We start from the raw sequence: 45752 nt of genomic DNA, 5'->3' as shown, positions 1-45752 counted from the left end.
AAACGCTGAAAGTACTTGGGGGGCAGCCCCCTGGGAGGATAGGAAGTTGCCAATCTTTTTTATTTTTTGTAAGTTTTATGTAGAAATAACTTTTTTGAATGATATAATATAAAGAAAAAGGAGTTTATAAAATGAGAAAAGTTATATTTTTAGATAGAGATGGAACTATAAATATAGAAAAATCATATTTACACAAATGGGAAGATTTTGAATTTGAAATAAATGTGATAGAAGGATTAAAAGCATTAAAAAGCTTGGGGTATGAATTTATAGTTGTAACAAATCAATCTGGAATTGCAAGAGGATATTATACTGAAGAAGATTTAAAAACTTTAAATAGTGAAATGGTAAAAAAATTGAATGAATATGGTATAGATATTTTGGAATGCTACTACTGCCCTCATCATCCTGAGAAGGGATTAGAAGAATATAAAAAATCTTGTGATTGCAGAAAGCCAAATCCAGGAATGTTATTAGAAGGAATAAAAAAATATAATATCGATGTAAAAAATTCATTTATGATAGGAGATAAAAAAAGCGATTTAGAAGCAGGAAAAAATGCAGGATTAAAATCAATATTAATTTTAACTGGATATGGAAAAAAAGTAGAAAAAGAAGTAGAAAGTGAATACTTAATAGCACAAGATCTTTTAGATGTATATAAGCTAATAAAATAAAAAACTGGAAAAATTCCAGTTTTTTTTATATAAAAAATTTAATTAAAATTATAGCTATGAAGATTTGACTAGTTCCTACCAAGAGTCCATAAAGAGAAGCTTTAGGCCCTTGTTTTATAAGCTCAGAAATATTAACTCTCATACCTATTCCAGCCAAAGCTATAATTTCAAATTTTGATGAGATTAATTTAAAAATTTTGGAAATTTCTACAGGAATTAATCCAAAGGTAAATAGGATACAAAGAATAAAAAATCCAATTATATACCAAGGTATTGAAATATTTTTTTTCTTTTTAGAGTAAACTTCATTTTCTAAAGCAAATTTTGTATCTTTTTCAATCTCTTCGTTTTTAAACTCTTTTGAAAACCAAAGAACAACGATAACCAGAAAGACAATTCGAACAATCTTAAAAATTGTTGCAAGTTCAAGAACATTGTGATTAACCATGCTTCCAGCAGCAATAACTTGACCAACTGATTGTAATATTCCACCTAAAAGAGCAGAAGTTTCTATAGTGTTAAAGTTATATAATGAATTTGCTATAGGTATTAATGCAAACATTAGAAGAGTACCGGTCAAATTAACAATAGTAATAGATATTCCTTTGTCATTTTCTTCAGCCTTTATAACAGGAGAAGTTGCTCCGATAGCAGAAGATCCACAAACTGCATTTCCACTTGCCATAAGAGCTCTAAAATGTTTAGAAAAACCTAATTTTTTTCCAATAAACATAGTTAAAAAAATAGTTAATCCCATTTGTAGAAGGATAAAAAATATCCCAGAAAAACCTAATTGTAAAATTGTATTTATACTTAATGTTCCACCCAAAAGAACAATAGAATATGATAATAAATCACTTTCTGAAAATTTAGACCCAGGTGCAAATTTTTTAGATTTTGCAAAAGTGTTTCCAGCAATTAATCCCAAAAAAATAGCAAGAGGTGCTCCACCAATGCTAGGGATAAATTTCCCAAGAAAAAGTCCAAGCTGCGCAATAAAAATACAAAGTAATAAACCAGGAACAATCTTTTTAATACTATTCAAAATAAAACCTCCTAAAATACATTGTTACTTTATTTACAATATAACATATTTTTGTATAATTTAATAGCTTTTTTTGAATCACGGTTCAAAAATCTTAATAAGGGGCTATAAATTGACTAATAAATCTAATTATGGTAATATATTTAGTAACAAATAAGTACAAAAAAGCTAGGAAGGACGTAAGAATGTTTGGAGATTTATTAAAGAAGATTTTTGGTACAAGAAACGACAGAGAGATTAAAAGAATTAAAAAATTAGTAGCAATGATAAACTCATTAGAACCTGAGATTGAGAAACTTTCAGATGATGAGTTAAAGGGCAAAACTTATGAATTTAGAGAAAGATTAGAAAAAGGGGAAGTATTAGATAACCTTTTAGTTGAAGCATTTGCAGTTGTAAGAGAAGCTTCAAAAAGAGTTCATGGAATGAGACACTATGATGTTCAATTAGTTGGTGGAATCGTTCTTCACGAAGGAAAAATTACAGAGATGAAAACAGGAGAAGGAAAAACATTAGTTGCAACAGCTCCGGTTTACTTAAATGCCTTAACTGGAAAAGGTGTTCATGTTATCACTGTAAATGATTACCTTGCTCAAAGAGATAGAGATTTAATGGCAAGAGTTTATGATTTCTTAGGATTGACTTCAGGGGTAATTGTAAATGGAATGGAAAATCATCTAAGAAAAGCAGCGTATGAAGCTGATATAACTTATGGAACAAATTCTGAATTTGGATTTGATTATCTGAGAGATAATATGGTTAATAAAGTGGAAGATAAAGTTCAAAGACCTTTACATTTCTGTATTGTCGATGAAGTTGACTCTATCCTAATAGATGAAGCTAGAACTCCATTAATTATATCAGGTGCAGCTTCAGAAACTACAAAATGGTATTCAATATTCTGTCAGGTTGCTTTTAGACTTGATAGAAGTGTAGAAACTGAAAAGATAAAAGATGCAAAAACAAAAAAAGAGATGAATATCCCTGATGAACAGTGGGGAGATTATGAAGTAGATGAAAAAGCTAGAAATATAGTTTTAACAGATAAAGGAATTAAGAAGGTTGAACAACTTTTAAATATAGATAACCTATATTCACCTGAACATGTTGAACTAACTCACTATCTGAATCAAGCTTTAAAAGCTAAAGAGTTATTCATAAAAGATAGAGATTATTTAATCAGAGAAGGAGAAGTTGTTATAATAGATGAATTTACTGGAAGAGCAATGGAAGGTAGAAGATACTCTGATGGTCTTCATCAAGCAATAGAAGCTAAAGAGGGAGTAAATGTAGCAGGAGAAAATCAAACATTGGCTTCAATAACACTTCAAAACTACTTTAGAATGTATGAAAAGTTAGCTGGAATGACTGGTACTGCCGAAACAGAAGCAGCAGAATTTATGCATACGTATGGACTAGAGGTAATTGTAATTCCAACAAATAGACCAATTCAAAGAGTTGACTTCCCAGATTTAGTTTATAAAACAAAAAGGGAAAAAATTAATGCAATTATATCAAGAATTGAAGAACTTTATAAAAAAGGGCAGCCAGTTTTAGTAGGAACAGTATCAATAAAGAGCTCAGAGGAGCTGTCAGACCTATTAAAAGAGAGAGGAATCCCTCACAATGTACTTAATGCTAAGTTACATGCTAAAGAGGCTGAAATCGTGGCTCAAGCTGGTAGATATGGAGCAGTTACTATAGCTACAAACATGGCAGGTAGAGGAACAGATATCATGCTAGGAGGAAATCCTGAATTTAGAGCAATTGCTGAAATTGGAGCTAGGGATGCTGCAGAATATCCTGTAATACTTGATAAATATAAAATTGAGTGTGAAGAGGAGAAAAGAAAAGTAATTGAAGCAGGTGGATTATTTATACTTGGTACAGAAAGACATGAATCTAGAAGAATAGACAACCAATTAAGAGGAAGAGCCGGAAGACAGGGAGACCCTGGAGCATCAGAATTTTACCTATGCTTAGAGGATGACTTAATGAGATTATTTGGTTCTGAAAGAATTCAAGGAGTTATGGAGAAATTAGGATTACCAGAAGGGGAATCAATTCAACATAAAATGATAAACAAAGCGATAGAAAATGCTCAGAAAAAAGTTGAGTCTAGAAACTTTGGAATCAGAAAAAATCTACTTGAATTTGATGATGTAATGAATAAACAGAGAGAAGCTATATATGCTAGTAGAAATGAAGCTCTTGAAAAAGATGATCTAAAAGAAACTGTATTAGGAATGTTAAAATCAAGTATTTCTGATATAATTGTTGAAAGATTTGTTGGAGAGTTTAAAGATGAATGGGATATAGCAGGAGTTAAAGATTCTCTTTTAGAAAAATATGGTTATGAAATTACAGATTTAGAAGAATATAAATCTTCAACAGTTGAGGAATATGCAGAAAAATTATACACAGATATTGCGAAAGAGTATGAACTTAAAGAAAATGAACTTTCATCTGAAATTATGAGAAAAGTAGAAAAGTATGTTCTATTTGAAGTAGTAGATGCAAGATGGAGAGAACACTTAAAAGCCTTAGATGCTCTAAGAGAAGGAATATATTTAAGATCTTATGGACAAAAAGATCCATTAGTAGAATATAAAATTATATCTGGAGATATGTATTCAAGAATGCTTTCTACAATAAAAGCAGAGACAACATCTTATATGTTTAAAGTTGTTGTAAAAAATCCAGAAGATGAAGTTTTAAGTCCTGGTGAAGGGGAAGAATTAGAATTTGATTCGCCTTGTAACTGTGGAAGCGGAAAAATTTACGGAAAATGTTGTGGAAGAGTTTAGGAGGAAAAATGAAAAAAATTGTAATTCTTATAACAATTTTAACTGCATTAACAGCATGTAGTTCAGTTAATAAAAACGAAACTAGTTTACAAGAGAAGTATAAAGTTGATACGGTAGCTATGAAAAACTGGGAAGAAACTTTTACAAAGGTAATTGTAGGAGAAGCAGAATTAGAAGATTGGTACGGTGCTGATCAACCAATAAGTTTCTTAGCTAGAAATCAAAAATTAGATCAAAAGCAAGTTAAGTTTTTAGATTCGTTAAAAACAAAGGGAGATATAACAGAAGCTGATCAAGAGCAATTTAATGCTATTTTAGAGAAGACTGTAAAAAAACTTCCAAGACAATATTACTTAAAAGATGAAAACTTTAAAGATCCAGCGGGATTAGCAAAGTACATGGTAGCTCAATCATATATTAGAATGGCTAACCCTTCTAATCACATAGCTAATGAAGTAGCTACAAAAGAGGAGTGGGCTGAAATCGTTGCATTCTCTAAAAAAGATGATTTAACAGAAAAAGAGATTAAAAGATTTAGAAAATTGTTAAATAAGTTTATAAAAAGAGGAGAATTCTTCGATTCAAAAACTTGGTATTTCGTAGAAGTTTCACCAAGAATTATAGAAGTGAACGATATGTATAAAAAGACAGAGAAAACAAAAATAGAGAAGAATAATATAAATGCAAAGGCATTATACCTTGCTTATTCAGAGTATTTTTCAAAGTTAGAAAAGTGGGATGACTAAAAAATTATGGCGCCTTTAGAAATAAAGGGGCCATATTTACTTGTAGGAGGATTTTATGAAGAAAAGGTATGATCTTCACACTCATACAACATATTCAGATGGAACATTTACAGTAGAAGAGTTATTAAAAAGAGCAAAATATATAGGTTTGGCAGGAATAGCTATAACGGATCATGATACGATGGAAGGTGTGTCTGAAGCTAGAGCAATAGCTAAAAGTTTAGATTTAGATTTTGTATCTGGAATAGAGTTCTCATGTTCTTATGAAGGATATGAAATACATATTTTAGGTTATCTTTTGGATGAAAAATCAGAGGAATTATCGTCTAAACTTATAGAGTTAAAGAAAGCACGTACTAATAGAAATGAAAAAATTGTAAATAGATTAAACTCTTTGGGTTTGAAAATAACATTGGATGAAATAGAAAAAGAAGCTACAGGGGCAATAGTAAGTAGGGCACATATATGTAATGTCATGATGAAAAAAGGATTTGTTTATACGAAAGGTGAAGCTTTTAAGCAGTATTTAGGAAGAAAAGGAGCTGCATATATAGAAAAAGAAAGCTCAAACCCATTTGAAATAATTAAACTGATAAAAAAATGTGGAGGAGTTTCGGCATTGGCTCATCCTAGTTTAATATGTGAATCAAAAGAAAAAATAGAAAAAATTTTAAAGCTTTTGATAGAAGCAGGATTAGATGGATTGGAAGTAGAATATAGCTCTTATACTCCAAAAGAAACAAAATATTATAAAGAATTAGCAAATAAAAATAATCTTTTGATGGTTGGTGGCTCGGATTTCCATGGTGGAAATAGAGTAGGAGTTGATATAGCTCATTCTTCAATATCTAAAGATGATATAAAGAGATTATTAGAAAGAAAATGTAAGGAGGATTAAAGAGATGATTATAGTAACAGGAGCAGCTGGATTTATAGGAAGTGCTTATATTTGGAAACTAAATGAGATGGGAATAAATGATATATTAGCTGTAGATAAATTAAGAACAGAGGAAAAATGGCTAAATTTAAGAAAAAGAGATTATGCTGACTGGTGTGATAGAGATGAACTTTTTGCTTGGTTAGAAAAAGAGGAGAATGCAAGTAAAGTAACTGCAGTTTTACATATGGGAGCTATCTCTGCAACTACAGAAAGAGATGGAGATCTTTTAATGAAGAATAATTATGAATATTCTAAAAAGTTATGGGACTTCTGTACAGAAAGAGATATAACATACGTGTATGCATCATCGGCAGCAACTTATGGAGCTGGAGAGCAAGGGTATAGCGATGAGGGGACACCTGAAGAGTTAAAAAAACTGATGCCATTAAATAAATATGGATATTCAAAAAAGTTCTTTGATGATTGGGCATTTAAACAAGAGAAAGCACCAAAGCAATGGATAGGAGCTAAGTTCTTCAATGTTTATGGACCACAAGAGTACCATAAAGGAAGAATGGCATCGATGGTATTCCATACATTTAATCAATTTAATACAGATGGTGGAGTAAAACTATTTAAGTCTCACAAAGAGGGATATAAAGATGGCGAGCAATTAAGAGATTTCGTTTACATAAAAGATGTAGTAGATATGCTATATTTCTGTATGTTTAACGAAGTACCTTCAGGAGTTTACAACATAGGTACTGGAGAAGCAAGAAGCTTCCATGATTTATCTATGGAAACAATGAAGAATGCAAGCGGAAATTTTGAATTAAAAACAGAGGAAGTTATCGAGTTTGTTCCTATGCCAGAAGATTTAAGAGGAAGATATCAATACTTCACAGAAGCTTCGATGAATAAGTTAAAAGCAGCAGGGTATACAAAGAAATTCTGTTCTTTAGAAGAGGGAGTTGCAGATTATGTAACATACTTAAAAAAAGAGGATAGCTACTTATAGGAGGTAACACATGAATCCGTTTTTACTAGTTATTATACTGGGAATTGTTGAAGGGATGACAGAGTTTGTTCCTGTGAGTAGTACTGGTCACATGATATTGGTGGAGAGATTTATAAACTCTCCTCTTGTATCAAAAGGTTTTATGGATAACTTTTTAGTTATAATTCAGTTTGGAGCTATTTTATCAGTTGTAGCTTATTTCTGGAAAGATTTAACACCTTTTGTAAAAACAAAAGAGGAGTTTACAGGGAAGTTATCATTGTGGAGTAAAATTATAGTTGGAGTTTTACCTGCTGGAGTTATTGGACTTTTAGCAGATGACTATATATCTGAATTTTTTATGGATAATACAACTGTAGTTGCGAGTATGCTTATACTTTATGGAATTATATTTATCTTAGTTGAAAGAAAACAACTTAATGGAAATATAACATCTATAAAAGAGATGTCATACAAATTAGCATTTGGAATAGGATTTTTCCAATGTTTAGCTATGATTCCAGGAACATCACGTTCTGGAGCAACGATTGTAGGAGCTTTACTATTAGGTGTATCTAGAGCAGCAGCAGCAGAGTATTCATTCTTTTTAGCAATCCCAACAATGGCAGGAGCTACACTATTAAAGTTACTAAAGAATGGACTTAATTTTACATCTTTAGAGTGGCAACTATTAATAGTTGGATCGATTGTATCGTTTGTGGTAGCGTATGTAGTTATAAATTGGTTTATGGGTTATATAAAAAAGAGAACATTTAAAGTTTTTGGAATATATAGAATCATAATTGGAATATTAGTTTTATTATTAATGAAATAGGAAGCGGTGTATTTAAGTGTCAATAGTTACTAACTTTCCTCTAAGTATAAAAAGTGTAGAGGAGTTTGTAAGAATTCTACTACCAGAGGGCGTAGAAAAAGATATAAAAGGTGAAGTGAGTTATTCAGAGAATAGAATTCTTGTAAAAGTTGAAATAGATGAAAAAGAGGCTTTTATTGAAGAGGAAAACTTTGAAAGCATAATTGAGGATCAAGCTTTAATTATGTTGAAAGGTGGGCTTTTAAAAGCATATAATAAAAACTATCCTTGGGGTAGTTTAATTGGTGTAAGACCTACAAAAATGACAAGAAGACTTCTTCAAATGGGATTTTCAAAAGATAGAGTTTCAAAATTGTTAAATAATATGTATTTAGCTAGTTTTGAAAAGATAGATTTACTAATGAGAGTAATTGAAACAGAGGAGAAATTATTAAATAAAGAAGCTATGAATATGTATATAGGGATTCCATTTTGTCCATCAAAATGTAGATATTGCTCGTTTGCATCTTATGAAATAAATAGTAGCTTAGGTAGATTCTATGTGAAGTTTGTAGAGACTCTTTTAGAGGAGATAGAGCTTGTGGGTCAACTTTCAAGAGAAAAAGGATTTAAATATGAATCGTTATATATCGGTGGAGGAACTCCAAGTACCTTAACGGCAGAGGATACAATAAGAGTTTTAGAGGCTGTTCACAAGCATATAGATCTTTCAAATTTGAAAGAGTTTACTTTTGAAGCTGGAAGAGAGGACGCTATAACAAGAGAGAAGCTTGATATTCTAAAAAAATATGGAGTAGATAGAGTTAGCTTGAATCCTCAAACTTTTAAAGAGTCAACTTTAAAAGCATTAAATAGAACTTTTGATAGGACACATTTTGATGAAGTCTATAAAGATATAAAAGAGTTAGGATTTATTTTGAATATGGATATAATTTTAGGACTACCAGATGAAAGTATAGAAGATATACTAAGTACTTTAGAAGAACTAAAAAAATATGATATTGAAAATTTAACTGTTCATGCTTTAGCTAAGAAGAAAGGGTCTCCACTTTATCGAGAAAACTTTGAAGAATCAGAGGTTGAAAGAAAAATAGTAGAGGGTGCAATTACAGAATTAGTTAAAGAAAAAGGAATGGAACCTTATTATATGTATCGTCAAAAAAATAGTTTAGAGTGGGGAGAGAATGTAGGTTATTGCATTCCTGGAACAGAATCTAGATTTAATATAGAAATGATTGAAGAGAATCAACAAACTATGGGATTAGGTGGAGGAGCAATTAGCAAATCTATTCACAAAGATACAGAGTATAATGATCAGATAGAAAGATTAGTTAATCCAAAAGATCCAGCTCTTTATATAGCTGAAATGAAGTTAAGACACAATAAAAAGATAGAGTTTTTCTCATAAAATATTGAGAGAGGTGTTTATGAAAAAAGTATTTTTGTATATTTTAATGTTAATTTTTTCTCTAACTTCTTACAGTCTAGTAGAGAGCGAATTTAAAGTTATAGAAAGTAAAAGTACTTTAGAATCAAATAATTTACTATTAGATATCAATAGCGCCACTGTAGGAGAGATGTTAAAAAGTGGCATATCTAAAAGCTATGTAGATAAAATAATTGAGTATAGAGAAATAACAGGTGGTTTTAGAAAACTTTCAGATATGACAAAGATTTCAGGAATAGGTACTAAAACTTATGAGAAATTAAAACTGAAATTTAAAGAACCAAATGGCTTTAGAATGAAGAGATTTAATATAAATAAAGTAGATGATAAAACATTGAATTATTATGGTTTTACTAAAAAAGAGATACAGAATATTAGAAAATACCATGAGAATAGTATTTTCAGAAATAATTTAGAATTGAAAAAGATTATTTCTGATAAAAGATATGAAGAATTAAAAGATTATATAGATTATTAGAGGTGAAGAAGGATGAGTAGATTAATAAGAGGAGTAAGTAAAAATGCAAGATTTGTTCTTGTGGATACAAAGGATATTGTTCAAGAGGCTTTAAATATTCATAAATGCAGTCCAACAGCAATTTCAGCTTTTGGAAGACTTTTATCAGCTTCAGTTATGATGGGTGCAACATTGAAAGGTGAGGATGTATTAACACTTAGAACAATGACGGATGGACCATTATCAACGATGGTAGCAACAATAAATAAAGATGGAGTAAAAGGTTATGTATCAAATCCTGAGGCTGATTTACCAGCAAAAGAGAATGGACAACCAGATGTTCAAAATTTAGTAGGAAGAGGAACACTGAACGTAATAAAAGATTTAGGTTTAAAAGAACCATACGTGGGAATATCTACAATAACAAGTGGGGAGATAGCTTATGATATAGCTTACTACTTTGTAACTTCAGAGCAAACACCAACAGTGATAGCTTTAGGTGTAGATTTAGAGAACGAAACTACAGTTAGATCAGCTGGTGGGTATATGATTCAACTTCTACCTGATGCAGAGGAAAGCTTTATAGTTGAATTAGAAAGAAAAATTGGAGCAATTAGAAGTGTTAGTGAGTTATTTAGAGGTGGAATGAACTTAGAATCAATGCTACATCTATTATATGATGACATGAACGATGAAAATCCAGAAACTTTAATTGAGAATTATGAGATATTAGAAGAGAAAGAGATAAAGTATAACTGTAACTGCGATAGAGAAAAATTCTATAGAGGAGTTATAACTTTAGGAAAAACTCAATTAGAAGAGATATTAGAAGAAAAGGGAGAAGTTGAAGCTGAGTGTCACTTCTGTGGAAAAAGATACTCGTTCAAAAGAGAGGATTTAGGTGAAGTACTGTGATTAAATTAATAGGGGTATTAATTATTCTAGTTGGATTTGTAATCAAACTAGATACTATAGCTGTTGTTTTAATGGCTGGAATAGCAACTGGATTAGTTGCTGGAATTGACTTTGTTGAGGTTTTAAATATATTAGGAACAGCGTTTATTCAAACGAGATACATGACATTATTACTTTTAACACTTTCTGTAGTTGGAATTTTAGAAAGAAATGGATTAAGAGAAAGAGCGTCAATTTGTATATCTAAATTGAAAGGTGCTACAGCAGGTAAAGTATTATCAATATATGTAACTGTAAGAATGTTGGCAGCAGTTTTATCAATGAGATTAGGTGGACATGTACAATTTATTAGACCATTAATCTATCCTATGGCAAAAGGAGCTATTGAAAAAGATGGAGTTGTAACAGAAGAGTTAGATGAGGACTTAAAAGGAATCACAAATGCATCGGAAAACTATGCAAACTTCTTTGGTCAGAATGTATTCGTGGCCTCTTCGGGTGTTTTACTAATAGTTGGAACATTACAAGAACTTGGAGTAAAAGTCGAAGCTTATGATGTAGCTAAAGCTTCAATACCAGTAGCGATTATAACATTGATATTAGCATATATTCAATATTATAACCTAGATAGAAAAATTAAGAAATTAAGAGCAAAGTAGGAGGAAATTTTAGTGAATACAACAATGTTATTAGAGTTTATGTATATACTTTGCGGAGTTATTTTATTAGTTAGTGGAGTATATTCATTTTTAGATAAAAGCAATCCAAAGAGACTTGGATCGACAGCATTTTGGATGATATTTGGATTCTTATTTATAGGGGGACCATATGTAAGTCCAGCAGTAGTAGGAGGATTACTTTTAGTAATGGGAGCTTTAAGTGCAACTAAGTCAGTTTCACTTGCAACATTTACAACAAGTAGTGAAGAGTTTAGAGAAAAACAAGCACATAAAATAGGTAATACATTATTTATTCCAGCTGGATTGATAGGGGTTGTAGCGTTTGCTGTTGCTCAGTTTACAAGTTTAGGTGGATTAATTGGTCTTGGATTAGGGGCATTAGTAGCTCTTTTAGTTACAATGTTAGTAACAAAAGAGAAATTAAAAAATATTCCCTATGATTCAAGTAGAATTTTACAACAAATGGGACCAACAGTTATTTTACCACAACTTTTAGGATCTTTAGGATCTGTTTTTGCTAAAGCAGGAGTGGGAAGTGTTATAGCTGCAATAATGGGAAGTTTTGTAACTGAAGGTGATATTTTAGCAGGAGTTATAGTATATTGTTTAGCGATGGCTATATTCACAATGATTATGGGAAATGGTTTTGCTGCTTTTGCTGTTATTACAGCAGGAATAGGATATCCATTCCTTATAGTTCAAGGTGGAAATCCAGCAATAATTGGAGCGTTAGGACTTACAGCAGGATTCTGCGGAACTCTGTTAACACCTATGGGTGCTAATTTCAATATAGTTCCAGCATCAATTTTAGAGATGAAAAATAAAAATGGAGTTATTTTAAAACAGATAGCTGTGGCGGTACCTCTTTTACTAATACATATTATACTTATGTATTTATTAGCATTTTAAAATTTAGGAGGTTTTTATGAAAGTTTTAATTACAGGTTTTGATCCTTTTGGAGGAGAAAGTATAAATCCAGCTTGGGAAGCAGTAAATGCTATGCAAGATGTGATTGATGGAATTGAAATAGTAAAACTTCAAATTCCAACAGTATTTAGAAAGTCAGCAGAAAAACTTTTTGCAGGAATAGAAGAGCATAAACCCGATGTAGTTATGTGTATAGGACAAGCTGGTGGTAGATATGATATGTCTGTTGAAAGAGTTGCTATAAATATGGATGATGGAAGAATTCCTGATAATGAGGGATATCAACCAATCGATACGCCGGTTTATGAGGATGGTGAAAATGCTTATTTTGCAACGCTTCCTATAAAAGGGATAGTAGAAGAGATTAAAGCAGCAAATATTCCTGCATCGGTTTCAAATACAGCAGGAACTTATGTTTGTAATCACATAATGTATTCATTACTTTATTATATTTCTAAAAATAATTTAAATATAAAGGGTGGATTTATACATGTTCCTTATATAACTCAGCAAGTTGTAGATAAGAAAAATATGCCATATATGGAAGTGGGAACAATAACGAAAGCTTTAGAGAGTGCTGTAAAAGCATTAAAAAAGTATGAAGTGGATGTAAAAGTTTCTGGTGGTAAAGAGTTTTAATAAAAAAGTCCCCTACAATAGTGGGGACTTTTTTTACTCCTCAATAATACCTAAAATTTCATCGAGTTCAAGTAACATTTTTTCTGATGATGAGTGAGATATTTTTATACCAGATTTTTTAGAGAAAATAATCTTGTCATTAATTTTAAATTGTTTAGTAATTTCAAGGTCATCACTTAAAGAGATAATAGTTCCAGTTCTATAATTTTTTTCTTCATTATTTTGAATTAAAATTATACCAGTAGAAGTTTTTTCTTCTAAATTGATGATTTCCGCTAGAACTCTTTTTCCAATTGGTTTTATTTTCATTTTTACCTCCTAAAATATTTGTGTCTGTTAAGATTGTAGCTAAAAAAAAATAAAAAATCAATAAAAAAGAAGAGATGACGGGAACATCTCTTCTTCACACGGGTATTTCTAACCTTCAACTGGAGGGTTGTTGGTTATTTATATAATAAGTTTAGCACCTTATTATCAATATATGTTATAATAAAATAAAAACACATATTTATATTCAACTAAGTTAAAAATAAATTTGGTTTTTAAGTAAAAATCTTTTACAAGGTAAAATATACATGAAAAAGAAGGGTTTGTCAATATAAAAATTAAGGAGATGGGGATGGATTTTAAAAGTCAAAATAAAAATATCACGAATTTATTAAAATTTATAGATCAACGTGAAGGGTCGAATAAGTTAGAGATTGCGGAGAATATAATGGTTTCTCCAGCAGCTTTAACTAAAATTTCAAAAAAATTATTGGGGGATAATATACTTTTAGAAAAAAAATATGTTGATGAAAACGGAAGAAAAAAAAATTTGTTAATTATAAATTATGATAGATTTTTCTCGATTGGTGTCTTTATAGAAGAGAATTTAACAAAAGTAATATTAACAAATTTAAAAAATAAAGTCATTGGTGAGTTTGAATTTGAAAACAGATATAACGGAAATTTTGAAGAGTATTTAAAAGCTTTATTAAAATATATAGAAAATTTTGTAGAAAATAGTAAGGTGTCTATAGAGAAAATATTGGGAGTAGGTATTGTTATGACCAATGAATTTATAGTTAAAAAATCTTTAGATATGTTTAAAGAGGATAGATTCTTAACTTTGAAAAAAGCTATTATGGAAAGATTTTGTGGATATGTTTTTGTTGAAACTGAGATTAGAGCTCAGGCTTTATACGAAGCTTTTTTAGAACCATCATATAAAAATTTCTTTTTAATCAAGTATGGAGACAAAAGAGGTTCTGCAATAATTATAGATAATAAACTTGTTAATCCAGCAATAACGCACTATAGATCAATGGGAACAAGACATTTTATAGTTGAACCTAATTCAGATATCTATTGTGAAATTTGTAAAAAAAAGGGATGTTTTGACACAATGGTTTCTCCAAAATATATTTTTGAAGAAATTTTAAAGGAAAATAACTATTCAGCACGAATAGAAAGTTTGTATAAAAATATGACTTTAGATGAGTTTTTAAAAAGAGCAGAAAGCGGAGAGATTAGGGAGTGTAAATCATTAAGAAAAGTCGCAAAATATATAGCAATTTTAATGATTAATCACAATAATTTACTTCCTTTAGACACTTTTTTACTTTCAGGAAGAGTGTTTAAAAGTACACTGTTTCTAAGTTATTTAAAGATGTATTTACAAGAGTTCCAATTAGGAGAAGTACATGAGAATTTAATTGTATTAGAGGATAAAATTGAGAGGTCAGAATTGATTGCATCATTTTTACCAATAAATTATATATTTTATAATTATCATTTTACAGAAAACTTAGAAGATTAATTTGAAGAGATAGAATTCCTATCTCTTTTTTATTTAAAAAATTTTTAAATAGTAAAATTTTTTTAATTGTGATTAAAAACGAATAAAACCTATAAAATCAAGGCTTCGATAGCAAAAAATGTTAAATAAAAAAATTTACTTAGAAAAATTTTATTTACAAAAATAAAAAAATATTGTATAAAGAATATAATGAAATCGAGTTTTTTTTTACTTGATAAATTTTTTAAAAATATAAATTAAAATCGGAGGGGATTTTATGAAAAAATTAGCACTTTTATTAGGATCTTTACTTGTTGTAGGAACTGCAGTACAAGCGAAAGAGGTAGTAGTAGCTCCAGTTGAGGTATCAAAAGAGGTAGTAGTTGTAGCTGAACCTGTAGTTGAAGAGGTAGCAGTAGTAGAATTAACACCTGAATTCAGACCAACTGGATATTTAGGATTAGAATATAGAGCATATGGAGATACTGAAGGGCATGGAGATAAAAAATCTTCAAAAGATAAATGGAACAACGGTTCTAATAGATACTCAAGACTAGAAACAACATTTGGTGTTGCAGCAACTGAAAAGTTTTCAATTGAAGGAAGAATAAGAGACTATAACTCTTTAGAAAGAAATGATGAAAAATATATAAATAATGAAGATGGAACTGAAACAAGATTAAGAGCTTACTATAAGCACAACGATCTATTCACTTCAAGAGTAGAATATAAGGATGCAACAGATGAAAAGCAATCATTTGAGTATCAAGCAAGATTAAATGTTTACAAAAATGAAGGAGGATTACTAAGTGATTTAGTATTCGCACCTAAATTTAAACATACAATGGATTCAGAAAATGGAGGAAACTACAAAAATACTGTAGGAGCTGATATTGATTATGCAGGTAACTTACCGTTAGGATTTACTTGGGATGGTACAATTTACCTAAACCAAAACTTCTATGGAGAGGACTTCCATACAAATCCTGATTTAACAAATAATAAAGATAAAGCATTTGAACCAGAGTGGGAAATCTACTTAAGAAGAAAGTTCGCTCTATATGCAAACGATAATTATGCATTAGACTTCAACTTTGAAGGTGGATATGATCCATATGTATTTGGACAATATGATAAATATGTTGAAAAAGATGTTAAAATAGAGAAAAATGATTATAGTTTATATACTTTATTAACATTAGATCTTGAGTATAAAGTAACTGAAAACTTCTCAATAAATGGAGGAGCTGGAGCAGAGTACAGAAACTGGGATAATACAGCTCAAAGTTCTGCATCTGATTGGAGATGGCAACCAGTTGCATACGCAGCTATGAAAGTAACATTCTAGTAAGATATATAATAAAAACCCCTTGATTTTCAAGGGGTTTTTATTTGTCCTATAAAAAATTAAATGCCACCATAATTATCAGCAGCTAAAATAGCAGCTAAAACTTTTTCTGGAGTAACTTCAAAAGGCATATTATGAATTGTTTCACCAGGAGCACAAGCTAATTTTGCAACTTCTAAAAGTCGATCAGTTTCAAGTGAACTAACACCTAGTTCTTCTAAGGATGTAGGTAAACCAATATTTTTACAGAAGAATAAAACTTCATCTATCTCTTCCATAGGAGCATTTTCTAAGAAGAGTTGTACTAACGTTCCAAAAGCTACTTTCTCACCGTGATATAAGTCATGACACTCTTCTAAAATTGTTAATCCGTTATGAATAGCATGAGCAGCAGCGAGTCCACCACTTTCAAATCCAATTCCACTTAAATATGTATTAGCTTCAATAATATTTTCTACTGCTTTAGTACAAACTCCCCTTTGAGCAGCAAACATAGCTTTTTCACCATCAGCTATAAGAATATCAAAGCAAAGTTTAGCAAGAGCCATGGCAGCTTTTGTAGTTAATCCACCACCCATATTAAGAGCATTTGATCGTTCACATGCTCTAGCTTCAAAATAAGTTGATAGAGCATCACCCATTCCACTTGCTAAAAGTCTAGCAGGTGCTTTAGATATAATTTTAGTATCCATTAAAACAATATCAGGATTATTAGGTAAAAGAAGATATTCATCAAATTGACCATCTTCAGTGTATAAAACAGAAAGAGCACTACAAGGAGCATCTGTAGAAGCGATAGTAGGCACAATCATAACAGGCAAGTTAGAATAGTAGGCAACGGCTTTAGCTGTATCTAAAGTTTTTCCACCACCAACTCCAATAACAATTTCAGATTTCTTAATTTTTAAAATCTCTTTTAATCTATTTACTTCAACTTTTGAGCATTCTCTATTGAACAATTCAAAATTAACCTCTAAATTTTCTTTTTTAAAACTTTCATTAATTATTTCCTCGGTAATACTTAATACAAATTCATCAGCGATAACAAAAGCATTTTTTTTAGCATATTTTGCTATACTTTTCAAAGCATCAACACCTTGAATATACTTATAAGGTGATAAAATAATATTTTCCATTATTAACCTCCATAAAATTAAGTTGAAAGATTTCACTGATATATTTATTACCACTATTTTGTTAATTTGTAAATGGAAAAATGGTATAATTAAGGTAAAAGAATGGAAAAAGGATGGTGGAAGAGTGCTTAAATTATTTGATATAGTTGAAGAGAAAAGTCCCAAAGATAGAGTAGATGAACTAAGAAAAGAGATAGAACGTTATAACTACTATTATTATACAAAAAATGAATCGTTAATATCTGATATTGAGTTTGATAAACTTTTAAAAGAGCTCGAAGAATTAGAAAAAAAATATCCTGAGTACAAAAATGAAAATTCTCCAACAAGTTTTGTAGGAGCGAGTAATTTAAAAGAGAGTAAATTCCAGAAAGTAATTCATAAAAAACCTATGTTAAGTTTAAATAATTCCTATAATATAGAGGATGTTGTAGCTTTTACAGAGAGAGTTCAGAAGAATTTAGAAACGAATTATAAAGAGTTAGAATATGTATTAGAGCTAAAGCTTGATGGGGCTAGTATAAGTGTGACATATGAAAACGGAGAGCTTATTAGAGCGGTGACAAGAGGAGACGGAATAGAGGGTGAAGATGTAACAGAAAATATTCTTGCGATTCAAAGTATTCCAAATTTTTTAAAAGAAGATGTCAGCTTAGAGGTAAGGGGAGAGATTGTATTACCTTTAAGTAGATTTAAAACTTTAAACGAAGAAAGATTACAGGCAGGAGAGGAGATTTTTGCCAATCCAAGAAATGCGGCTAGTGGAACTTTGAGACAGATTGATTCAGAGATAGTTAAAGAAAGAGGACTAGATGCATATTTTTATTTTGTAGTAGATGCTGAGCAGTATGGATTTAAAACTCATAAGGAGAGTTTAGAGTATTTAGAAAAAGTTGGAATAAAAACAACAGGTGTTGCTGATTTAATTAGTGATATGTCAGTTATGGAAAAAAGAATTGCCTTCTGGGAAAATGAAAAAGAAAATTTAGATTTTGAAACAGATGGATTGGTTATAAAATTAAACGATATAACGTTATGGGAAGAGGTTGGTTATACAACGAAAAGCCCAAGGTGGGCAATCGCATACAAATTCCCAGCAAAGCAGGTAACAACAGAGTTATTGGGAATAACGTGGCAGGTTGGAAGAACAGGAAAAGTAACACCAGTAGCGGAATTGAAAGAGGTTGAATTATCTGGAAGTAAGGTGAAAAGAGCAAGTCTTCATAATATGGATGAGATAATAAGAAAAGATATAAGAATAGGAGATAGAGTTTTTATTGAGAAAGCAGCAGAGATAATTCCTCAAGTTGTAAGTTCTGTGAAAGAGATAAGAACAGGAGAAGAGAAGGAAGTTGTAGCACCAACTAACTGTCCTGTCTGCCAGACACTTTTAGAAAAAGAGGAAGGATTGGTAGATTTAAAATGTATAAATCCAGCCTGCCCAGCTATTGTTCAAGGAGGAATTGAATACTTTGTTTCTCGTGATGCTATGAATATAAGTGGATTCGGAAGCAAGATTGTAGAAAGAATGCTTCAGTTAGGATATATAAAAGACATAACAGATATTTTTGAGCTAGATAAATATAAAGATGAACTGATGACTTTAGATAAAATGGGAGAGAAGAGCGTTGAAAAATTATTAGCTTCGATAGAAAAAAGTAAATCTAGACCATATTCAAAAACACTTTATGCTCTAGGAATTCCTTTTGTTGGAAAATTCTTAGGAGATGTTTTAGCTAAGAAAAGTAAAAATATAGATTCATTGGCTACTATGACTAAAGATGAACTTTTAGCTATGGATGGTGTTGGTGAAAAGGTTGCAGAATCTGTTTATGGTTTCTTTAGAGATGAGGCATCTTTAGATATTATTAGAAAATTAAAAGCGCACGGTGTTAATTTTGGAAAAATAATTGATGATAAAAAGAGTGAGGTTGTATCAGAAGGTAAATTTACTGGAAAAACATTTTTATTTACTGGAAAACTTCAGAAATTCAAAAGAGAAGAGATCAAAGATTTAATTGAATCTTTAGGAGGAACGAATCTTTCGTCAGTAAGTAAGAAATTGGATTATTTGATTGTTGGTGAAGATGCGGGAAGTAAATTGAAAAAAGCAGAAGAGTTGGGAACAGTTAAGATTTTGACAGAGGATGAGTTTTTAGAATTTACTAAATAGATATATTTGTGAACTACCACCGCCCTAATAGAGGGCGGGGCTTCGTGGGAAGTATCTGACTCATGTCGGATATATTAATCACGCTCTGCGGGTAATTCCTACCCTGATATATGTTTAATAGGCTAGTAGACTTCTACCAACCTCACGTATATTTATACTTGCGTTTAAATCTCTATCTATCTCGTTGTTACATTCATCACATTTGTAAACTCTTGTAGATAGTGGCAGTTCAGTTTTTATAGCACCACAAAATGAACAAGTTTTTGACGATGGAAACCACTTGTCAATTTTAATTACTTGTTTTCCTAAAAACATTGATTTGTATTGGAGCATGGTTGTAAACATTCCCCAACCATTATCAGCGACAGATTTACCAAAGTTCAACGCCTGACTCATGCCTTTCATATTAAGGTCTTCAAGTATTATCGCATTATATTTAGTTACAAGTTCATGTGATAACTTGTGTAAAAAATCTTTTCTACTGTTTTTGATAAGGTTATGAATTTTAGCAACTTTTAATTTTGCTTTATACCAATTTTGTGAGAATTTAACTTTTCTTGATAATTCTCTTTGAGCTTTAACAAGTTTAGCTTCTAACTTTCTAAAAAATCTAGGATAGTCAGCCCTTTGGTTATCGGAGCTAACAAAAAGTTCAGACATAGCAAAATCAAGCCCAACAATATTATTATCGCTCGGAACTTCTTTAATATCTCTTTGGAATTCAGTTAGTAAAGAAACGTAGTAAGCACCGTTAGGCTCTTGGCTAATGGTAGCTGATTTAATTATATAATTTTGAGGTATCGCTCTATGAAGTTTAATTTTAACTAAACCTAGCTTTGGAAGTTTCAGAAAATTTCCTTCAACTCTAATATTATTACTTGTAGATACTGTATTGTACGATTTTCTAGTTGACCTTTTAGATTTGAACTTAGGAAATGCTGTACGCTTTTGAAAGAAATTCATATATGCAGTTTCTAAATTTTTAAGTGATTGTTGTAATGCTATTGAATCAACCTCTTTCAAGAATGGTAATTCAAGTTTAAGTAGGGGAAGCTCTTTAGCTTGGGTATTGTAAGTTACAGATTTTTTCTTTGTCTCATACAATTCTTTTCTCTGAGCTAAGAATCTGTTATACACAAGTCTAGTACAACCAAAAGTTGCATTAATTGTATTCGCTTGGGTTTCATTGGGATAGATTCTATATTTAAAAGCTAAGTTATATGTCTTCATAGTTTACACCTCCTCATTAAATTTTTATGTCCTATTATTTTATCATATTTTAGAGAAAAATAATAGAAACTATGAAGCGATATATTAAATCACAGAAATTGAAAACTAAAAGGTTGTCCCGATTCATCCTCTCCCTAATAGAGGAAGAGGTTTTCTCGGGACATTTTGATAAAGGGAAAACCCCACGGTTATACAACCGTGGGGTTCTTTATTTATATTAGCACTTTATTTAAAAAGATTTATTTCGATTAAGCAGCTTCAGTTTCGTTTAATGATTTCTCATAAACTCTTAAGAAAGGCATGTATAAGAAGAATGATACAGCCACTAAAGCACAACTTAGAATGAATGCAGCAACACTGAAGTTTGTAGCAAGTAAAGCTCCGATTGGTCCTGGAGTTGTCCAAGGAACAAGAGTGATAACTTTTCCTACTAAATCAAACTTTGTAGCAAACCATGCTATACAAGCATTTAATACTGGAATTCCAACAAATGGAATGAATAGTAATGGGTTCATTACGATTGGTGCTCCGAACATAATAGGCTCGTTGATGTTAAATACTGCAGGAATAACTGAAAGTTTTCCAATAGATTTAATGTGTGCATTTTTACTCACAGACATAGCAAGGGCAAGTCCTAAAGTTGCTCCAGCTCCTCCTATGTAAACATAAGCATCAAGGAATCCACCTGCGAATATTTTTGGTAAAGCTTCTCCAGCTTGAAGTGCAGCTTGGTTAGCAGCAAGGTTAGATAAAGTTATAGAGTTAATGATTGCTATAACGATGTTTGTTCCGTGTAATCCAGCAAACCATAAAAGGTGAGTGATTATGATAATGAAGATTACAGAGATTAATGAATCAGACATATTTAATAGTGGAGCAAACGCTTTTAAGATGATTTCAGGAACCATGATGTTTAAGCTCTTCATTGCGAAAATATTTACCGCATGGAAAAGAATTGTTACGAATACGATAGGTATTAATAACTCGAATGATTTAGCGATTGCAGGTGGTACAGAATCAGGAAGTTTAATAACAAACTTCTTTTGTACAAGCAGTCTGAAGATTTCGATAGCAATAATAGCACCTAATATAGCTGTAAATAACCCTTTTGCATCAAGATATCTAGCATCCATAACTGGCATCCATCCACCATCAGGGATAAGGAATAAAGCACTAGCTCCTTCAGCCTGACCAACAGGTAACCAATCTAGCTTAGCAGATGTCAGTAAAAAGGCATACATTGATAAGAATCCACCAGTTGTACCGTTAAGACCGTAGCTATTAGATAAAGACATTCCAATTCCGTAAGAAACGAATAAAGACATGATACCCATACTTACATAGAATGGTTGTACTAAATCTCCTTTGAAAGCTCCCATTAAATTAGCGTACCATTCCATGTAAAGTACGTTGTTAGGATCAGTAAATGGTAAGTTAACCATTAAAAGGATAAATGAACCAATGATAAGGAACGGCATTGTATAAACAAATCCATCTTTGATTGCATTTAAATATCTGTTTTGTCCAACTTTGGCAGCAACAGGCATTAGTTTTTCTTCAATAATGTTCATAAAGTTACTCATAATATTTCCTCCGTTTTTTTAGTATATTTATTATATCAAATTTTATAGAAAGGGGTGGAGGAAAAAACTTCCCCTCCCCATAATTTTATAATAGTTTTGATTAGAATGTGTAGTTTAATCCAACATATGACCAGATTAAGTCGATATCTTTTGTTCCACCATCAACATATTGTCTATCAGCTTGCTCGTAAGCAACTCCAACGAATGAAGATAAGTTATCAGAGATAACGATATTAGCCATTAATTCATATCTGATTCTGTCTCCAGCTTCATATTCCCAAACTTTGTTTCCATTTCCATCATCATTAGTTCTATCTAAAGTGAATCTAACTCTAGGCATGATAGTTAACTTTTCGTTAACTTGGTATGGTAACATAACTCTGATTTGAGTTTCAACCATCTCATAAGAATCATACATCTCTCCAGTAGTGTAAAGAGTTGGTCTTAAAGATAACTTTTCAGTAAGTTGGAATGATGGACCAAAGTCTCCTTCCCAGTACCAACCATCATCTCTAGAAGTTTTTGTAGTATAAGTTCCTGGAGCGCCTGTAACTTCTTCTAATCCACTTGCTTTATCTCTATCTATACCAGCAACTAACCAACCATTTAATAATCCGTTGAAGTGATTGAAGTCAGTTCCTAACTCAAATCTATCTCTTTTCCAGTTAGAATGGTAAGTATCTCTAGAGTAATCTCTTGTTCTTTCTTCGTTTCTGTATTTTAAATGGAATGCTTGATTTTCAAATAGTTGATATCTTACTTTATAGTCAACTCTTGTAGCTTCCCATTCAGCATCTGATTTAGATAGAGATAAATCTCCACCAAATCTTCTCTCAACGTTTAAGTCTAAAGTTAACTTTCCTTTAGTTGCAGAAACTCCTACTCCCCAGAAAGTTCCATCTTCATCGTCTCCACCAGATATAGGCGATCCGTTATCGAAATCTTCTGTCTCTAAGTAAGTTCTAGCACCGAAAGACCAAGCTGGTGCAGCAGCCTCTTCGATGATTACTACAGGTTCAACAATAACTTCTTTACTTGTTTCAACAACTGGTTCTGCTACAACTTCTTTAGCAAAAACATTTGTACCTAATAATGATAATGCAGCTAATAAATAAAGTGATTTTTTCATTTTGTTACCCTCCCGTGTTTTAAATAAAGTATTATTTTTTATAACTATTTAGCTAAGCTTAAAGCAAAGTCTAAAATTTTCTTTCCGTTTAATGTTCCGTAAGCCATAGTATCGATTACATCTAATGGTTTACCGGCAGCAGCAGCGATAGCTCCTAATTCAGCTTTCTTAAATCTAACTTGTGGTCCTAAAAGGAATACATCATATTGAGATAATAATTCATGGAATTGCTCTAATCCTACAGCATCGATTTTTACTTCTATATTTTCAGCAGCAGCAGCAGCTTCCATTTTCTTTACAACCATACTTGTTGACATTCCAGCAGAGCAAAGTAATAATATTTTTTTCATAATTGTTTCTCCTTTTAAATTGAATATTTTGAATTTTTAATTTACATTCTTTAAATCATTTCGGGTGACTCATTCACCTGACACTAGAATTATAGAATATGTTTTAAAAAAAGTCAAATTTGACAAAAATAAGACTTTTTTCGTCGAATTACAATGGTTTTTTTAAAAAAAAACTTGAAAAAAGGTTGTAAATGTTGTATTCTTTATATGCAACGAAAAAAAAAGCAAAAAAAATCGTCTAATTTTTATATAAAACTGTTAAAAAAAAACAAAAAAAATTAAAATTTTTTTAAATTTATTTAAAATAGAATAAAAAAGGTGGTGAAAATATGAAGAAAATGGCTTTTGATTTTTCTAAAAATGATCTTTTTATAGATACCGACAAAAAATTGAATAAAAGAGAAAGAGATTTTTTAGAAATAGTTAGAGAGAGGTACAAAGGTAAAAATGAAAAATACATAATTTTTACAGAAAAAGAGTTAAGAAATTTAGTTGGTGAAAGAGGAAATATCCAAGAATTTTTGGATAAGTTTTTCAAAAGAAGAATTTATTTAAAATTGATAGAAAAAGAAGAGGAGATATTTTTTTCTTCATTTCCAATTTTTGATTTTTATTTGAAGAATAGAGAGGAGTATAGGTTATTTGTTTCAAGATCTTTAAAATCTCTAAAAGAGAGTGGAATATTTGATGATATAGATTTACTTCTAATCTTACTATTTAAAGATAAGAAAAGTTTCCAACTATATTTAGCGATGATAAAAAATAGAAATCAAGGTGGATTCTTAATAAGTAGAGATAACTTAAAAGAACTTTTAGGTGTTGGACAAGAAAACTATGAACGTTTTTATGATTTTGAAAAGACAATACTAAAACCTGCTTTAGATGACATAAACCAACTTACAAAATATAATATAGAATATACAAAGATAAAAAATAGTGATGGATTTACAAGTAAAATAATGGAGATAGAATTTTCATTTGATCATAAGCTTTCATCTATATTAGCAGAGGAGATAGACAGACTCTTATTACCTCTAAGGGATAGAGTGGATTCTATTTCGAAAATTAGTAAGGTAATAGAGGAAGCACTATTAAAAGAGGGGGTCGATTTTGTTAGAAATAACTTATATCATCTAGATAAAGGGATTTCAGGATCTTTAGATGATGCAATCTGTTTAGCATTAAAAGAAACACCGAACATAGAGTATACAGAAAAATATATTTTAATTAGTAAAACATCAGATATATTTTTAAATAGATTTATATTTGAATCAAGATTGTATAAGGAACTTTTAAAATGTAAATTCTATTATAACTACAACTTCTTAAAAGTTTTAAGAGGGATGAAGGTTGGAGAAAGTTTAGAGTATAAAGATGAAAGACATAAAATTAATATTTTGTATTTAGATAAAGGTAGAGAAAGTACAATTGAGATATATAAAATAGCTGAAGATCCTACTGGAGAAAAAAAATAAATTTAGGCGTTAAATATAAAAAAATCTAAAAAAGAGTTGATATTATTACATCCGTTAGACGAAAAAATATATTCAATTTTTCCTACAATTTAAACTCTTGACTTACTTAGAGAAATCTAGTAAAAAATAGGTAAAACAAAGGTTTTCAGGAGGGTATTCGATATGAAACAATTAGGAATTTCAATATATCCATTTCACGCTACTTTAGAAGAGAACAAAAACTATATAGAGTTAGCAGCAAAGTATGGATATAAAAGAGTTTTCACTTGCTTATTATCAGTAGATGGAGATAAAGAGGTTATACTAAAAGAGTTTAAAGAAACAATAGCACATGCAAATAGCTTTGGAATGGAAGTTATGGTTGATGTTGCTCCATCAATATTTAGTAAGTTAAATATTAGTTATGATGATCTATCTTTCTTTAAAGAGATTGGGGCTTGTGGAGTTAGATTAGACTTAGGATTCTCTGGAAACGAAGAGAGTGTTATGACGTTCAATGAGCATGGTTTATTAGTAGAGATAAATATGAGCCAAGATACAAACTACGTTAATACAATAATGGATTATATGCCAAACAGTGAAAAATTAGTAGGATGTCACAACTTCTACCCTCATAGATATACAGGACTTTCAAGAGAGCACTTTAGAAGTTGTAATAAGAGATTTAAAGGATTTTCTTTAACAACAGCAGCATTTGTAACTTCTCAAACAGGAACATTTGGACCATGGCCAGTAAATGATGGACTTTGTACTTTAGAAGAGCATAGAGATTTACCAATTGAGGTTCAAGGAAGAGAGTTATTCAACGAGGGAATAGATGTAGTAATAATCTCTAATTGCTTCCCAACAGAAGAGGAGTTAAAAAGACTTGCAGATATAAATAAAGAGATGTTAGAGTTTGAATGTGAAGTTTATGATGGTGTTGGATCAGTTGAAAAGGATATTATAGAAAAAGAGTTACATTATCATAGAGGGGATATTGGAGAGTATGTTGTAAGATCAACTCAATCAAGAGTAAAGTATAAAGGAACTCACTTTGAACTGTTCAATGCAGTAGATATTAAAAAAGGAGATGTTTTAATAGAGTCATCACTTTATGGTCAATATGCAGGAGAGTTACATATTGCAAGAAAAGATATGAAAAACTCAGGAAAGACAAGTGTAGTAGGGAAATTAGATGAGAACTATATTGGATTATTAGATAGCGTAAAACCTTGGCAAAAATTCAAAATTAAAATAAAAAAATAATTATTGGTTTAGGAGGAGTTAAAATGGTAGATTTTACAGAAGATGAATTAGAAGAGATTATATTTTCAATAGTTGCATATGCAGGGGAAGCTAAAGGGTGTGCTCACCAAGCCCTAGCATTTGCTGAAGAGGGGAAGTTTGAAGAAGCTGAAGAGTGTATGAAAGAGTGTGATGCAGCAGTATTAAAAGCTCATCATGTTCAAACAGATATGATTCAAAAAGAAGCGGGAGGACAAAAGATTCCTTTATCAATCGTTTTTGTTCATGCACAAGATCATTTAATGACAGCTCTTTCTGAAAGAGAATTAATTAAGAAAATGATAAAATTAAACAAAAGATTATTTGCATTAGAGAATAAATAATAAAAAGCCCCTTGAAATTTCAAGGGGTTTTATTTTTGTGGTTAGCTTAATTATGCAAGCCAAGCTCCAAACATCCAAATATGTTTTTGGTAAAGAGCAGCTATATCAGTCATAAGAGAAAGAGTGGCTTGATTATCCTCTTTTTCAGCTAATTTCATTATAATATTAATTTCAGCTAAAAGAACTTTAAAATCTGCAAGCATAAGATTAACAGCTTCTTTAGCACAATAAGGTTTACTTTCAATCTCAGAAAGAACTGTATGTTTTAAATAAATAGCAAGAGACGCATGTGGTCTATGTCCAGCCATAAGCAGTCTTTCTGCAACTGAATCTATTTGTTCATCAATCTCTGACATTATTCCATCAAGCATAGGATGGATAACGAAAAAGTGCTCTCCAACCAAATTCCAGTGGAAGTTGTGAACTTTCGCTTTGAAAACATGTAAATCTCCAACAAATTTGTTCATTTGAAATACTAAATTCATATTATCCATAAAAAATCCTCCTTTAAAAAGCGTGGTTAGTTTTACTAACATCGCTTCTATTATTCGAGAAAAATTTATATTTCCTTTAAAAAAATTAAAATTAATAAGACATTTTTTGTAAAACCTCACTAATTTTGTTACAAACTTCTTTCATAGCTTTAATAATTTCATTTATATGTGGTTCATTTGAACTGCTACTAAAAAAAGGACAACTAACAGCAGCAATGATTTTATTATTTTGATCATATATAGGAGTAGCGACAGCACTGATTGTATTTGAATGTTCCATATTGTCAAAAGCAATTTTTTTAATATTCACTTTAAAAAGCTCTTTTTTCAATACATCTCTATTTGTAATAGTATTTTCAGTATATTTTGGTAAAACTTCAGGAAGAAGAGAGCTTAATTTTTTTTCTGTTAATTGACAGATTAAAATTTTACTAGCAGCTCCAGCATGAAGTGGAAAAATTGCATTTTCAGGAACAGTAATTTTATAATAATCATTACTTTCAACAGAAGCAATTACTCTAATTTTATTTTTATCAAATACACTTACTTTAAATGTCTCTTTAAATTTTAAAGAAAGCTCCTCTAAATATGGATAAGAAACATTTTTAATAAGATTATAGTTTTCATTTTTATTAGAAAAATAATCAAATTTATTTCCAAGAGTATACTCTTTTCCACTTTGACTGACATACCCAATAGACACTAAAGTATAAAGAAGTCTATTTGTAGTAGCTTTAGGGATAGATAGATCCCTAGAGATTTCAGCTTGTGAAGCTCTCTCTTTTAGATATAGATAATTAAAAATTTTATCTATTTTTTCCATAGCAGGTACAAGTTTTTTCATAAGCTAACTCCCTAAAATTAAAACTCTAGATATTTTGCCAAATCCTTTTTGGTATATTATTCTTTCGACGTTTCCATTGCTATATGTTTTTTCAACTGTTATCTCTTGACCAGATTCAGCATCGATAAAATCAATAATTTCATACCTATTTCCAGCAGAAGTCCAATTGTTTCCAATCTTAAATGGAAGCTTTAAAACAGTCTCTCTAGTATTAAGATTAAGAGTAGCTAAATCAGCAGTGGTATCTTCCCCAGTAAAAACTAAATCAATTGAATCTTTTGTAATTAGATATATTTTTTGAACTGTAGTTGCAGTATCGGTTATATTTTCAACAATAAACCTATGTCCATTATGATTTATATATTTGCTAGAAGTTTTAAATCCAGCACCTTCAAATCCACCTTTGTATTCAAAGTCTCCAGCAACAAAAAAATCAGAAACTTTATAGTTAGTATTATTGCTACATCCCATAACTAAAAGTAGAAAAACGATTAAAAATGTAAATTTCTTCATAAATTCCTCCCAATAAAAAATATTTTAAGAATTAATCCAATTATACTCTAAATAAATCAAATCTACTAGAAAAAAAGTTGTTTTGTAACATATGTTACAGAAAAATATAAACTATACTGATATAATCTATTTAGAAATTTTAAATAAAAGGAGATTAAGAAGATGGAAAAAATACCAATGTTTTGTTTTCAATGTCAAGAAACAGCAGGAAATAAAGGCTGCTCAGTAGTAGGAGTTTGTGGAAAACAACCAACAACATCAAACCTTCAAGATTTATTAATATATATAGCAAAAGGAATCTCAATATTGAGAGAAAATATAGCTTTAGAACTAAGATTAGAGGATAAAAAATTCAATTCAGAGTTAGATTACTATATAACAAATGCACTATTCATAACTATCACAAACGCAAACTTTGATGATAATATGATAGCGGAAGAGATCTTAAAAGGATTAAAGTTAAGAGATAGATTAGAAAACTTTGTAAAAGAGAACTCAATAACTATAAAAAGATTAGCTAATCATGATGCAATGACATTTAGAGTTGAAACTTTAGCTGATATGAATAAAAAAGCTTTAAGTATAGGAGTTTTAAGTACAGAGAATGAAGATATAAGATCATTAAGAGAAGTTATTACTTATGGATTAAAAGGAATGGCAGCTTATTATGAGCACTCTGTAAACTTAGGATATGAAAACTCAGAGATTGTGATGTTTATAGAAAAAGCTTTAGTATCAACATTGGATAATAGCTTAGAGTTAGGAGATTTAGTTGGACTTACATTAGAAACTGGAAAGTTTGGAGTAGATGTAATGGCTTTACTAGATTCAGCTAATACAGGAAAGTTTGGAAATCCAGAAATCACAGAGGTAAATATAGGAGTTAGAAACAATCCAGGAATTTTAATATCAGGACATGATTTAAATGATATCGTTCAATTGCTAGAGCAAACAGAGGGAACAGGAGTGGATGTATATACTCACTCTGAGATGTTACCAGCTCACTACTATCCAGAGCTAAAAAAGTATAAACATTTAGCTGGAAATTATGGAAACGCTTGGTGGAAACAAAAAGAAGAGTTTGAGACATTCAACGGTCCAATTATCTTCACAACAAACTGTATTGTTCCTCCAAAAGCTGGAGCTTCTTATGAAGGAAAAGTATTCACAACAAATGCAACTGGATTCCCAGGATGGAAAAGAGTAGCTGAAAAAGATGGAAAGAAAGATTTTAGTGAAGTTATAGAGCTTGCAAAAACTTGTGCCTCTCCAACAGAGATTGAAACAGGAAAGATAGTTGGAGGATTTGCTCACAACCAAGTGCTTCAATTGGCTGATAAAGTTATCGATGCAGTAAAATCTGGAGCAATCAGAAGATTCTATGTAATGGCTGGATGTGATGGAAGAATGAAATCTAGAGATTACTACACAGAGTTTGCTGCAAACCTACCAAAAGATACAGTTATATTAACAGCTGGATGTGCAAAATATAAATATAATAAATTAGATTTAGGAGATATCGGAGGGATTCCAAGAGTTTTAGATGCGGGACAATGTAACGATTCATACTCGTTAGCAGTTATAGCTCTGAAATTAAAAGCGGTATTTGGATTAGAGGATATCAACGAGTTACCAATAGCTTATAATATAGCTTGGTACGAGCAAAAAGCAGTAATCGTTTTACTTGCATTATTACATTTAGGAGTTAAAAATATAAACTTAGGACCAACAATTCCAGCATTTTTATCAGGAAATGTTTTACAAGTTTTAATAGATAACTTCAACATTGGAACTATAAGCAGTGTAGAAGAGGATTTAAAAAGATTCTAATTAGTTTTAAAAATATAAAAAAGCAAAAAGGTAAGGGGTGAGTATCCTTACCTTTTTTATATATTATCTAGAAACAGTTGAAATACCATTGTTGATGATGTTATAAATCTCATCTTTTGAAACTAGGTTTGCATCTCCTCTTACAGTATGCTTATATACAGAAGCAGCAGTTGCAAAATCTACAATCTCCTTAGGTGATAGGTTGTTGTAGATTCCAAATAGTGCACCAGCAGCGAAGGCATCTCCTCCACCAACTCTGTCAACGATTTGGAAGGTATATCTAGGTGAGCTTACAAGCTCACCATCTTTAAAAACGAAACCAGTTAAAGAGTTCTCATTAACCGAGTGAGTCTCACGCTTTGTCGAAAGCAAAAACTTAATGTTAGGGAAGTTTTTTGTGATTTCTCTATAATACTCTGTTAAATCTAAATGATCTCCCAGTTTCATAATGTTTTTAGCATCTAAAACTCCAGCAAAACAGATATCTACATATGGCAAGTAGCTAGTTAAAACCGGAGCAGCTTCATCTAAAGTCCAAAGCTTTCCTCTGTAGTTGAAATCAAAACTGATTAAAACTCCCATCTCTTTTGCTTTTATCATGATTTTATCCATTAACTCTTTACAACTATCTGAAAGAGCAGGAGTGATTCCTGAAAGATGTAAAATCTTACAATCTTTTAAAATATTTTCAATTTGAAGTTCAGTATAATCTAAAGTAGAGAATGATGAGTATTTTCTATCATAGATTACAGATGAAGCTCTTACACTTGTTCCAACCTCTAGGTAGTAAGTTCCAAGTCTTTCTCCACCTAAGACTATATTTTCAGTAGCTACATTGTTAGCTTTTAAATATCTGAATATTGAATCAGAAAGTGGATTGTTTGGCAACTTAGTAACATACTCAGATTCAATTCCAAAGTTAGCTAATGAAACAGCAACGTTAGCTTCTCCCCCACCATAATCGGCTCTGAAAGTATTACTTTGTACAAATCTATTGTTGTTTTCTGTAGAAAGACGTAACATTATCTCTCCAAGAGTTACTATTTTACTCATAATTAGATCTCCTCTCTAACCTTTTTAACTTTCTCAACGAAAGCTTTAGCAGCAGCAGTGATCTCGTCACTTGGTCCAGTAGCTAATTTACCACCAACACCAACAGCAACTACTCCATTTTTTATCCATTGGTCAACATTGTCTATTGACACTCCACCTGTAGGCATTATGTTTGCTTGAGGTAGAGGTGCCTTTACAGCTTTTATAAAGTCTGGTCCAAAGGCACTTCCAGGGAAAAGTTTTATAATGTCACAACCTAACTCCATAGCTTTAAGCATTTCAGTTATAGTCATGCATCCAGGCATATAAGGGATAGCGTATCTGTTACAAAGTTTAGCAGTTTCTACATCAAATCCTGGAGAAACAATATATTTTGCTCCAGCTAATATAGCAAGTCTAGCAGTTTCGCTATCAAGTACAGTTCCAGCTCCTATAATAAAGTTATCTCCAGGGAACTCTTTAGAAAGTTCTCTGATAACTTCAGTTGCTCCAGGAACAGTGTAAGTAACTTCTATTGCATTAACTCCACCAGCGATACAAGCGTTAGAAATACGCTTGGCTTCATCTAGATTTTCAGCTCTAACAACAGCAACTACTCCAGTACTAATAATTCTATCTATAATTTCGTGTTTTTTTAACATAATTTGAAACCTCCTCAGAATTCGTTTCGTTCATTCAACAAGTAAATTTTATAAAAAAAGCAATAAATAAACAATATTAGTTTTATAAAAATGTTCCACATATGGAACTGGTCAAAAAAAACCACTAAAAAAGTAGAAATATAGTGGAAAATATAGTAGAATATAAAATAAGACTCTATTTTATTTGAGGAGGAAATAATGCAAAACTATAACGATTTATTAAGAGAGAATTTAGAATGGGTTGAAAAAAAACTAGATTTAGATAAGGATTATTTTAATAATCTTTCAAAAGGGCAAAATCCCCCATTTTTATATATAGGATGTTCAGATAGCAGAATGCCGATAGATACATTCACACAGAGTGAGCCTGGGAGTTTCTTTATTCATAGAAATATAGCGAATCAAGTTTTTTCAAATGATATGAATTTTTTAGCGACATTAGAATACGCAGTAGAACAGTTAGAAGTTGAACATATAATTGTTTCGGGTCATTATGAATGTGGAGGAATAAAAACAGCTCATGATAAATGTAGACACTCTTCTATAATTTCAAGTTGGTTAATGCCAATAAAAAAGATAGAGGTTGAACATAAAGAGGAGTTAGAAAGTCTTGAGAATGAGCAAGATAGATTAGATAGACTTACAGAGTTAAATGTATTAGAGCAATTAAAGCATATATTTGAACTTTCAGTGATAAGAAATAGAATTGAAACAGGGAAATATCCAAAAATTCATGGGTGGATCTTAGATATTAGAAATGGAAAGATAAAAGAGATGGAGATTCCTTTTGAAGATTGGAAAATAAAAGGCATTATTCCGAAAGAGTATGAAATTTAGAAAAGTTTAAAAGAATGATTAATTTGTTTCACCAACGGAATTCATATACTTTTCGGAAGAATAAATTTATCATTTGAAGTAGGTTATAAAAAAAATGAAGAAAGTGAATATCCCCTCTAGAAAATATCTAGAGGGGGATTTTTTTACATATGTTTTTTTAATAGTGAATCATAAGTTCCATCGGCTTTAATCTCTTCTAAAGCTTTGTTTATTTTTTCTAAAAGATCAACATTTTTCTTTGATATAGCGATTGCATATTCCTCTGCTTCACCAGCAGTTTGAGCTAGCTTTAGAGCTTTATTGTGCTTCACATAGTTTAAAGCTGTTTCTGAATCTAAAACTATAGCATCAATTTTTTTACTTTGTAGCTCCATTATAGCAGCGTAAGATGCATTATATTTTTTACTCTTAACCTCTTTCATCTCACTTACAACAACATCTCCAGTGAATCCAAGAACTACTCCAACTAATTTTCCATTTAAGTCATCAAAAGTTTTAATATCTTCGTTAGATTCATTTAGAATTATAACTTGGTTTGCTGTATAGTATGGCTCTGAGAAATTAACAGTTTTCTTTCTTTCTTCATTTGCAGTCATTCCTGCAATAACAATATCAATTTTGTTCATCTCTAAAGCCGGAATAAGTCCGTCAAAAGACATGTCTTTGATAACAATATCCATTCCAATTTTTTCTCCAATGGCTTTAACAAGATCGATATCAAATCCAACAACCTCTCCTTTATCAAGGTATTCAAAAGGTGGAAACTCAGCATTTGTTCCAACATAAAGCTTCCCCTTAGCAAAACTGAAAGAACTCATAACTAACATTAAAAATAAAACCAACTTTTTTGAAATCTTTTTCATAATCTCCTCCTAGTAATAAAATATATTAATGGTTTAAAACTTTTTCTATAAACTCTTTTGCTCTTGAATGATTTACTCCTTCGAAGAGTTCTTCAGGAGTTGTATCCTCTAAAATTGAACCTCCATCCATAAATAAAACTCTGTCTGCTACTTTTCTAGCAAACCCCATTTCGTGAGTAACAACAACCATAGTCATTCCATCCTTAGCTAAATCTCTCATAACATCAAGAACTTCACGAATCATTTCAGGGTCTAAAGCCGAAGTAGGTTCATCGAAAAGAATAACTTCAGGATCCATACAAAGAGCTCGTGCAATAGCTATTCTTTGTTTTTGTCCTCCAGAAAGTTGCTCTGGATAAGCTAAAGCTTTATCTTTTAATCCAACTTTTTTTAGAAGAAGAAGAGCTTTTTCTTCGACATCCTCTTTTCTCATTCCTTTTACTTTTAAAGGTGCAAGAGTAAGATTTTCTAAAACTGTTTTATGTGGAAATAGATTGAAATGCTGAAACACCATTCCAACCTTAGCTCTCATAGCATTGATATTAGTGCTTGGATGCATAATATCCTCTCCACTTATATATATGTGGCCAAGAGTAGGCTCTTCTAAACGATTAAGACATCTTAAAAACGTTGATTTTCCACTTCCAGATGGACCGATAACTGCAACAACCTCACCTTTATTGATATGAACTGAAACTCCTTTTAAAACTTCTAAATCGCCAAAACTTTTAAATAGATCATCCACTTTTATCATGCTTTATTCAACCCCTTTTCAACGCCTCTCATAATTTTTGTAAATATTCCAACTAAAATAAGGTATATAAATCCAACTAGTAGTAGTGGTTCTACTCCTCTGTAAGTTTGAGAAGTTATAATGTTTGCAGATCTTAAAAGATCAACTCCACCAATGAAACCAACAATAGAAGTTTCTTTTAAAAGTGTTATAAATTCACTAACTAATGCAGGTAAAATTTTTCTGATAGCTTGAGGAATAATAACCTCCTTCATAGCGATAGGATAGCTCATTCCTAAAGCACGAGACGCTTCCATTTGGCCTTTATCAAGTCCTTCAATACCAGCTCTGATAATTTCAGCAACATAAGCACTAGAGTTTATTCCAAATGCAATACCAGCTACTAAGAAAATTGGTATATCACGGAAACCAGCAAAAACAATATTAGCAAGAATTAGAAGTTGAACAACTGCAGGAGTTCCTCTAATTAAATCAATATAACAAATTGCGATTATTTTAAATTTTGATAATCTTAAAAGTGCGATAAAAACTCCTAGAATAACACCAAAAATGGCTGAAAAGGCAGTTACACCAACAGAGAATGTTAAACCTTGTAGAACATACTGGTATCTGTAACCATCGATAAAAATTGTTTTAAGTACAGCTAAGTAATCTCCCATAAAAATCTCCTTTATTAGTATTTTAATATATAAAAAAAGTCTAAAAGTATACTATACTCTCAGACCTTTAAATACAAAGATAAATAATTTCAAAAAGAAAACCATATATAAATGAAAATGGATGGTCAGCATCAAAATTACCAAGAATATAACAGAATATAGAGTTGCTTATTATTTTGTACCCTATTCCTATTTTTTCTGAATAACATGACCTGACCCCCTTTAAAATATTCTTAACTACTAAAGTTTGATTGATTATAAACTATGAAAATTATTTTGTCAAACATTTTTTTTTAGAAAATTTTTTCCTGAAAATACCTATGAGAAAACAATCACATATACCCTCAGGAAAAAAGCTGAGCGGGGGGGTGCTCAGCTCTTTTGTCAGACCCTTTTACTGCTGAATAAAAGAGTCTTTAGTGGGGGGATTTTTATTGGGAAATTAGTAGATGAATCCGTTGGAATGATTAGGGGGTCATTCCAACGATATATGTCAGTCGTAATATTATTACTAAACTGTCCCAGAAATTCCTTTAAATTTAATTTAAAAATTTTTGATTTATAAGGATTTCTATTACTTATAACTCCAATAAAATCTTTGCTATTTGGAAAAAATCTGACATAAGCAAAAACGTCAGGATGAGGCGAGAAAAATTTAATCTCACCCTCTTTTAAAACTTTCGATCCATCTCTTAAAAGAGAGATTTTTCGATACCATTTTAAAAGATCTTTATCCTCATTTCCCCAAGGATAGGTTCTTCTATTGTCAGGATCCTTTTCTCCTTCTAATCCAACTTCATCTCCATAATATATAACAGGAACTCCAGGAAGGGTAAATTGAATTAAGCTTAAAGATTTTAACATTCTAGTAGTAGCGGGATTATAATATTTAGGATCAATACTATAATTTTTAACAATCTCTTTGACAGAGGTCTTAATCCTTTTAACATCGTGACTTCCTAAAAGGTTATAAAGTGAGTAGTAATTCTCTCTAGGGTAATTTTCTTTTAAAGAGTTCATATATTTGCATAGAGTCTCACTATCAATAGAACCATTGTAAAAATTTAAAAGATAGGTTCTAAGTGGGTAGTTCATAACAGAGTCTAGTTGCTTTCCATTAAAATACTCTCGTCTTTGACCGTAGCTAATCTTATTGCTAGCATCTTCCCAAACCTCACCAATAATGACAGCCTCTGAATCAATACTTTTACATTTGTATCTAAAACTTTCAATAAAAAAACTAGGAAGTTCATCTGCAACATCAAGTCTCCAGCCTTTAATTCCAGTTTTCATCCAATGGCTTAAAACGCTATTTTCTCCCTGAACAATATATTTAAAAAAACTAGGTTCTAACTCATTCACACAGGGAAGATCCTTTATTCCCCACCAAGAGTCATAATCAAATGGATAGTTATGAAATCTGTACCAAGGATAAAAAGGAGAGGATATCGATTTTGTGGCCTCTTTAAAATATAAACTATTTTTACCAGTATGATTGAAAACTCCATCTAAAATAGTATAGATTCCATTTTTTTTACACTCTTTTATCATCTCTTTGAAATCTTTAAAAGTTCCAAGAATAGGATCTATTTGATGATAATTATTTGTATCGTATCTGTGGTTACTAGTAGCTTCAAATATTGGATTAAGATAAAGAGAACCAACATTTAAGCTTTTTAAATAATTTACTTTTTGAGTGACACCTTTTAGATTTCCTCCAAAAAAATCCCAACGAGCAATTTCATTTTTACTATTTTTTATATACATAGGAGTATCACTCCATTTAGCATATATAAAACTATTATCTTTAGGAGAGTTAATTTTTCCATCACGATTTCCATTAAAAAATCTATCTGGAAAAATTTGGTAAGCTATACTCTCTTTAAACCAGTTTGGAGAAGGATTATTTTTATAAAAAAGAGTTATTTGATAATCAAGAGGAGAGGTTTCATAAATCTCTCCAATACCTCCAAGAGCCAAAGGGTTATTTCCGTAATAAAAAATTGTATTATCGTTTCCAATTTTTAGTTTGAAATGATAAAAAATTGTTTTAGCGACACTAGGAGTTATAAAATTAAGAGACCAGACTTTATAGTCTCGGTCTCCAATTTTTTCAATCTCAGTTTGAGAAAATTCAAATTGAGATTCTGTATCATTTTTTAAAATTAGGGATACCTCTAAACAATTTATAGAAGTATCTGTTAAGATTTTAAATGCAACTTTTTCTCCAGAGGGAGTAGCACCAAAAGGTGATTTAAATTTTTCATCTTGAGAATTAAAAATTATAGAATCTTTAGGTAAAGAATATGAAAGACTATTCATCTCTTTTCACCCTCTTAATATGCCAGATGTCTTCGGCATATTTGTTGATGCTGTTATCAGAAGAAAATTTACCAGAGTGAGCTATATTGACAAGAGACATTTGAAGCCATCCTTTTTTATTTTCATAGAGAGCATTTATTTGCTCTTGAGCTTTAACGTATGCTGAAAAATCTTTAAGCACAAAATAAGGGTCTCCTTCACCAAAGATATGATTTAAAATATCTTTAAATTCATCATGGTTTTGAGAGAAAGTTCCATCTTTTAGTTGCCCTATGATTTTTTGTAGCGTTGGATTTGAATCAAGATACTCTCTAAAGTTGTAGCTGTGAGTTTTCTCTAAATCCATAACTTCAGTTGAAGTAAGTCCAAAGATGACCATATTATCGTCACCAACCTCATCGTAAATCTCTACGTTAGCACCATCTAAAGTGGCTAAAGTGATTGCACCATTCATCATAAATTTCATATTTCCAGTTCCAGAGGCTTCCTTAGAAGCTGTAGATATCTGCTCACTGACATCTCCTGCAGGGATTATAAGCTCAGCAATAGAGACACCGTAGTTTTCAAGGAAAACAACTTTAATTTTATTTCTAATACTAGAATCATTATTTACAACCTGAGCCACTGAAGTTATAAGTTTTATGATATTTTTAGCCAAATAATATGAGGGTGCTGCTTTAGCTCCAAAGAAAAATGTTCTAGGAACAATATCTAGTTCAGGGTTTTCTTTTAATTTATTATATAGATATATAATATGGAAAATATTTAGTAGTTGTCTTTTATACCCATGTAATCTTTTTATTTGAACATCAAAAATAGAAAACGGATTGATATCAACGTTATAATTTCTTTTAACAAATTTGACAACCTCTTCTTTATTTTTCAGCTTTATTTTATCTAATTTTTCTAAAACTTCATCATCATTTATACACTTTAAAAAATTGATAAATTTATTAGTGTCTTCAATACACTCAGGACCACTATTTTCAGTTACCAATTTATAGAGCTCAGGATTTGCATTTTTTAACCATCTTCTATGAGTGATTCCATTTGTTTTATTATTAAATTTTTCAGGATAAAGAAGATAGAAATCTCTCAATTCACGATTTTTTAAGATCTCTGTATGCATTTTAGCAACTCCATTTATAGAGTGAGAACCAATTATAGCTAGGTTTGCCATTCTAACTTCACCATAATTTATTATTTTCATAGAGTTGATTTTATTAGAATCACCATCATATTTTTTAGATACCTCTTCACAGAAACGTCTATCAATCTCTTCTATAATCATAAGGATTCTAGGAACAGTTTTTTTGAACATGTCATATGGCCATTTTTCCATTGCTTCTGCTAGGATAGTATGATTTGTATAAGCAAGAGTTTTAACCGTTATGTCCCAAGCTGTGTCCCAATCTAATCCTTCTTCATCAAGTAGTAATCTCATAAGTTCAGCAACAGCGATTGCTGGATGTGTATCATTTATATGTACTCCAATAAAATCAGGGAATCTATGAATAGGTTGTTTCATCTCTTTATATCTTCTTAAAATTGTCTGAAGTCCAGCACTCACAAAGAAATATTCCTGTTTTAAACGAAGAAGTTTTCCACTAAAACTTGAATCATCAGGATAAAGAACTTGTGATATAGCTTCAACAGCATATTTTTTATCTATATATTTTTGATAATCACCTTTTTGAAGTCCGCTCAAATCAATATCTTCATCTGGAAGCTCAGCACTAAAAAGTCTTAAAGTATTAACAATCTCTTTGTTAGAGCCAAGTATAGGCATATCATAAGGAACAGCTACAATTTCTTCACATCCAGAGTAGATAGGTTCAAGCCCTTCGTGTGTTTTAGTAAGAACAACATTTCCACCAAATTTTACGATGACACTTTTTTCTGGTTTTTTAATCTCCCAAAGAAAATCCTCTTTCAACCAGTTATTTAAAAGCTCTTTCTGATAACCATTTACAATTTTTTGAGTGAAAAGTCCATGCTTAAATCTAATACCACATCCGTGACCAGGAAATCCTAATGAAGCCAAAGAATCCATGAAACAAGCTGCAAGTCTTCCAAGTCCCCCGTTTCCAAGAGCTGGGTCTGGTTCAAGAGCAAGAAGCTCATTTAAATCAATGCCTAAATCCTTAAGACCATCTTCGACAGTTTCTCTAATATCTAAATTTAAGAGATATGTGTTTAAAAGTCTTCCAATCAAAAATTCCATAGAGAAGTAATAAATCTGTTTAACCTCTTTTTTAGTATAATAAGCGTTAGTTTCAGCCCAAGTTTCAGATAGATAATCTCTGATAAGTTTTCCTAGAGCTAAGTATTTGTGTTCAGGTGAAGCCTCTGTAGGTGTTTGAGCAAAGGTAAGTATAAGTCTTTTTTTATAATCCTCTTTAAATTGGTTTTTATTTAAATTCATAAAAGACCTCCATAAAGTGCTTTGTATTTTTTAGCAGATTCCTTCCATTCTGAGTTATACTTCATAGCTGATCTCATTAGAGCTGTCCATGATTTTTTATCTTCATAGAAAATTTTGGCAGCATATTCCATTTTAAATAGCATATCGTGAGCATTATAGTTTTGGAAAACAAAACCAGTACCACCAAGTGTTGCTGGGTTAAAATTAGAAACTGTATCTTTAAGACCACCTGTTTCTCTAACTAAAGGTATCGTTCCATATCTCATTGCAATAAGTTGACCAATACCACAAGGTTCAAAAAGAGATGGCATTAAAAAGAGATCACAAGCTCCATAAATTTTTCTAGCTAACTCATCACTGAAAGTTATATTAGCAGATAATTTTTCAGGATGAGTATATGAATAGTAATTAAATAGATCTTGGTATTGTGTGTCACCAGTTCCAAGAACTACAAATTGTAGATTGATATTTAAGATATCATCCATAACCCATTTTATAAGATCAAGACCTTTTTGGCTAACTAAACGAGAAACTAAGCCAACCATAAAGACATTTTCATTTACAGGTAATCCCAATCTTTTTTGTAGTTCAGTTTTATTTACAATTTTCTTTTTTAAATTAGTAAGGCCAAATTTCTCATAAAGTTTATCGTCTTTTCTAGGATCATAAAGCGAGTAATCAATACCATTAACAATACCGTGAACTTTACTTCCAAGTTCAACAATAAGGCCGTTTAGCTTCTCACCATAGAAAGGGTATGTGATCTCTTTAGAATAGTTTTCACTTACAGTTGTAACTAGGTCAGAGTATATAAGCCCACCTTTCATGAATGAGACCCCATCATAAAATTTAAGTTTATCCTCTGAATAGTATGAGAAATCAAGTCCTAAAAGTTCTCCTAAAATATCTTTAGAGAAGATACCTTGATATTTCAAATTATGTATAGTAAAAACAGTTTTTGTATCTTTTAATAGTTCATTTTCACTGTAGAAAGCTTTTAGTAATACTGGAATCATTCCTGTATGCCAATCGTTACAGTGAATAACATTAGGGATAAAGTTAGGGATATATTTAATAGCTTCTAAAACTCCTCTACAATAAAAAGAGAAAATCTCACCATCATCATAGTGTCCATAGGGCACGTGTCTTTTGAAATAATATTCATTATCTAGAAAGTAGAAATCAACACCATCATATTCCAAATGGAAGAGTCCAGCGTATTGATTTCTCCAACCAACAGGAACTGTAAAAGAACCTAAAAAGTCCATTTTTTCGACGAACTCTTTAGGGATATTTCCATTTTTAGGAAGTATAACTTTAGCATTAACACCAACTTTTTTAAGGGCTTTAGGGAGTGCAAGAGACACATCCCCAAGCCCACCAACTTTTAAGAATGGATCAGCTTCCGAAGTAGCAAAAAGTAGATTTATATTTTTCATATTCTTTCCTCCTTTTGCAGATTAAAACTTATATTTTTTTTGAATAACAAGAGGATAGAAAGGATTACCTTCTAAATCTGTATTCTCTAAAACAACGTTTTTATCAACAATAACATTTTTCAAATGAGTACCAGATTTTATAGTACAATTTTGAAGAATTATAGAATTTTCAACAACAGCACCTTTTTCAACATTTACATATCTAGAAAGGATACTATTGACAACAGTTCCCTCTATAAAACATTCGTTTGAAATAATAGAGTTCTTAACAATTGATTCACTTAGATAGTGAGTAGGGATTGAATCTTTTACCTTACTAAAAATAGGTCTATTTTCATTGAAGAACAGTTCTTTTAAAGTAGCAGAGTTAATTAAATCCATATTAGTTCTAAAGTAGTTAGCTAGCGAGTTAAGACAAGAAAGATATTCTTTATGCTCAAATCCCATTATTTTTAAATTGTTTTTACTTCTATAAATAATATCTTTTAACGATAAATCTCTACTAGGTTTCGATAGAATTAAAGACATTAGTAAAGATTTTTTTATTAAAAATATCTCTGTAGATATATTTTGATTTTTCTTAGGTAGATAGTTTGCAAACGCTCTATTTAGATAATTTTTCTCATTGAACTCTAAGATATCACATCCTAAAAAGTTTTCGTTTGGTTCAGCAATATTTTTGTATATAACCGTGATATCACTGTCAGAAAGTTCGTGAAACTCAATTGCCTTGTCTAAATCTATATTAGCTACCATATAAGTTGGCGCGATTACAACCATTCCATCTTTACTATTTAAAAGATCTTCAAAACTATCGATAAGTAGTTCTGTATCAGTTGTAAAATCTCCAGTATGTATAGTTAAACCACCATTTTTTCTATTTAATCCCCAAGATTTAGAAACATCAAGATGATTTCTTAAAGAACGACAGTTTTTATTTGTAAGTACATGAATATTTTTAATACCAGCATTTTTCATATATGAAAGAGGAAAATCGATAGCACGATACTTACCAGCAATAGCAACTGTTGCGATTCCTCTATGTTGTGTAAGAGCCTTTAAAAGTTCTCTACTTTCGAAAGCAGTTATAATTCCAGTATAGTTTGATAACATTATTCATCCCCCCCAGTAACAAATAGAATCTCATCTTTTCTTCCGTATTTTTTACCCTCTTCAGTTATCGCTTTTTCGCCTAAAATAATTCTATTTATATAGCTATCTTTTTTTATTACAGCTCCGGCTAAAACGACACTATTATGAACCTTAGCCCCTTCTTCTACAACGACTTCGGCAGATAAAACTGAATTTATAACTTCTCCTTTAATAATACACCCTTCAGATATAATTGAGTTTGTAATAACAGCATCCTCTTCTAAAAGATGACCTGGTTTATTAGTTGCTTGAGAGTATATTCTCCAATTTCTATCAAAAAGATCAATCGGATGTGAAGCATCTAAAAGGTCCATGTTTGAGGCCCATAAACTTTCGATAGTTCCAACATCTTTCCAGTATCCAGCAAAAGGATAAGCCATAAGTTTTTGTCCTTCGCTTAAAAGTTTAGGAATTATATTTTTACCAAAATCCTTATCAGATTTTTTATCTAATTGATCCTCTCTCAAAGCTTTCTTTAGAAGAGGCCAACTGAATATATATATTCCCATGCTCGCTAAAGTACTTTTAGGAACTTTGGGTTTTTCTTCAAACTCATAGATTTCACCAGCTTCAGTTGTATTCATAATACCAAAACGAGAAGCTTCATCAATAGGAACATCAATAACAGCTACAGTAGCTCCTGCGCCTTTAGAGATATGGAAATCTAGCATTTTATCATAATCCATTTTGTAGATATGATCTCCGGATAAGATAAGAACATACTCAGGATCATACATATCAATATAGTTTTCATTTTGGAAAATAGCATCAGCAGTTCCCTTATACCAACGATTTTCAGATTCTGTTGAATAAGGAGGTAAAATACTAACTCCAGCTCCTTCAATATCCAAATCCCATGGGCTTCCAACCCCAATATGTCTGTTTAAAAGGAATGGTTTATACTGAACTAAAACCCCAACAGTATCAATTCCAGAGTTAACACAGTTACTTAAAGGAAAATCTATAATTCTGTATTTTCCTCCAAATGGAACAGCTGGTTTAGCAACATCTTTTGTTAACTTTTTAAGTCTGCTTCCCTGCCCCCCAGCTAAAATCATAGCAATCATTTTCTTTTTCATAGTTTAAATCCCCCTTTTTTTAAATATTGGTTTTAAAAATAGTGTACAAAGTGGAGCTATGTTTATAGAAATAGAGAATGGTTGTTCATCCAACTCTCTATTTATCGGTTTAATTATACTGGGATTTGTTTGATTTCCTCCCCCGAAAATATCTTTATCACTATTAAAAACTTCCATGTATTCAGCCATCCTAGGAACTCCAATGGAATGATTGATATATTCATTTTTAGTAAAGTTACAAATTACTAAAATAAAATCATCTGGATTATCCCCTTTTCTAATAAAGGAGATGAGCTTTTGTGTATGGTTTTTATGATTGACCCATTCAAATCCATCAGAAGAAGAGTCTTTTTCCCAAAGAGCAGGTTCAGATTTGTAAAATTCATTTAATTTACTGATATAAGTTTTAACAGAATCGTGTTGTGGATATTTTAAAAGTTTCCATTCGAGTTCGTCATAGTATCTCCATTCAATAAATTGTCCGAATTCTCCACCCATGAAAAGAAGTTTTTTTCCAGGGTGACCTATCATAAAGCCATAAAACATTCTAAGAGAATCAAATTTTTGAATGTAATCACCACTCATCTTATCAAGGAGTGATTTTTTTCCATGAACAACTTCATCATGAGATAAAGCTAATACATAGTTTTCGCTAAAAGAATACATAAGTGAAAAAGTTAAAAGGTTGTGATGTTTATCTCTTTCACAAGGTGAATAAGACATGTATCTAAGCATATCATTCATCCAGCCCATATTCCATTTATAGTTAAATCCAAGTCCACCCTTGTAGCTTGGGGCGGTAACTAGTGGCCAAGAGGTAGCCTCTTCAGCAATCATTAATGGGTTTTTGTAGAGTTTGAAAATTGTTTCGTTGAGTGTTCTTAAAAAATCAATAGCTTCTAGCTTAGCGTCTCCACCAAGAGCATTTTTTAGGCCAGTTTTTTCACGGGCATACTCTAAGTATAAAAGATTTGAGACAGCATCAGCTCTAATTCCATCAATATGAAAATGTTCGAATAAAAATGTTGCACTTGATAATAAAAAGTTTTTTACAAAGGGTTTAGTAAAGTCAAAGTTAGCAGTCCCCCAAATAGGATTTTCCCCCAAAATATTGTGATCATACTCAAAAAGAGGTGTTCCATCGAATCTATATAATCCATGGGCATCTTTACAGAAATGTCCAGGGACCCAGTCTAGAATTACCCCAATTCCAGCTTTATGACATTCGTTAACTAGATGTTTAAAGTCTTCAGGAGTACCGTATCTACTTGTAATAGAAAAGTATCCAACTCCTTGATAGCCCCAAGAGGCATCTAATGGATGCTCGGTAAGAGGCATTATTTCAATATGTGTAAAACCTGTTTCCAAAATATAAGGAACAAGTTTTTCTGCAATATCTCGATAATTTAGAAACTCTCGACCATCTTCAGGTCCATCCCCACGATTGTAGTTTCTTTTCCAAGAACCAAGATGAAGTTCATATATACTAATTGGTTTTTTGTATATATTCTCTTTGGCTCTTTTATTTAACCATTCGCTATCCTCCCAATCGAAGTCTTTGAATGGGTTATAGACAATAGAAGCAGTATTAGGTCTAACTTCAGAATAAAAAGCAAAAGGGTCACTTTTTAAAAAGATTTTTTTATTGCTATCGGCAATCATATACTTATAGATTGTTCCTTCTTTTAAATAAGGAATAAAAAGAGACCAGACTCCAGTTTTGTCATCTTTTGTCATATAGTTTTTTTTCCCATTCCAATCGTTAAAAGTACCTACAACTGAGACCTTAGTTGCATTTGGTGCCCATAAAGTAAAGAGAACTCCAGTTGCTCCATTTATTTTTTTTATATGAGCTCCGAATTTTTTATAAAGAGTATAATCCATAGAAATCCCCCCCTTTTTAAATTGTTTCTGTTAACTTAAAATTTATTGAAACTACTCCAATCCTTTGAGGTATAATAGTTATTCGACCAACCAATA

The 45752-nt window shown here is 31.1% G+C and carries 41 protein-coding genes; 20 read left to right on the top strand and 21 right to left on the bottom strand.

Annotation, left to right across the window (positions count from 1 at the left end; all coding sequences use genetic code 11):
• Positions 1 to 131 precede the first annotated feature (131 nt).
• Positions 132 to 677 (top strand): D-glycero-beta-D-manno-heptose 1,7-bisphosphate 7-phosphatase, encoded by a 546-nt coding sequence (gene gmhB, locus L992_RS05550; RefSeq protein ID WP_047394872.1) that lies wholly within the window; start codon positions 132 to 134, stop codon positions 675 to 677.
• A 25-nt stretch (positions 678 to 702) separates the two neighbouring features.
• Here gmhB and L992_RS05545 read toward each other — a convergent pair whose 3' ends face one another.
• The gene (locus tag L992_RS05545) at positions 703 to 1722 is read right to left on the bottom strand and encodes a YeiH family protein (RefSeq protein WP_156110649.1); all 1020 of its coding nucleotides are present in this window, start codon (positions 1720 to 1722) and stop codon (positions 703 to 705) included.
• 185 nt (positions 1723 to 1907) lie between these two features.
• Between L992_RS05545 and secA the strand changes: the two genes are divergently transcribed.
• Genes secA through pcp form a run of 11 tightly spaced genes read left to right on the top strand, consistent with a single transcriptional unit; the run spans position 1908 to position 13053 of the window.
• A complete protein-coding gene (secA, locus tag L992_RS05540) occupies positions 1908 to 4529 on the top strand; it encodes a preprotein translocase subunit SecA (protein ID WP_047382995.1) in 2622 nt (873 codons plus the stop codon).
• Between the two features lie 8 nt (positions 4530 to 4537).
• Positions 4538 to 5275, top strand: a complete 738-nt coding sequence (locus L992_RS05535; RefSeq protein WP_047382993.1) for a membrane lipoprotein lipid attachment site-containing protein — start codon at positions 4538 to 4540, stop codon at positions 5273 to 5275.
• Between the two features lie 55 nt (positions 5276 to 5330).
• Complete coding sequence (locus tag L992_RS05530) at positions 5331 to 6173, top strand: PHP domain-containing protein (RefSeq protein ID WP_047382991.1); 843 nt, start codon at positions 5331 to 5333, stop codon at positions 6171 to 6173.
• Positions 6174 to 6177: 4 nt separating this feature from the next.
• A complete protein-coding gene (gene rfaD, locus L992_RS05525; RefSeq protein WP_047382989.1) occupies positions 6178 to 7173 on the top strand; it encodes an ADP-glyceromanno-heptose 6-epimerase in 996 nt (331 codons plus the stop codon).
• 10 nt (positions 7174 to 7183) lie between these two features.
• On the top strand, positions 7184 to 7987 hold the full coding sequence (locus L992_RS05520) for an undecaprenyl-diphosphate phosphatase (RefSeq protein WP_047382987.1): 804 nt from the start codon (positions 7184 to 7186) through the stop codon (positions 7985 to 7987).
• Between the two features lie 16 nt (positions 7988 to 8003).
• Positions 8004 to 9395 (top strand): coproporphyrinogen III oxidase, encoded by a 1392-nt coding sequence (locus L992_RS05515; protein ID WP_047394869.1) that lies wholly within the window; start codon positions 8004 to 8006, stop codon positions 9393 to 9395.
• Positions 9396 to 9414: 19 nt separating this feature from the next.
• Positions 9415 to 9912: a helix-hairpin-helix domain-containing protein gene (locus L992_RS05510; RefSeq protein WP_047394867.1), complete on the top strand. Its 498-nt coding sequence runs from the start codon at positions 9415 to 9417 to the stop codon at positions 9910 to 9912.
• A gap of 12 nt (positions 9913 to 9924) precedes the next feature.
• Positions 9925 to 10806 (top strand): Hsp33 family molecular chaperone HslO, encoded by an 882-nt coding sequence (gene hslO, locus L992_RS05505; RefSeq protein ID WP_047394864.1) that lies wholly within the window; start codon positions 9925 to 9927, stop codon positions 10804 to 10806.
• Complete coding sequence (locus L992_RS05500) at positions 10803 to 11465, top strand: DUF969 domain-containing protein (RefSeq protein WP_047382980.1); 663 nt, start codon at positions 10803 to 10805, stop codon at positions 11463 to 11465. The genes hslO and L992_RS05500 overlap by 4 nt, the downstream gene beginning before the upstream one ends.
• A 12-nt stretch (positions 11466 to 11477) precedes the next feature.
• Entirely contained in the window at positions 11478 to 12395 is a 918-nt protein-coding gene (locus L992_RS05495) for a DUF979 domain-containing protein (protein WP_366089585.1), read from the top strand.
• A gap of 16 nt (positions 12396 to 12411) precedes the next feature.
• Entirely contained in the window at positions 12412 to 13053 is a 642-nt protein-coding gene (gene pcp / locus L992_RS05490; RefSeq protein ID WP_047382978.1) for a pyroglutamyl-peptidase I, read from the top strand.
• A gap of 33 nt (positions 13054 to 13086) precedes the next feature.
• On the opposite strand, the gene L992_RS05485 is transcribed toward pcp, so the two are convergent.
• Entirely contained in the window at positions 13087 to 13362 is a 276-nt protein-coding gene (locus L992_RS05485; protein WP_047382977.1) for a co-chaperone GroES family protein, read from the bottom strand.
• Positions 13363 to 13672: 310 nt separating this feature from the next.
• On the opposite strand from L992_RS05485, the gene L992_RS05480 reads away from it, so the two are divergent.
• Both L992_RS05480 and L992_RS05475 read left to right on the top strand, forming a co-directional pair.
• Positions 13673 to 14854 carry an ROK family protein gene (locus tag L992_RS05480; protein ID WP_047382974.1) on the top strand — a complete coding sequence of 394 codons (1182 nt, stop codon included), beginning with the start codon at positions 13673 to 13675 and terminating at the stop codon, positions 14852 to 14854.
• Positions 14855 to 15110: 256 nt separating this feature from the next.
• Positions 15111 to 16181, top strand: a complete 1071-nt coding sequence (locus L992_RS05475) for a hypothetical protein (protein WP_047382972.1) — start codon at positions 15111 to 15113, stop codon at positions 16179 to 16181.
• A 59-nt stretch (positions 16182 to 16240) separates the two neighbouring features.
• Here L992_RS05475 and L992_RS05470 read toward each other — a convergent pair whose 3' ends face one another.
• Positions 16241 to 17317, bottom strand: a complete 1077-nt coding sequence (locus L992_RS05470; protein ID WP_047394862.1) for a glycerol dehydrogenase — start codon at positions 17315 to 17317, stop codon at positions 16241 to 16243.
• A 124-nt stretch (positions 17318 to 17441) separates the two neighbouring features.
• Here L992_RS05470 and ligA point away from each other — a divergent pair, with 124 nt between their 5' ends.
• A complete protein-coding gene (ligA, locus tag L992_RS05465) occupies positions 17442 to 19490 on the top strand; it encodes an NAD-dependent DNA ligase LigA (protein ID WP_231549760.1) in 2049 nt (682 codons plus the stop codon).
• A 114-nt stretch (positions 19491 to 19604) separates the two neighbouring features.
• On the opposite strand, the gene L992_RS05460 is transcribed toward ligA, so the two are convergent.
• The 4 genes from L992_RS05460 to L992_RS05445 all read right to left on the bottom strand — a co-directional run bounded on the left by L992_RS05460 (position 19605) and on the right by L992_RS05445 (position 23782).
• A complete protein-coding gene (locus L992_RS05460) occupies positions 19605 to 20720 on the bottom strand; it encodes an RNA-guided endonuclease TnpB family protein (RefSeq protein ID WP_047394859.1) in 1116 nt (371 codons plus the stop codon).
• A 248-nt stretch (positions 20721 to 20968) separates the two neighbouring features.
• Positions 20969 to 22303 carry a PTS cellobiose transporter subunit IIC gene (gene celB / locus L992_RS05455; RefSeq protein ID WP_047382968.1) on the bottom strand — a complete coding sequence of 445 codons (1335 nt, stop codon included), beginning with the start codon at positions 22301 to 22303 and terminating at the stop codon, positions 20969 to 20971.
• 100 nt (positions 22304 to 22403) lie between these two features.
• Positions 22404 to 23432 (bottom strand): hypothetical protein, encoded by a 1029-nt coding sequence (locus L992_RS05450; protein ID WP_047394857.1) that lies wholly within the window; start codon positions 23430 to 23432, stop codon positions 22404 to 22406.
• A 44-nt stretch (positions 23433 to 23476) separates the two neighbouring features.
• Complete coding sequence (locus tag L992_RS05445) at positions 23477 to 23782, bottom strand: PTS sugar transporter subunit IIB (protein WP_047394854.1); 306 nt, start codon at positions 23780 to 23782, stop codon at positions 23477 to 23479.
• Between the two features lie 329 nt (positions 23783 to 24111).
• On the opposite strand from L992_RS05445, the gene L992_RS05440 reads away from it, so the two are divergent.
• The 3 genes from L992_RS05440 to L992_RS05430 all read left to right on the top strand — a co-directional run bounded on the left by L992_RS05440 (position 24112) and on the right by L992_RS05430 (position 26867).
• Entirely contained in the window at positions 24112 to 25257 is a 1146-nt protein-coding gene (locus L992_RS05440) for a replication initiation protein (protein WP_047394853.1), read from the top strand.
• A gap of 162 nt (positions 25258 to 25419) precedes the next feature.
• Positions 25420 to 26505, top strand: coding sequence for a DUF871 domain-containing protein (locus L992_RS05435; protein WP_047382962.1), 1086 nt, complete (start codon positions 25420 to 25422; stop codon positions 26503 to 26505).
• A gap of 23 nt (positions 26506 to 26528) precedes the next feature.
• Complete coding sequence (locus tag L992_RS05430) at positions 26529 to 26867, top strand: PTS lactose/cellobiose transporter subunit IIA (RefSeq protein ID WP_047382960.1); 339 nt, start codon at positions 26529 to 26531, stop codon at positions 26865 to 26867.
• Positions 26868 to 26917: 50 nt separating this feature from the next.
• On the opposite strand, the gene L992_RS05425 is transcribed toward L992_RS05430, so the two are convergent.
• The 3 genes from L992_RS05425 to L992_RS05415 all read right to left on the bottom strand — a co-directional run bounded on the left by L992_RS05425 (position 26918) and on the right by L992_RS05415 (position 28718).
• Entirely contained in the window at positions 26918 to 27361 is a 444-nt protein-coding gene (locus L992_RS05425) for a DNA starvation/stationary phase protection protein (RefSeq protein ID WP_047394850.1), read from the bottom strand.
• Between the two features lie 91 nt (positions 27362 to 27452).
• On the bottom strand, positions 27453 to 28205 hold the full coding sequence (locus tag L992_RS05420) for an IclR family transcriptional regulator (protein WP_047394847.1): 753 nt from the start codon (positions 28203 to 28205) through the stop codon (positions 27453 to 27455).
• 3 nt (positions 28206 to 28208) lie between these two features.
• The gene (locus L992_RS05415) at positions 28209 to 28718 is read right to left on the bottom strand and encodes a membrane lipoprotein lipid attachment site-containing protein (protein WP_047394844.1); all 510 of its coding nucleotides are present in this window, start codon (positions 28716 to 28718) and stop codon (positions 28209 to 28211) included.
• Between the two features lie 162 nt (positions 28719 to 28880).
• Here L992_RS05415 and hcp point away from each other — a divergent pair, with 162 nt between their 5' ends.
• On the top strand, positions 28881 to 30548 hold the full coding sequence (gene hcp, locus L992_RS05410) for a hydroxylamine reductase (protein WP_156110648.1): 1668 nt from the start codon (positions 28881 to 28883) through the stop codon (positions 30546 to 30548).
• Positions 30549 to 30611: 63 nt separating this feature from the next.
• On the opposite strand, the gene L992_RS05405 is transcribed toward hcp, so the two are convergent.
• Positions 30612 to 31601 (bottom strand): sugar kinase, encoded by a 990-nt coding sequence (locus L992_RS05405; protein ID WP_047382954.1) that lies wholly within the window; start codon positions 31599 to 31601, stop codon positions 30612 to 30614.
• Between the two features lie 2 nt (positions 31602 to 31603).
• Positions 31604 to 32242: a bifunctional 2-keto-4-hydroxyglutarate aldolase/2-keto-3-deoxy-6-phosphogluconate aldolase gene (locus tag L992_RS05400; protein ID WP_047394841.1), complete on the bottom strand. Its 639-nt coding sequence runs from the start codon at positions 32240 to 32242 to the stop codon at positions 31604 to 31606.
• Between the two features lie 198 nt (positions 32243 to 32440).
• Between L992_RS05400 and L992_RS05395 the strand changes: the two genes are divergently transcribed.
• Complete coding sequence (locus L992_RS05395) at positions 32441 to 33079, top strand: carbonic anhydrase (protein WP_047394840.1); 639 nt, start codon at positions 32441 to 32443, stop codon at positions 33077 to 33079.
• A 143-nt stretch (positions 33080 to 33222) separates the two neighbouring features.
• On the opposite strand, the gene L992_RS05390 is transcribed toward L992_RS05395, so the two are convergent.
• The 9 genes from L992_RS05390 to glgB form a co-directional block, all read right to left on the bottom strand.
• Positions 33223 to 33942: a basic amino acid ABC transporter substrate-binding protein gene (locus L992_RS05390; RefSeq protein WP_047394837.1), complete on the bottom strand. Its 720-nt coding sequence runs from the start codon at positions 33940 to 33942 to the stop codon at positions 33223 to 33225.
• Between the two features lie 25 nt (positions 33943 to 33967).
• Complete coding sequence (locus L992_RS05385; RefSeq protein WP_047382946.1) at positions 33968 to 34696, bottom strand: amino acid ABC transporter ATP-binding protein; 729 nt, start codon at positions 34694 to 34696, stop codon at positions 33968 to 33970.
• The gene (locus tag L992_RS05380; protein ID WP_047382944.1) at positions 34693 to 35355 is read right to left on the bottom strand and encodes an amino acid ABC transporter permease; all 663 of its coding nucleotides are present in this window, start codon (positions 35353 to 35355) and stop codon (positions 34693 to 34695) included. Before L992_RS05380 ends, L992_RS05385 begins: the two co-directional genes overlap by 4 nt.
• Positions 35356 to 35739: 384 nt before the next feature.
• Positions 35740 to 37677, bottom strand: a complete 1938-nt coding sequence (locus L992_RS05375; protein ID WP_052191744.1) for a glycoside hydrolase family 13 protein — start codon at positions 37675 to 37677, stop codon at positions 35740 to 35742.
• Positions 37670 to 40102: a glycogen/starch/alpha-glucan phosphorylase gene (locus L992_RS05370; RefSeq protein ID WP_047394834.1), complete on the bottom strand. Its 2433-nt coding sequence runs from the start codon at positions 40100 to 40102 to the stop codon at positions 37670 to 37672. Before L992_RS05370 ends, L992_RS05375 begins: the two co-directional genes overlap by 8 nt.
• Positions 40099 to 41541, bottom strand: coding sequence for a glycogen synthase GlgA (glgA, locus tag L992_RS05365; protein WP_197053386.1), 1443 nt, complete (start codon positions 41539 to 41541; stop codon positions 40099 to 40101). The genes L992_RS05370 and glgA overlap by 4 nt, the downstream gene beginning before the upstream one ends.
• A 21-nt stretch (positions 41542 to 41562) precedes the next feature.
• Entirely contained in the window at positions 41563 to 42654 is a 1092-nt protein-coding gene (glgD, locus tag L992_RS05360; protein ID WP_047382940.1) for a glucose-1-phosphate adenylyltransferase subunit GlgD, read from the bottom strand.
• Positions 42654 to 43772 carry a glucose-1-phosphate adenylyltransferase gene (locus L992_RS05355; protein WP_047382939.1) on the bottom strand — a complete coding sequence of 373 codons (1119 nt, stop codon included), beginning with the start codon at positions 43770 to 43772 and terminating at the stop codon, positions 42654 to 42656. Before L992_RS05355 ends, glgD begins: the two co-directional genes overlap by 1 nt.
• A 3-nt stretch (positions 43773 to 43775) precedes the next feature.
• On the bottom strand, positions 43776 to 45656 hold the full coding sequence (glgB, locus tag L992_RS05350) for a 1,4-alpha-glucan branching protein GlgB (RefSeq protein WP_052193914.1): 1881 nt from the start codon (positions 45654 to 45656) through the stop codon (positions 43776 to 43778).
• Positions 45657 to 45752: the final 96 nt, after the last annotated feature.

It is taken from the genome of Cetobacterium sp. ZOR0034, from assembly GCF_000799075.1.
Classification (GTDB): domain Bacteria; phylum Fusobacteriota; class Fusobacteriia; order Fusobacteriales; family Fusobacteriaceae; genus Cetobacterium_A.
This window is presented reverse-complemented; position numbering and strand designations above follow the sequence as displayed.

Coding starts and splice junctions, on each gene's coding strand:
- gmhB (WP_047394872.1), top strand. CDS start 132: ATGAGAAAAGTTATATTTTTAGATAGAGATGGAACTATAAATATAGAA.
- secA (WP_047382995.1), top strand. CDS start 1,908: ATGTTTGGAGATTTATTAAAGAAGATTTTTGGTACAAGAAACGACAGA.
- L992_RS05535 (WP_047382993.1), top strand. CDS start 4,538: ATGAAAAAAATTGTAATTCTTATAACAATTTTAACTGCATTAACAGCA.
- L992_RS05530 (WP_047382991.1), top strand. CDS start 5,331: ATGAAGAAAAGGTATGATCTTCACACTCATACAACATATTCAGATGGA.
- rfaD (WP_047382989.1), top strand. CDS start 6,178: ATGATTATAGTAACAGGAGCAGCTGGATTTATAGGAAGTGCTTATATT.
- L992_RS05520 (WP_047382987.1), top strand. CDS start 7,184: ATGAATCCGTTTTTACTAGTTATTATACTGGGAATTGTTGAAGGGATG.
- L992_RS05510 (WP_047394867.1), top strand. CDS start 9,415: ATGAAAAAAGTATTTTTGTATATTTTAATGTTAATTTTTTCTCTAACT.
- hslO (WP_047394864.1), top strand. CDS start 9,925: ATGAGTAGATTAATAAGAGGAGTAAGTAAAAATGCAAGATTTGTTCTT.
- pcp (WP_047382978.1), top strand. CDS start 12,412: ATGAAAGTTTTAATTACAGGTTTTGATCCTTTTGGAGGAGAAAGTATA.
- L992_RS05485 (WP_047382977.1), bottom strand. CDS start 13,362: ATGAAAATAAAACCAATTGGAAAAAGAGTTCTAGCGGAAATCATCAAT.
- L992_RS05480 (WP_047382974.1), top strand. CDS start 13,673: ATGGATTTTAAAAGTCAAAATAAAAATATCACGAATTTATTAAAATTT.
- L992_RS05475 (WP_047382972.1), top strand. CDS start 15,111: ATGAAAAAATTAGCACTTTTATTAGGATCTTTACTTGTTGTAGGAACT.
- L992_RS05470 (WP_047394862.1), bottom strand. CDS start 17,317: ATGGAAAATATTATTTTATCACCTTATAAGTATATTCAAGGTGTTGAT.
- L992_RS05460 (WP_047394859.1), bottom strand. CDS start 20,720: ATGAAGACATATAACTTAGCTTTTAAATATAGAATCTATCCCAATGAA.
- celB (WP_047382968.1), bottom strand. CDS start 22,303: ATGAGTAACTTTATGAACATTATTGAAGAAAAACTAATGCCTGTTGCT.
- L992_RS05450 (WP_047394857.1), bottom strand. CDS start 23,432: ATGAAAAAATCACTTTATTTATTAGCTGCATTATCATTATTAGGTACA.
- L992_RS05445 (WP_047394854.1), bottom strand. CDS start 23,782: ATGAAAAAAATATTATTACTTTGCTCTGCTGGAATGTCAACAAGTATG.
- L992_RS05440 (WP_047394853.1), top strand. CDS start 24,112: ATGAAGAAAATGGCTTTTGATTTTTCTAAAAATGATCTTTTTATAGAT.
- L992_RS05435 (WP_047382962.1), top strand. CDS start 25,420: ATGAAACAATTAGGAATTTCAATATATCCATTTCACGCTACTTTAGAA.
- L992_RS05430 (WP_047382960.1), top strand. CDS start 26,529: ATGGTAGATTTTACAGAAGATGAATTAGAAGAGATTATATTTTCAATA.
- L992_RS05425 (WP_047394850.1), bottom strand. CDS start 27,361: ATGGATAATATGAATTTAGTATTTCAAATGAACAAATTTGTTGGAGAT.
- L992_RS05420 (WP_047394847.1), bottom strand. CDS start 28,205: ATGAAAAAACTTGTACCTGCTATGGAAAAAATAGATAAAATTTTTAAT.
- L992_RS05415 (WP_047394844.1), bottom strand. CDS start 28,718: ATGAAGAAATTTACATTTTTAATCGTTTTTCTACTTTTAGTTATGGGA.
- hcp (WP_156110648.1), top strand. CDS start 28,881: ATGGAAAAAATACCAATGTTTTGTTTTCAATGTCAAGAAACAGCAGGA.
- L992_RS05405 (WP_047382954.1), bottom strand. CDS start 31,601: ATGAGTAAAATAGTAACTCTTGGAGAGATAATGTTACGTCTTTCTACA.
- L992_RS05400 (WP_047394841.1), bottom strand. CDS start 32,242: ATGTTAAAAAAACACGAAATTATAGATAGAATTATTAGTACTGGAGTA.
- L992_RS05395 (WP_047394840.1), top strand. CDS start 32,441: ATGCAAAACTATAACGATTTATTAAGAGAGAATTTAGAATGGGTTGAA.
- L992_RS05390 (WP_047394837.1), bottom strand. CDS start 33,942: ATGAAAAAGATTTCAAAAAAGTTGGTTTTATTTTTAATGTTAGTTATG.
- L992_RS05385 (WP_047382946.1), bottom strand. CDS start 34,696: ATGATAAAAGTGGATGATCTATTTAAAAGTTTTGGCGATTTAGAAGTT.
- L992_RS05380 (WP_047382944.1), bottom strand. CDS start 35,355: ATGGGAGATTACTTAGCTGTACTTAAAACAATTTTTATCGATGGTTAC.
- L992_RS05375 (WP_052191744.1), bottom strand. CDS start 37,677: ATGAATAGTCTTTCATATTCTTTACCTAAAGATTCTATAATTTTTAAT.
- L992_RS05370 (WP_047394834.1), bottom strand. CDS start 40,102: ATGAATTTAAATAAAAACCAATTTAAAGAGGATTATAAAAAAAGACTT.
- glgA (WP_197053386.1), bottom strand. CDS start 41,541: ATGAAAAATATAAATCTACTTTTTGCTACTTCGGAAGCTGATCCATTC.
- glgD (WP_047382940.1), bottom strand. CDS start 42,654: ATGTTATCAAACTATACTGGAATTATAACTGCTTTCGAAAGTAGAGAA.
- L992_RS05355 (WP_047382939.1), bottom strand. CDS start 43,772: ATGAAAAAGAAAATGATTGCTATGATTTTAGCTGGGGGGCAGGGAAGC.
- glgB (WP_052193914.1), bottom strand. CDS start 45,656: ATGGATTATACTCTTTATAAAAAATTCGGAGCTCATATAAAAAAAATA.